Raw genomic sequence first — 56,438 nt, forward strand, 5'->3', positions numbered from 1 at the left:
ATCTCGGCATCGTCAACGGCATCCTCAATGTCGAGGCCATCCGCATCGCGCAGGAGAAGTTCGGCAAGCGGACGCTGAATGGCGACGAGGTCCGCTGGGGCTTCGAGCACCTCCAGCTCGATCCCGCCCGCGTGGAGGCGCTCGGCGCCAAGGATCTCTTCCACTCGATCAACGTCACCTGGAAGAACCACGAGGGCGACGGTCTCGTGACCTTCCAGCAATGGGACGGGGCGAAGTGGAACGTCGTCTCCGACTGGATCGCGCCGGACTGGGCGCTGCTGCGCCCGATCATCGAGAAGTCCTCCGAGGCCTACGCCAAGGAGAAGGGCCTGACGCTGCGCACCGAGGAGGACGCCGAGCGCGTGGCCTCGGGCAAGCAGGCGGCCAACGCCAACTGATCCGGCCCACCGGGGCCGCGGCATCGCCGTGTGGCCCCGGCCCTCTCACCCCAGCGAGGCTTCGATGGCGCATCCTCTCCTTTCCGTCGACGGCATCGCCGCCTCCTACAACGGCGCCGTCGTGGCGTTGACAAGCGTTACCTTCGAGGTCGCGCCAGGTGAGATTCTCGCCCTGCTCGGCTCGAACGGGGCGGGCAAGTCGACGATCCTGAAAGCGGTCTCACGGCTTCTGAAGGCCGAGCGCGGCGCGCTGACGGCGGGGCGAATCTCCTTCGACGGTGCCGACACCGCTCGACACGGGCCGGGCGACCTCGTGCGGCGGGGGCTCGTGCCCGTGCTGGAAGGCCGGCACTGTTTCCGCTCGCTGACGATCGAGGACAATCTCGTGACCGGCGGCATCGGGCGCGGCTCGTCGCGCGCGGAGGCCGCGGCCGATCTCGAGCGCATCTACGGCTACTTCCCGCGTCTTGCCGAGAAGCGCCGGCTCGCCGCGGGTCTCGCCTCCGGCGGCGAACAGCAGATGGCCGCGATCGGCCGCGCGCTGATGGGCCGCCCGCGTCTCCTCGTCTTGGACGAGCCCTCGATGGGCCTCGCGCCCAAGATCGTCGAGGACATCTTCGCGACCCTTCGCCGGCTGAACGCGGACGAGGGTCTCACCATTCTCGTCGCCGAACAGAATTCGGCGGTGGCGCTGCGCCATGCCGACCGGGCCGTCGTGATCGAGAACGGGGTGTCCGTGCTCGAAGGACCTGCCGGCGAGATCGCCGCTCGCGGCGATATCAAGGCCTTCTATCTCGGCCTGTCCGCGCTTCCGCCCCCGGCCTTCGCCCAAGCCTGACGACCAACCCTCGCAACCACGGAAGGACAGATCCATGACCATCCAGTCCCAGACGTTCGACACGGCCGGCAAGGCCGTTCCCGGTCTGCCCCGGCCGACGACGCCCGCCCATGTCGTGGCCAGCGACGCCGAGGCGCTGCAGATCGCGACGGAGCTTGCCGCACGCTTCAAAGTCGATGCCGCCAAGCGCGATCAGCACCGGATCTGGCCGGTCGAGGAGCTCGACGCCTATTCGCAGTCGGGCCTCTGGTCGATCAACGTTCCCAAAGCCTTCGGCGGCCCCGAAGTGTCCTATGCGACGCTCGCCAAGGTGATCGAAATCATTTCCGCCGCCGATCCCTCCATCGGCCAGATCACGCAGAACCATCTCGGCGTCGTCGCGGCCATCCGCACCGTCTCGGAGCCGGCGCAGCAGGCCCTTCTCTTCGGCGAAGTGCTGAAGGGCGTGCGCTTCGGAAACGCCTTCTCCGAGTTCGGCTCCAAGCGCGCGGCGGATTTCGAGACGAAGATTGAGGATGCCGGCGACCATGTCGTCGTCACCGGCCGGAAGTTCTATTCCAGCGGCGCCCTGCTCGCCCATCTCGTGCCGATCGTGGCACTCGACGACCAAGGCCGCGCCTGGTACGCGATCGCCGACCGGAACGCCGAGGGGCTCACCGTCATCGACGACTGGTCCGCCTTCGGCCAGCGCACGACCCTGTCCGGCACCGTGATCCTAGACGGCGTCAAGGTGCCAAAGACCCATCTCGTGCCGGGCTACAAAGGCTACGAAGTCCCAACCGCCGACGGCGCGATCTTCCAGATCATCCAGGTCGCGGTCGATACGGGCATCGCCCGCGCAGCGATCGAGGACACGATCGATTTTGTGCGCACGAAGTCGCGTGCCTGGGTGGACAGCGGCGTCGATCGGGCGACCGACGATCCCTACACGATCCAGGCCGTCGGCTCGCTGACCGTCCGGCTTCATGCCGCGCAGGCGCTGCAGGACATTGCAGGCCATGCGGTGGACCGGGCGGTCGCCAACCCGACGGCCGAGTCCGTCGCGGAGGCGCAAGTGAGAACGGCCGAGGCGAAGATCCTCTCGACGGAGATCGCCATCGAGGCGACGAACAAGCTCTTCGAGCTGGCCGGCACACGCTCGACGCTCGCCGAACACGGGCTCGACCGGCACTGGCGCAACGCGCGCACCCACACGCTGCACGATCCCGTGCGCTGGAAATACGCAATCGTCGGCCAATTCTATCTGAACGATCGCCTGCCCCCGCTCCACGCCTGGAGCTGACGCGGCGCGTATCCTAACGAGCGACAAGGAGAGAACGGGATGTCGAAACACACCTACAAGGTCATCGAAATCGTCGGCTCCTCGCCGACTTCCGTGGAGGACGCGATTTCCGGCGCGATCGAGGATGCGTCCAAGACGGTGCGCAACATCCGATGGTTCGAGGTCGTCGAGACGCGCGGCCATGTCGAGAACGGCAAGGTCGCGCATTATCAGGTGACGCTGAAGATCGGCTTCACGCTGGAGGAGTGATCCTCGGGGCAACCTCCCCCGGCGTCTCCGCGGCCCTCGCGCGGGGACGACCCGAGGCCGCTTCAAGCCGCCGTGGAGGCCAGCGCCTGCGAAGCGATGCGACCGGCGAGACTAGCGCACTGCCCGCGAATGTCGGGGACGGCCGTGATTTCCCAATAGCGGGCGCGCGTGACCGGGCCGACGGCGAAGACGCGCGTCGAGGGCGTGCCGTTTCGGCCGATGACGGCGCAGTGATCGTCTACTTCGATGCCGATGTTCAGGGGATCGGCGCGAAGCAGACCGTCGGCGATGAGGCGGCCGATCAGCCCATCGGGATCGGCCTGCGGATCGCGCAGGATTCCGGTGCAGTCGACAACCCGGCCGACGCGCATCGTCTCGACCTCGGTGGCGCCCCGGCGCCGGAAGGCGACGTCGATGCCGGCTTCGTTCTGTTCGAGGCCGAGAAAGCGTCCGGCGACGATGTCGAGCCGGCCAGTCGACAGAGCCGCGCGAATCCGCGTCTCGCTTTCCGGCGGCAGGCGATGGCGGTGGACCTCCCACCAGGTTCGGCCATGGCGCAGGAAGCGAGCGCGGGCGCCGGGCGTCAGCGAATTCCAGAGAGCCGCCGTGTGCGGGCGCACGCCGTCGACGACGTCGCGCCAGTCGCCGCCCCGTTCCGTCGCCCAGGCCGCCGTCGTCCGAAACCAGCGCAGAACGTAGGAGATGTCGGTGCCGAAGGGCATGTCGGCGGCGTCGATCTTCAGCGGCGTATTGCGCTTGTGAACACGCGGCAGCTGGCCGCGCCGGGAAAGCGCCGTGATCTTGCCGCGATGGCCGCGATGGACGAGCTGGATGACCGTGTCGATCATCGACAGGCCGGTGCCGAGCACGAGCACGGGATCGTCGAGCCCGATGCCGGCCGCCTCCGGCGTCGACCAGGCATCGACATAGGGGCTGCCGGTTGCGAAGCCCGGCACCTGATGCCCGGTCGCGAGCACGGCGGCATGGCCGAGATGCGTCGCCCCGTCCACATCCACCGCGACGCCCCCCTGCGTCGTCCGGATCGCGGTGCAGTCGCCCTGGACGATGGCGAGACGGCCATCGCCGGTCCCCTTGATCCATGGCTTCACGAGATCGCCGAGATAGCTCGCGAAATGGCGCCGCGGCACGAAGCAGAAGGGATCGGAGCATCGAATGTCCGCCGCCGCGCCCGATTGAAGAAGCCAGCGCCAGAAATGCTCGGTGTCGTTGGCATAGGCGCTCATCGAGCCGGCGCGCGTGTTCAGAATGTGGTCCGGCTCGGTCGTGGAATAGGCGATGCCGCGCCCGATCTCGGAGCGACGCTCGACGATGGTCACGCGCAGGCGGCTGTCGGTGCCGCGCAGCAGGTGGGCGGCCAGGATGACGCCGCTCGCACCGCCGCCGATGACGATCACATGGCCCACGATCATGCCGCTTCTCCCTCTCGGTCGCCGCAGGGTTTCGACGGGCGACATGTCAGGCGTTGATGGCGAGTTCGTCCAGTCCGTCCGAGATCAGCGACGGCATCGCGGCCAGTTCGGCGAGCGTCTTCTCGTCCAGCACGGCCGAGATGGCGTTGCGCACCTCCAGCATAACCAGCCGGACGGCGCAGTGCTCCTCGCTGCGGCAGTCGTCGCAGCGTCGATAGGCGGTGCGGCTGGCGCAGGAGATCGGCGCGAGCGGCCCGTCGACGACGCGAAGGATATGCCCGACCCGGATCTCCTCGGCCGGCCGGGACAGGCCATAGCCGCCATTGCGTCCCTTGCGGGCGTAGATGATGCCGGCATTGCGCAGATCGCCGAGGATCGCGTCGAGAAACTTCTTGGAGATCGTGTCGGCGGTGGCCATCTCGATCGACTGCGTCAGACGTCCCGGCGGCACCGACGCGAGGTAGACCATGGCTTTCAGACCATACTTGCCCTTCATCGTCAGCATCGATCGCACCTGCCGTCACGCCACAGACCGAGCCGCGTCGCGACTCGAATAGCCCATAAGATAGATAGACCAATCCTGATTGCCCAGCCTTTGCGGCAAGATCGCGCTTGGAATCGACGCAAACGGAGAAAATGCGTCGCGTCATGGCAGGGAATCCGTCGAAACGGCGGAGGCCATACGATCTTCGCCGACGCCGGCGAACTCGCCGTCCGCAATCGTCGCCGATTCCACGGCGGCGAGTCGATCGTCCGGCCCGGCCCGATGATGAGTCGCGAGCGTCATGTAGAGAACCATGGCGACGGCCGACGCGAAGAAGACCCCGTCGCGAAGGGAACGGATGAAGGACCGCCTGACCAAAGAGCTTCTCCGCCGCTGTTCACCGCGGGACGAAGCGTGCAGCAGAATGGGGTCCTATGTCTACAGACATTGTAGCCTAATTGACCGTGGACACCTTGGGATGCGCGGTCTCAGCCCGGCTCGTAGCGGCTGATCTCCGGGCCGGACCCGACGGGTAGAAGCAGGCGCCTCGTGCCCGGCACCGAACGCACCACCCGCGCAGAGCGGCGGACCTCGTCGGTCGCCGGGCGGATCGTCATGCCGGATGCCAGTCGATCGCAAGTTCCTCGCGAAAGGCGAAGCGGACGAGATGGCGGGCGACGACATCTTCGAGCTGCGTCATCTCGGCGTCGCTCGGCGAGGTCAGTTCCATGATCAACGTCTCGCCCTCGCTCCTGACACGGCAATCGCCGATGCTGAAGGGGATGAGGCCCGAGGTCTCGTCCTCCGTCACGGGAAGCTTGTGGGCGAAGTGCTTGCAGAGCTGCCGGCGGTACTTGTCGGCATTCGGGGTCGAGAGCGTCGCGACCCGAACGACGCTGCCCTTGGTCTCTTCGATCCCGCTCATCGTGCGCGCTCCACGGCTCCGGCCGCGGCGTCGAGCGCGGCGGCGATCTGATCTGCAGCGGCATCGTCGAGCGGCCCCTGCTTGAGACGAAGCCGCATGGCGAGCTTCAGGTTCTCCATGGCCCGCAGCACCGGCGCCGGCATCGGAGGCCGCCCCCGTTCGCCGCCGGGCCCGCCGCGCGCCAGAAGATCGTCGGCGGCGGCCCGGTTGGCGGCCAGGAAGGCCTCGCCCTCGGACGTGACGGAATAGCTCTTGCGGCCACCCTCCGCCTCGACCGAGGCATAGCCCATGTCTTCCAGCCAGGAGAGCGTCGGATAGATCACGCCGGGGCTCGGCGTGTAGCTGCCGCCGAGGCGCTCCTCGATGGACTTGATCAGCTCGTAGCCGTGGCGCGGGGCTTCAGCCAGCATGGCGAGGAGGAGAAGGCGCAGATCGCCATAGTCGAACATGCGCCCGCCGCGTCCGCCGCCGCCGCGATGGCCGTGGTGCCGGCCATGGTGATGGCCGCGCCCGTGATGCTCTCCATGCGAGCCGGCGTCGGGACCGGCGTGGGTTTCGGAAGGGTGACTGTCGCGGTGCGAACCGCTGGAATGATCGTGTTTCATGAAGCCGATGTAGCTCCAGATATATCGAGTATCAAGATATATCTGGATTACAATTTGGTAAGAATGTGGGCTCTGTTGCCGGTCGTCTCATGGCGTTGCCGCTCAGAGTTCGAGTCCGGGATTCGGCTTAAGTCACTGCGCCCACTGGCCTGTTCGTCTAACGATCGCAGCGGCACTCGGTCGAATGCCTCGCCCGGATCTATTCGCGTGTTCGCTCAGAATGCCGTCGAATGGCCCGCATCCGGTAACGCCTTGATCCCGAAACGCCTCAGACTTCGAATCCGAAGTGCTTCTCAGTCCCTTGATCCCGCTGCAGTTCGGCAATGACCGGCTCGTTTGCCCCTTCGACTTGTGGTTTTCGCCGCCGGAGACCACGTTCGGCCGCACAGCGGAGGTCCCTCCTTTGAAAACGGGCTCCACGGGGAAGAGGCAAAGGCCATGAACGGCGCGATCCACCATGTGACGGCGATCTCGGGCGAGGCCCGGCGGACCATCGACTTCTACACGCGCGTCCTCGGCCTCCGGCTCGTGAAGAAGACGGTGGATTTCGACGAACCTTCGATCGGCCATCTCTATTTCGGCAACGCGGCGGGCTCGCCGGGTTCGCTCATCACCTTCTTCCCGATCGAACACGCCGCGGAGGGCCGCCTCGGCGTCGGCGACGTGCAGGAAACGGTCTTCGCCGTGCCGGAAGCCTCGCTCGGCTACTGGACACATCGGTTTCTGGAGAAGAGCGTCGCGAACAAGGGACTGTCCCGCCGCTTCGGCGAGCGGGCGATCGCCTTCAAGGATCTCGACGGGACCGATCTCGCCCTCGTCGGCATGCGCGGCGTCGAAGGCGCGCCCGGTCCCGTCGGCGGCGAGGTGCCGGCCGAGCATGCGATCCGGGGTCTCCACGGCGTCAGCCTGCTTCTCGAGGAGGCGGGGCCGACGGCGCGCATCCTGACGGAGGTCTTCGGCTACGAGGAGGTCGGCGCGGAGGAGACGACGCGGCGCTTCCGGCGGCCCGGCGCGACCTTCGGCGCGGTGGTCGATATCCGCGCCGTCGGCGGCTTCCTCGTGCCGCGACCCGGCCGGGGCTCGGTGCATCACGTCGCCTTCCGCGCCGTGGACGATGCCGCCCAGGCCGCCATGGCGACGAAGGTCGCGGAGGAGCACGAACTGGAGCCGACCGAACCGAAGGACCGGCGCTATTTCCGCTCGGTCTATTTTCGCGAGCCCGGCCATCTTCTCTTCGAGATCGCGACGGACGAGCCGGGCTTTGACGTGGACGAGGCCCCGGATCGTCTCGGCGAGGTGCTGCAGATCCCGCCCTTCCTGGAGGCCCGCCGCGAAGAGATCGCGGCAGACCTTCCCGATCTCGCGGATTGAAGCCGTCGCGCGATCAGCCCATGCGCTCGGAGGCGTATCCGCCGGGGCTGGCGGGGAAGACCACGGTGCGGTTGCCGTTCTGGAAGACGCGGTGGTGGATGTGGGCGTGGATCGCGCGCGACAGGACCTGCGCCTCCACGTCCCGCCCGATCGTCACGTAGTCGGCCGCCGACTGCGCATGGGTGATGCGCGCCACGTCCTGCTCGATGATCGGCCCCTCGTCGAGGTCGGCCGTCACGTAATGGGCGGTCGCCCCGATCAGCTTCACGCCGCGGCCATAGGCCTGCTTGTAGGGATTGGCGCCCTTGAAGCTCGGCAGGAAGGAATGGTGGATGTTGATGATCCGCCCCGACATCTCCTGGCACATGCGGTCCGACAGGACCTGCATGTAGCGCGCCAGCACGATCAGCTCGGCCCGGGTCGAGGTCACGATCTCCATGATCCGCGCCTCGGCCTCGGGCTTGTTGGCCTTGGTCACGGGGATGTGGTGGAAGGGAATGTCGTGGTTCACGACGACCTTCTGATAGTCGAAATGGTTCGACACGACGGCCACGATGTCGATCGGCAGCGCGCCGATCTTCCAGCGGTAGAGAATGTCGTTGAGGCAGTGGCCGAAGCGCGAGACCATGAGGACGACCTTCATCGGCGTCGCGGAATCGTGGAAGGCGTAGGTCATGGCGAAGGGCTCGGCGACCTCGGGGAAGCCCGCTTCCAGCTCGGCGAGCGAAACGCCCTCCTCCGAGACGAGGCCNGGAATCGTGGAAGGCGTAGGTCATGGCGAAGGGCTCGGCGACCTCGGGGAAGCCCGCTTCCAGCTCGGCGAGCGAAACGCCCTCCTCCGAGACGAGGCCGACGCGCATGAAGAAGCCGCCGGTGTCGAGATCGTCGAACTGCGCGCTGTCGACGATGTTGCAGCCCTTGGCCGCGAGATAGGTGGAGATCGCCGCGACGATCCCGCGGGTCGACCGGCAGGTCACGGTGAGAACGAACTGGCTCATCGACAATCCTCAGATGCTACGGCGCCACGGCGGCCGACGAAGCCTTCCCGCGAAGCAAGGGCCAAGGCTGCTCGATCGGCGACATTCAACGGAGATCGGTGACGCATAAGGCGGCAGCGGACACAGCGGACGGCCACCCGGCATGGCGCCGAGCCGCGCGAGCCGAGACGGCCGGACAAAGGAAAAGCCGCCGGACGAAGGTCCAGGCGGCTTCTCCGCAGATCGCGTATCAGCGTGGACAAGGCGTGTCGTATCGGCAGGCGCGCGCGAGGGCGTCCGCCGATCGATGCCTCGGATCAAGCGAAGCGGCGCTTACTTGTTGACGGCGTCCTTCAGACCCTTGCCGGCCGCGAACTTCGGCACGTTGCGGGCCGGGATGTCGACCTCGGCGCCCGTGGACGGGTTGCGGCCCTTCGAGGCGGCGCGATGGCTGACGGAGAACGTGCCGAAGCCGACGAGCCGGATGTCGTCGCCCTTCGCCAGGGTCGTCTCGAGCACGTTGAAAACGGCGTCGACCGCGTCGGTCGCCTGCTGCTTCGAAAGATCGGCCTTTTCGGCGACGGCGGAAACAAGCTCGTTCTTGTTCATCGGACATTCTCCTGACTTGAATTGGAAGCCGCTTGGGACTCGGCGGGACGATGAGCGAGTCGAGCGCATCATTCAAGACAGGAAGTCCCGCAAACCCAACAATTCCGGGCTTTTCATAAAAAATGCCGCCCTTTCGGGCGGCATTTCAGAGTCGAAACGTGCCGATTCGAAGCTCAGTGAGCGATCGCTGCGGCGCCCTCGCCGGCCGTGCCGGTCCCGACGGCGGGCGTCGCGGGCTCGGTCCATTCGATCGGCTCGGGAACGCGCAGGAGGGCGTGCTTGAGCACCTCTCCGATACGCGAGACCGGGATGATCTCGAGATTGTTCTTCACATTGTCCGGGATATCCACCAGATCCTTGGCGTTCTCCTCGGGGATCAGAACCGTCTTGATGCCGCCGCGCAAAGCGGCCAGCAGCTTCTCCTTCAGACCGCCGATCGGGAGCACGCGGCCGCGCAGCGTGATTTCGCCGGTCATGGCGATGTCACGCCGGACGGGGATGCCCGTCATCACCGAGATGATGGCGGTCGCCATGGCAACGCCGGCGGACGGGCCGTCCTTCGGGGTCGCGCCCTCCGGAACGTGGACATGGATGTCCCGCTTGTCGAAGAGCGGCGGCTCGATGCCGAAGTCGATCGCGCGGCTGCGGACATAGGATGCCGCCGCGGAGATGGACTCCTTCATCACGTCCTTCAGATTTCCCGTCACCGTCATCTTGCCCTTGCCGGGCATCATGACGCCTTCGATCGTCAGAAGCTCGCCGCCGACCTCCGTCCAGGCCAGACCCGTGACGATGCCGACCTGATCGTCCGCCTCGGCCTCGCCGTAGCGATACTTCGGCACGCCGAGGAAGTCGGCCAGATTGGCGGCCGTCACCTCGATCGAGGTGGCCTCGCCCTTCAGGATCTTCGTCACGGCCTTTCGCGCCAGCGTCATCAGCTCGCGCTCGAAGCTGCGCACGCCTGCCTCGCGGGTGTAGCGCCGTGCGATCTCCTGCAGAGCGTCCGTCGAGACGGAGAACTCCTCCGGCTTCAGGGCGTGATCCCGGATCGCCTTCGGCAGGAGATGCCGCCGCGCGATCTCGACCTTCTCGTCCTCCGTGTAGCCGGCGATGCGGATGATCTCCATGCGGTCCAGAAGCGGACCGGGGATGTTCATCGTGTTCGCCGTCGTCACAAACATGGTCGAGGAGAGGTCGTACTCGACCTCCAGGTAGTGATCCATGAAGGATGCGTTCTGCTCGGGATCGAGCACCTCCAAGAGAGCCGAAGACGGATCGCCGCGGAAATCCTGGCCCATCTTGTCGATCTCGTCGAGCAGGAAGAGCGGATTGGTCTTCTTGGCCTTCTTCATCGACTGGATGACCTTGCCGGGCATCGAGCCGATATAGGTGCGCCGATGGCCGCGGATCTCGGCCTCGTCGCGCACGCCGCCGAGCGCCATGCGAACGTATTCGCGGCCCGTCGCCCGCGCGATCGACTTGGCGAGCGAGGTCTTGCCGACGCCCGGAGGGCCGACGAGGCAGAGAATGGGCCCCTTCAGCTTGTTCTGGCGGCTCTGGACGGCGAGATACTCGACGATCCGCTCCTTGACCTTGTCGAGCCCGTAATGCTCCTCGTCGAGGATCGCCTCGGCCTTCTTCAGGTCGATGCGGATCTTCGACTTGTTGCCCCAGGGCAGACCGAGCAGCCAATCGAGATAGTTGCGCACGACGGTCGCCTCGGCGGACATCGGGCTCATCTGCTTCAGCTTCTTCAGCTCGGCGGTCGCCTTCTCGCGACCCTCCTTGGAGAGCTTGGTCTTCTTGATCCGATCCTCGATCTCGGCGGCCTCGTCGCGGCCTTCCTCGCCGTCGCCGAGCTCCTTCTGGATCGCCTTCATCTGCTCGTTCAGATAGTATTCGCGCTGGGTCTTCTCCATCTGCCGCTTGACGCGAGAGCGGATGCGCTTCTCCACTTGAAGAACCGAGATTTCGGCCTCCATGAAGGACAGGGCCTTCTCCAGCCGGTCGCGAACCGAGGTCAGGCCGAGCATCTCCTGCTTCTCGCCGATCTTGATGGCGAGATGGGACGCGACCGTGTCGGCGAGCTTGGAATAGTCGTCGATCTGGCCGGCGGCTCCGACGACCTCGGGCGAGATCTTCTTGTTGAGCTTGACGTAGTTCTCGAACTCCGAGACCACCGAACGCGCGAGCGCCTCGATCTCGACCGGGTCCTCCTCGACCTCGTCCACGACCTCGGCCGCCGCCTCGTGCCACTCGACACGATCGGAGAAGGACGAGATGCGGGCGCGCGTCATGCCCTCGACCAGCACCTTGACGGTGCCGTCGGGCAGCTTCAGGAGCTGCAGAACATTGGCGATGGTGCCAAGGTCGTAGATAGCCTCCGGCGAAGGGTCCTCGTCGCTGGCGTTCTTCTGCGTGACGAGCAGGATCTGCTTGTCCGAGCCCATCACCTCCTCGAGCGCCTTGATGGACTTCTCGCGGCCCACGAAGAGCGGCACGATCATGTGCGGAAACACGACGATGTCGCGAAGCGGAAGCACGGGGTAGAGCGTCTCGCTCCCCTCGCCTGCGCCGGGATTGTTCTTCGACATGATTACCCTTTCTGCGACATGCGTCGCCTCAGGCCGTCCGGCGCGGACCTCATGGTCCAAGCATCCGTGCGGGACGCCAACTTGCCATCCCTATGTGGGCCAGCCTGCTTGAGCCTTCAATGATTCAAACGCCAAGCTTTGCCGAACAGGCCCATCTCCCGTCATCATAATGTCGCAGATACGGCAGCCGTCCAGAAAAAAGCCCGCCCCGGCAGGACCGGGACGGGCTCGCGTAAGCTCGATCGCGACGGTCGGTCCCCGCGTCAGGCGCTGACGTTCTCTTTCTCGTCCTTGCGCTCGGCGTAGATGTAGAGCGGACGCGCCTTGCCATCGATGACCTCCTCGGAGATCACGACCTCCTGAACGCCTTCCAGCGTCGGCAGGTCGAACATCGTGTCGAGCAGCATGGACTCCATGATGGAGCGCAGGCCGCGGGCGCCGGTCTTGCGGTCGATCGCCTTGCGCGCGATTGCCTTGAGCGCGTCCTCGTGGAAGGACAGCTCGACATTCTCCATCTCGAACAGGCGCTGATACTGCTTCACCAGCGCGTTCTTCGGCTGGACGAGGATCTGCACGAGAGCCGGCTCGTCGAGATCCTCCAGCGTCGCCAGAACCGGCAGACGGCCGACGAATTCCGGGATCAGACCGAACTTCAGAAGATCCTCCGGCTCCACCTGGCGGAAGAGATCGCCGGTGCGGCGGTCTTCCGGCGAAGAGACGTTCGCCGCGAAGCCGATCGAGGTCTTGCGGCCGCGGTCGGAGATGATCTTGTCGAGGCCCGCGAAGGCGCCGCCGCAGATGAAGAGGATGTTCGCGGTATCGACCTGCAGGAACTCCTGCTGGGGATGCTTGCGGCCACCCTGCGGGGGCACGGAGGCGACCGTGCCTTCCATGATCTTCAGAAGCGCCTGCTGCACGCCCTCGCCCGAAACGTCGCGGGTGATCGAGGGATTGTCCGACTTCCGGCTGATCTTGTCGATCTCGTCGATGTAGACGATGCCGCGCTGGGCGCGCTCGACATTGTAGTCCGCCGACTGGAGCAGCTTGAGGATGATGTTCTCGACGTCCTCGCCGACATAGCCGGCTTCGGTCAGCGTCGTCGCATCCGCCATCGTGAAGGGTACGTCGAGGATGCGGGCCAGCGTCTGGGCGAGCAGCGTCTTGCCGCAGCCGGTCGGCCCCATCAGGAGGATGTTCGACTTCGCCAGCTCGACGTCGTTGTTCTTCGCCGCGTGCGCCAGCCGCTTGTAGTGGTTGTGCACGGCGACCGAGAGGACCTTCTTGGCGAAGGACTGGCCGATCACGTAGTCGTCGAGGACCGCGATGATCTCCTGCGGTGTCGGCACGCCCTCGCGCGACTTCACCATCGAGGATTTGTTCTCCTCGCGGATGATGTCCATGCAGAGTTCGACGCATTCGTCGCAGATGAACACGGTCGGACCCGCGATCAGCTTGCGGACCTCATGCTGGCTCTTTCCGCAGAAAGAGCAGTAGAGCGTATTCTTCGAGTCGCCGCCGCTCACTTTGCTCATCCGATTATCCTTCCGGTCCGGTCCTTCGGAACGCCTCTCGCGTGGGCAAGCGTCCCTTAGACCTCCATGTTATGCCACGCTGCCTTGATTGCAACAGCGGCGCTCAGCGGCTGAAACGCGCCTATGTGACACTTTTTCTCAATTTCGATGCTGCGTCAGGAACCTTGAGCGATCCTGAACGCCGCTCCAAAATTCTTGCCGTCGCCTGCGGCGCCCGGCGATCCGTCGCAGGACCGCCGGGCGCAAGGTCGTCAGGCCGGGTTCAGCGCCGCCTCGAGCTCGTCTCGGTTCGAATAGACCTTGTCGATCAGTCCGAAGGCCTGCGACTCCTCGGCGGTCATGAAATGATCGCGATCGAGGGTCCGCTCGATGGTCTCGAGGTCCTGACCCGTGTGCTTCACGTAGACCTCGTTGAGGCGACGCTTCAGCTTGATGATGTCCTGTGCATGACGCTCGATGTCGGACGCCTGACCGGAGAAGCCGCCCGAGGGCTGGTGCACCATGATGCGGGCGTTCGGCGTGGCGAAGCGCATGTCCTTGTGGCCGGCGCAGAGAAGCAGCGAGCCCATCGAGGCGGCCTGGCCGATGCAGAGCGTCGACACGGCCGGGCGGATGAACTGCATCGTGTCGTAGATCGCCATGCCGCTCGTCACCACGCCGCCCGGCGAGTTGATGTAGAGCGCGATCTCCTTCTTCGGGTTCTCGGCCTCGAGGAAGAGCAGCTGCGCGCAGACGAGCGTCGCGATCCCGTCCTCGATCGGGCCGGTGATGAAGATGACCCGCTCTTTCAGAAGCCGCGAGAAGATGTCGTAGGCGCGCTCGCCGCGGTTCGTCTGCTCGACGACCATCGGGACGAGGTTCATCGCTCTTTCCACGGGATGGATCATGGGGTCTCTCTCAACTGCTGGGGTGGCGGGCGCCGAACCGGCGCCCCTCTTACGAATCATGAGGCGGGAGTCTTCGCCGTAGATAGGACCGCCCCCCATGTCGATGCAAGGGAGCGAAACCCTTCCGACCACGATGGGGTGAACGAGAGGTGACGCTCTCCCGCCTCGCGAAAGGCTTCGGCAAGGAATAGGGCCGCCGCAACGAAAAAGGCCGGCGCTGAGGCCGGCCTTCGATGGTCGTGTCGGACGATGCGATCAGGCGGTGAGAACCGCGTCCTCGTCGTCTTCCTTCATCAGCTCTTCCTTGCTGACCGTCTTGTCCGTCACCTCGACCTCGTTGAGGAGGTGGTCGACGACCTTCTCCTCGTAGATCGGCGCGCGCAGGCTGGCGACGGCCTCGGGATTGGAGCGGAAGAACTCGTAGATCTGCTGCTCCTGGCCGGGATAGCGGCGGACCTGCTCGAACACGGCGCGCTGAAGCTCCTCGTCCGTGATCTGGACGCCGGCCTTCTCGCCGATCTCGGACAGGACGAGGCCGAGACGGACGCGACGCTCGGCGAGGCGGCGATACTCGTCGCGCGCCTTCTCCTCGGTCGTCTCCTCGTCCTCGAAGCTCTTGCCGTTCTGCTCGAGCTCGTTCGTCACCTGCTTCCAGATGTTGCCGAACTCGGCTTCGACGAGCTTCTCGGGCAGCTCGAAGCTGTACTCGGTGTCGAGCGCGTCGAGAAGCTGGCGCTTGACCTTCTGACGGGTCGCCATGCCGTACTGGCTCTCGATCTGCTCGCGGACGACCGTGCGCAGGCGCTCGATCGATTCCAGGCCGAGCTTCTTGGCCAGCTCGTCGTCCAGCTCCAGGCTCGTCGGCTTGGAGATCGACTTCACGACGACGTCGAAGACGGCTTCCTTACCGGCCAGATGGGCGGCGCTGTAGTCTTCTGGGAAGGTGACCGTCACGGCCTTCTCGTCGCCGATCGAGGCGCCGACCAGCTGGTCCTCGAAGCCGGGAATGAAGGTGTTCGAGCCGAGAACGAGGCTCGACTCCTCGGAGGAGCCGCCCTCGAAGGCCTCGCCGTCGATCTTGCCGACGAAGCTCATGGTGAGCTTGTCGCCCTCTTCGGACGCGCCGTCCTTCGGCTCGTATTCGCGAGCGTTCTCGGCGATGCGCTTGACCTGCTCCTCGACCTCTTCGTCCGGGATCTCGACGATCGGACGCTCGATCTTGATGCCGCTCGTCTCCTTCAGCTCGAAGGAGGGCAGCGTCTCGTAGGACACGGTGAAGCGGAAGTCCTGCTTGCCGTTCAGCACCTTCTCGGCTTCGCCCTCGTCTTCCGACATGGCGACCTCGGGCTGCATGGCGGAGCGCTCCTTGCGGTCGGCGATGACCGACCGGGGCGTCTCGTTGACGATCTGGTTGACGATCTCGGCCATCATGGAGCGGCCGTACATCTTGCGCAGATGGGCGAGCGGCACCTTGCCGGGGCGGAAACCCTTGAGCTTGGCCTGACCGGACGCTTCGTGAAGCTTGGTCTGAAGCCGCGCTTCGAGATCCGACGCCGGAACGACGATCTCGATCTCGCGCTTGAGGCCCTCGGCCTTGGTTTCCGTAACCTGCATGTCAGAACCTTCGATCTCTTGCGACCGGCGGGCCGCTGGGGTCCGTCCGATCCATCCGCCACTATCAATGCTCGTCGATCAGCCCAGCGCATGGTGCGGGTGGAGGGACTCGAACCCCCACGCTTTCGGCGCTAGAACCTAAATCTAGTGCGTCTACCAATTCCGCCACACCCGCGACACGCCAGAGCGGGTCGAGCCCCAAGCGCGCGCCTCCATATCACCGGGTCCCTGGAGATTAAAGCGCTAATTGGCCGGAGTTCCCGCGCGCGCCGTCCGATCGGCCGACGGCCTCGTCCTGCGGCCGGCCCGAGGGAAGGTTAAAGCGGCGTGAACGCGGCATGAAAGATTCGTGACGGATCGAAACGCCCATCGCCCGCAAGCCCTGCATTTCCCGGCTTCGGCGCTTCATGCTGCGATGCACAATATGCAACGCTGCCATGCAGGATGCGCGCTGGTGGCAGGGCTCGGTCGACCGTACATTCCAAACACCGAAGCGAACAACTGAACCAACCGCTTCAATCGATTTAACTGGGTGTTAAAATGAACATCGTCCGCTCCTACAGCAACTGGCGCCGCTACCGCGAGACCGTTTCGGAGCTGAACCGCCTTTCGCAGCGCGAACTCTCCGATCTCGGTATCGCGCGCACCGACATCCCCTCGATCGCCCGTCAGTCGATCGGCTAACCGATACAGAGCTTCGCGAAGGTCCGTCTCCTCCCAGGACCCGAGCGGATAGAAGTCTGCGGACTCCTCCTCCCACCGCAGACTTTCCAAACGACACCCGCCGGTCCTCCCCCGGCGGGTGTTGTCGTTTCAGGACCCTGATTCGAGCGTCATCCGCAGTTCTCCGGCCGAGATCGCCCGGAGACGGTCCGACGTTTCCTCGCGCCGGCGCGGGTGGTAGACAGGGCCATGCAAAACACACCTCTCCACATCGTCGGCGGCGGTCTCGCCGGTTCGGAAGCGGCTTTTCAGGCGGCGGAAGCGGGCTGCCCGGTCGTTCTCCACGAGATGCGCGGCGTGCGCGGCACCGAGGCGCACAAGACCGACCGGCTCGCCGAGCTCGTCTGCTCCAACTCCTTCCGCTCCGACGACGCCGAGACCAACGCGGTCGGCCTGCTCCATGCCGAGATGCGGCTCGCCGGCTCGCTGATTCTGCGCTGCGCCGATGCGAACCAGGTTCCGGCCGGCGGCGCATTGGCGGTCGATCGCGACGGGTTCGCCGCCAGCGTTTCGCAGGCGATCGAGGCGCATCCGCTGATCGAGATCCGGCGCGAGGAGATCGAGGGGCTGCCGCCCGCCGAATGGGGCCCGACCATCGTCGCGACCGGCCCGCTGACCGCGCCCGCACTCGCCGAGGCGATCCGGGCGGAGACCGGGGAAGACGCCCTCGCCTTCTTCGACGCGATCGCTCCGATCGTCCACACCCATTCCATCGACATGTCGAAGGCCTGGTTCCAGTCGCGCTACGACAAGGTCGGGCCAGGCGGCACGGGCAAGGACTACATCAACTGTCCGCTCGACCGCGCGCAGTACGAAGCCTTCGTCGCCGGGCTCGTGGCCGGCGAGAAGACCGCGTTCAAGGATTTCGAGAAGACTCCGTATTTCGACGGATGCCTGCCGATCGAGGTGATGGCCGAGCGCGGTCCCGAGACGCTGCGGCATGGGCCGATGAAGCCGATGGGCCTGACCAACGCGCACCAGCCGGACATCAAGGCCTATGCCGTGGTCCAGCTGCGGCAGGACAATGCGCTGGGCACGCTCTACAACATGGTCGGCTTCCAGACGAAGCTGAAATATGCCGAGCAGGCCGCCCTCTTCCGCACGATTCCCGGGCTGGAAGAGGCCGAGTTCGCGCGTCTCGGCGGCCTCCACCGCAACACCTATCTCGACTCCCCTCGCCTTCTCGACGGCGTTCTGCGGCTGAAGTCCCGGCCGGCGCTCCGCTTCGCCGGCCAGATCACCGGCTGCGAGGGCTATGTCGAATCCGCCGCAATCGGTCTTCTGGCGGGACGCTTCGCCGTTGCCGAGGCCTTGGGCGGCACCGCCCTGCCCCCGCCGCCGACAACCGCCATGGGCGCGCTGCTCAGCCACATCACGGGCGGGCATCTCATCGCGGAGGAAGAGAGCGGCAAGCGCTCCTTCCAGCCGATGAACGTCAATTTCGGCCTGTTTCCGCCGGTCTCGGCGCCGAAGGTGGAGGGCGTTCGGATGCGCGGGCGCGAGAAGGTGATCCATCGCCGCAAGGCGATGTCAGCGCGGGCCCTCGCCGATTGCGCCGTCTGGCTCGGCGAGGCCGGCTTCCGGGTCGCCGCCGAATAGGGCGGCACCCGGCCAGTCCTGGCGGCGCAGTAGGATCGTCGCCGTCAGGCTCGTCGGCTCGTCGCCGCGCGCGAGGACCAGCGACTGAACGACGAGCCGGGCGACACGGCCCGACGTGCTGGTCAGTCGTACATCGACGGGCCGATTCGTTTCCGATGCCTCGTTGCCGAACGCCGCGGCTGGAACGGCTTCGATGATCGGGCGAAGCTGAAACCGATCCTCGATGTCGCCGACGGCGAGAACGAGATCGGCGCCATCCAGAAACGCGCCGAAACCCTCCGGCGGCTCATCTTTCGTGCGGCCGGGCGAGGCCGTGCGGGCGGGAAGCAAGGCGTCGTAGCCCGTCACCACGAGCGGCGGCTGTGCGCTGGCGTAGAACATGCGGGCATCGGCTGCGTCGGCGCTCCGTTCGATCCTGGCACCGAGCGCATCCGCGACGAGAGCCTGCGCACGACTGGAGGCTCCGAAGGCCTCGCCGCTCAGATCGTCGGTGATCTGCGACGTAACGGCAAGCCGCCGAGCCTCGGGCAGAAGCGAAACGGCGCGAGCGAGTTCGTCGACGTCCGCCAGCGCTCCGATGCGGCTCTGCGCCTGCGCGCCTGCGCCGTCACGAATCGTGACGGTTTCGCCCGACACCGTCACGAGCGCACTCAAGCGGTCCGCCTGGCTCCGCCCGACCGTGTCGCCGACGCCGAGAGGACCCAAGGAGGACAGCGCCAGCAGAACCAGCGGAACGCCGGCGACAAGGCGGATGCGGGCTCTCGTGGCGGGGATGATCTGGGCGACGAGGATGAGGGCGGCGGCGAGCGCGCCAAGGGCCAGATAGTAGCGCTCGAGCGTCCAGCCCTCCGGCCCCACGCGCTCGGCTACGGCGATCGTGAGCAGGCCGAGCGGAACGACCAGCATGGCGGCCCAGACACGCGCGAAGATCCGGGCGAAGAAGCGTCCCGTCGCCAGAAAGGGTTCGGCGCCGATGCGCAGCGACAGGACGAGCAGAGCGAAGGAGGTGACGATCCAGCCGACCTCGTTCGCCGGCAGCGCGCCGAGCGTCAGGATCTTCGCGGCATAGAGGTGCAGGACCACGGCGCTGACGAGCGCGAGGGGCGCGGCGACCCAGTCGAAGAGAAGCCGGACACCCCCGGCCATCCGATCCTCCCCCGTCGAGGCGATCGTCTCGTCGAAGTCGGAGGGGATGCGTCCGAGCGCGATGAGCGGCCCGACGAGCGTCAGGGCCGTCGTGTACATATGCTCGTAGGCGCGCGAACCGAGGCCGACATCGAAGAGGAACCGTACCATTTCCAGGATGGCGGAAACCCCGAGCGTGAAGAGCAGGACCGACAGGAAGGCGAGCACGATCCCGACGCCCGTCCAAAGCGTGAAGGTCCAGAACTGCCGGTCGCCGGGGCGCGCGACATAGGGCGCGAGCGGGACGGCGAGGCTGATGGCGGCGACGAGCGCGGGAGCGAAGATGCCGAGCGGCAGGGCGTAGCGGACGGCGCCGCCGATGACGAGAGCGGCGGCCAGCGAGGCCGCCTGCGCCACGACCAGCGCCGCGCCCCGAGCCTCCATCAGGAGCTTTCCCACGACCGAGGCAGCGGCCCCGGAATAGACCGCGGCGATCCACCAGCCGAGCGTCTCCGGCGAAACGAGCCTGACATCCGCGACCTCGGCATTGGCGAGCGCGGAGAAGGCGATGACGAGAAGGGTCGCGACCGGAAAGCGCGTCGATGCCAGTTCCGCTCCGCGAGCGAGGGAGCGGGCGATGCGGCGGGCCGCGGTTCCGGCGCTCAAATCACCGCCCTTGCCCGGCGCATGGCCCGCCAATAGGTCCAGCTTCGGCGGAACGGACCGATCGCGGCGGATGCGTTCTCGTCGCCGGCGCCCCTCGCTTCGATCCGGTCGAGATAGATCGGCGTCAACTCCGCCGGCAGGAAGGCCGGGCGCAGCGTGGCGGGCAGCGCGGCGCTGGCGGCGCGATAGGCGGCGACATGGCCTCTGGCATAGGCGACCATCGCCTGAACGGCGCGGGCGCTGGGCGCTGCATCGCCGGCAAGGAGTGCCTCGCGCGTGCAGCCGGAGGCTTCGAGAATGTCGGCGGGGATGAAGACCTGCCCGCGCCGCCGATGGATCGGCAGGAGCCGCAGCACGCCAGCGGCCAGCTGCGCGACACCCGCGTGACCTGCGGCATCAGAGGCTTGGCGCGCCGCGCTCTCATCCAGAATCAAGCAGGCGAGCGTGATCAGGGTCGACGCCGTGCCGCCGGCATAGGCCTCGAAATCGGCGCGCGAGGGCATGGGGTCGTCGTAGAGATCGAAGATGCGCTGTTCGAGAAACCGGTCGAAGGCGGCAAAGGGCAGCGCATGCGTGCGCATCGCCTGCGTCAGCGCTTCGGCGACGGGATGACCGCCGGATGATGCGCCTTCAGCTGCAGCCGCCGCCTCCAGCGTGTCGCGCCACCACTGAAGCCGTATCTCGCCCGGCAGTGGCTGGCTGATCTGGTCGCGAACGCGCGCGGTCTCGATGTTGAACGCATAGAGCGCGGTCAGCGCCTCGCGCCGATCGGCCGGCGCGAAAGCAAGCGAAACGGCCCGGTCGGGATCTTCCCGCCGAACGAGATCGGCGGCGATCTCGGCGGAGGACAGCGGCGGCTTCGATGCGTCCGCTGCCATTCAGTCGATCGCGACCAGCGCGGCGGCAACCGGCCGGCTTTCCGCCAGCATGACGTTGAAGGTGCGCACGGCTGCGCCCGTCGACATCGGGTCGGCGGAAAGGCCGGCCTTGCGCAGGCGGTCGGCGAGCGCGGGCGGCAGACGGCGGATATCGGGCCCGGTGCCGAAGAGAAGGAAGCGGAAGTCGTCCATCTCCTCGAACACCTTCAAGAGACGATCGCCGCCGAACGGATCCTCGATCGTGGCCTCCCAGCCGTAGATGCCGGAGGGAAGGCAGAGGATCGAGCCGCGATGCGACATGCCGGCGAAGCGGAAGCCGCCATTGCCGTAGGCCTCGATGGGCGCCCGGCCCGGAAAATGCGCCTGCCGGATCTCGATACCCTTGGCCATGTCCCGATCAGGCCTTTGGCGAGACGGCTGTCGCCGTCCCTGCCGCCTTGCCCGCGACCGGCTTGTCGAGTGCCGCCCGCAGGTTGAAGTAGACGAGGATCGGCCCGGCCACGAAGATCGAGGAGTAGATGCCGACGAGAATGCCGAAGAGCATCGGCGCCACGAAGGTCCGGATCACGTCTCCGCCGAAGAGGAAGAGCGCGAACATGGCGAGCACCGTCGTCGCGGCCGTCAGAATCGTGCGGCCGAGCGTTTCGTTGATCGACAGGTTGATCAGGTCCGTCAGGGGCATCTTCTTGTATTTGCGCAGGTTCTCGCGGATGCGATCGAACACGACGACCGTGTCGTTCAGCGAGTAGCCGACGATCGTCAGAAGCGCCGCGATGGTCGAGAGGTTGAACTCGACGCGGGTAACGACGAGGAAGCCGACCGCCATGATGACGTCGTGCAGGGTCGCGACGATCGCGGCCAAGGCGAACTGCCACTCGAAGCGGAACCAGATATAGAGGAAGATCAGCGCCATCGAGCCGAGGAGGCCGAAGGCCGCCGCATAGGCGAGTTCGTTCGATACGGTCGGTCCGACGACCTCGGTGCGCTGGAAGTCGTACTGGTCCTGAAGCTGGGTGCGGACCTTGTTCAGCGCTTCCTGCTGGGCCAGCTCGCCGCCCGGCTGCGCGGCGAAGCGGACGAGCGCATCCTGCGGCGAGCCGAATTCCTGAACCTGAACCTCGCCCTCCAGAAGGGGCTGCAGCTCTTCGCGCAGGGCGCCGACATCGGCCGCCTCGCCCTTCGACTTCAGCTCGATGACGGTGCCGCCGGTAAAATCGATGCCGAGATTGAGGCCGAAGCCGGCGACGCCGACGATGGCGAGAAGCGACAGGGCGGCCGTCGTGCCGAAGGCGATCCGGCGGATGCGCATGAAGCCGAAGGTCGTGCCGTCCGGAACGAGACGGACGAAACCGTGCGGGACCTCTTTCGGACGCCGGCGCTTGTACCAGAAGGCCACCATCCAGCGCGTCAGCGTCAGGGCCGTGAAGATCGTCGTCAGAATGCCGATGGCGAGCGTGACGGCGAAGCCTTTGACCGGGCCGGAACCCAGCAGAAACAGGGCGGCCGCTGCGATCAGGGTCGTGACGTTCGCGTCCATGATCGTCGCGAGCGCCTTGTGGAAGCCGGCATCCAGCGATTTCACGACTGTCTGCCCGAGCCGCCGCTCCTCTCGGATACGCTCGTAGATCAGGACGTTGGAATCGACCGCCATGCCCATGGTGAGCACGATGCCGGCGATACCGGGCAGCGTCAGCGTCGAGCCGAGCACGGAGAGAAGCGCGATCATCAGAACGACGTTCACGAGCAGCGCGATATTGGCGAGGAGCCCGAGGAAGCCGTAGGTCGCGAACATGAAGCCGACGACGAGAATGGCGCCGATGACGCCGGCGAGCTGACCCGCCGCGACCGAATCGGCACCGAGGCCCGGTCCGACCGTGCGCTCCTCGATGATATCGAGCGTCGCCGGCAGGGCACCGGCGCGCAGAAGAACGGCGAGATCGTTAGCGCTCTCGACGGTGAAGTTGCCTGAAATCTGCGCCTGACCGCCGAGAATGGGCTCGTTGATGTTCGGGGCGGAGAGAACGACGTTGTCGAGGACGATGGCGAAGGGCTTGCCGACGTTCTGCTGCGTGACCTGGCCGAAGCGCTGCGCGCCCCGCGCATCGAAGCTGATGTTCACGACCGGCTGATTGTTCTGGCTCTGGAAGCCGGCGCTGGCGCCGTTCAGGTTCTCGCCCGAGATCATGACTTCGCGCTGTACGAGTACGGGGCGCGGCGGCTGGTCGTTGGTGTAGAGCAGCTCGGTTCCGGCCGGCGGGCGGCCGCCGCGAACGGCTTCTTCCGCGGACGCCGTCGTATCGACGAGGCGGAAGGTCAGCTGCGCGGTCTGATCGAGAAGCGCCTTGAGGCGCTGAGGGTCCTGAAGACCGGGCACCTGGACCATGATGCGGTCCGAGCCCTGGCGCTGGATCAGCGGCTCTGTCGTGCCGAGTTCATCGACGCGTCGGCGGACGACCTCGACCGACTGCTGCGAGGCCGAGGACAGGCGATACTCGATGCCGGCATCGGTCAGCGTCAGGCGCAGCGTTCCGGGGCGCGGCTCGCTGATCGTGACCTCGTTGACCGATGTGCCGGAGAGAAGATTGCTCGAGACGGACTGGGCCAGCGGCTGGAGAGCGGTGCGGGCGGCTGCAAGCTGGGCGGGATCGCGGATCGTGACGTCGATGACGCTGCCCGTGTCGCCGAGGCCGGTGAAGCCGATGCGGGCGGTGCGGAGCGCCTGCCGCGCATCGGCGCGGACGCTCTGGAGCCGCGCGTTGACGAGCGACTGCCGATCGACCTGGAGCAGGATGTAGGAGCCGCCCTGGAGGTCGAGACCCAGCGTCATCGGCTGCTTGGGCATGAAGCCCGGCATCTGGTCGAGATACTTCTGGGGAATGACGTTCGGTGCCGCGAAGAGGAAGCCGACGACGACGGCGAGCCAAATCAGGATCGTCTTCCAACGCGCGAAGTGAAGCATGGTCGTTCCGAATCCCGAGCGCTCGCGGCGTCAACGCCTCGCGAGGCCTCTTCTCAATGTCGAATACGCGAAGGCGCCGGCCGAGCCATGGCCCCGCCGAGCGCGTCCGCGCATGCGCTTCTACGTCTCACATCGCCCAAAAGGCGACTATTTCGTGTTCGCGGCCAGAGGCTCGCCCTTGACGCGAACGTCCGTCACGGTCGCCTGGAGCACGCGCACGCGCACCTGCTCGGCGATCTGCACTTCGAGCTCGCCATTGTCCAAAACCTTCGTGACCTTGGCGATGACGCCGCCGCCGGTGACGACGGTGTCGCCGCGGCGAATGTTCTTCAGCATGTCCGTGCGCTGCTTCATCTGCTGGCGCTGCGGGCGGATGATGAGGAAATACATGATCGCGAAGACCGCGACGAAGGGCAGGATCGAGATCAGGATCTCGTTCGCGCCGCCGAAAAGCCCGCCTGCTCCGGCTCCGGGAGCGACCGTGGTCTGAGCTTGCGCGAACGCCTGCGAAACGAACATCCAAAAATCCTTCGATGACGGAGGCTTCCAGTGCCCCCTTTACGGGTTGCGCGGAATATACGAACGGTTCCAGCGAATGCAACGGGGATGCTGGACATGGATGGAGCGGCGATCGCAGGGCTGGAGCGCCTTCTGGAGCGGATTGCGACGAGCCTGGAGCGTCTGGCGCCGCAGCCGGTCGAAGCGCCCGACCTTTCCAGCGCCGACTGTTTCGTCTTCGAGCCTCCGGCGCGCCTCAATCCCGTGCCGCATGTGAACCGCGTGGATATCGGCCTTCTCAAGGGTATCGACCGGTCGCGGGATATCCTTTCGGAAAACACGGCGCGATTCGCCGCCGGCTTTCCCGCCAACAACGCGCTCCTTTGGGGCGCGCGCGGCATGGGCAAATCCTCGCTGGTGAAGGCGGTTCACGCGGAGGCGAATGCCTCGCTCGGCGAAGGCGCCCTGCCCCTGAAGCTCATCGAGATCCACCGCGAGGACATCGAGGCCCTCCCGGGTCTGATGGGGTTCCTGAAGGCCTCGCCCTTCCGCACCCTCCTCTTCTGCGACGACCTCTCCTTCGACGCGGGCGACGCCTCCTACAAGTCGCTGAAGGCGGCGCTGGACGGGGGTGTCGAGGGGCGGCCGGAGAACGTTCTCTTCTACGCGACCTCCAACCGCCGCCATCTCCTGCCGCGCGACATGATCGAGAACGAGAGCTCGACGGCGATCAATCCGGCCGAGGCGGTCGAGGAGAAGGTCTCGCTGTCCGACCGATTCGGGCTCTGGCTCGGCTTCCACAAATGCAGCCAGGACGACTATCTCGCGATGATCGACGGCTATCTCGCCGCGCATGCGATCGAGGTCGATCCGGCGGAACTGCGCCGGGACGCGTTGGAATGGTCGACCACGCGCGGCAGCCGATCAGGCCGCGTCGCCTTCCAGTTCGTGCAGGACCTCGCGGGGCGGCTGGGCCGGACGCTCACCTGAATGCGCCGACGCCCGACCCTCGCGAGAGAGGAGCCGGGCGTCGTATCATAGGGTCTGGAGGCCCCTATGTCGGGATGGTCCGTCGAAGGACCTGACGACCTCGCCGAAGCGGGTCGGTCGGCTTACTTCAGAAACTTCATCGGATCGACCGGGGCGGAGTCCTTGCGGACCTCGAAATGGACCTGCGGGGTCTCGGTGTCGCCGGTCATGCCGGCGGTGGCGATCTCCTGGCCGCGCTTGACGGTCGCGCCGCGCTTCACCTTCAGATCGTCGGCATGCCCGTAGACCGTGACGAGGCCGTTGGCATGCTTGACGAGGACGGTGTTGCCGAACTCCTTCAGGCCGTCGCCGGCATAGATGACCACGCCGTTCTCGGCGGCCTTGATCGGCGTGCCGCGCGGCACGGAGATGTCGAGACCGTCGTTGCGACGGGCGCCCGCCTTCTCGCCGAAGCGCTTGACGACGCGGCCCTGCACCGGCCAGCGGAACTGATCGATGCCCGTGCCGGTCGGCGCGGTGGACGCGACCTCGGTCTCCACCTCCTCCTGCACCGTGGAGGTCGGAGCGGCCGGCGGGGCGGCGACCTCGGCCGCTTTCGGCTCGGGCGCGGGTTCCACCTTCGCGGCTTCGACCTTGGCGGGCTTCAGCTCCGCCGCGGGCTTGGCGGCCGTCTCAGCCGCGTGCGGCGCCTCGTAGGGCTTCGGCTCGGCCTTGGCGACCGGCGCGGGCTGGACCTTGGCCGGCTTCTCAGCCACGGGCTTGGCGTCCGTCATGGTCGGGCGGGTTTCGAGCGAGGCCACGCGCTTGGCGGGCGTCGCACCCGACGGGAGGACGAGCTTCTGGCCGATGCGGATGTTGTCGTCGGTGAGCCCGTTCGCCTCGCGCAGGGCCGCAGCCGAGACGCCGTTGCGCCGGGCGAGGCCGAGAACCGAATCGCCGGATTCGACGACGACCGATCCACCCTTCGATGCCGTCCGCGACGGAGCGGCGGGGATCTGCGCCGAGGCGCTGCCGGGTGCGCGCAGGTTGCTCGGCGGCGCGCCGAGCGTCCGGCCGTTCGGCGCCGTGGCAGCGGAGGCGATCTGCGTGGAGGCGCCGCCGCCGTACGAATAGGTCGGGATCGCGATCTCCTGGCCCGGCTGGGCATCCGAGGCGGAGCGCAGGCCGTTGACCGCGAGGATCGCCTTGGCGGGCACGCCGTAGCGATCGGCGAGCGTGTCGATCGTCTCGCCGCTGCGCAGGGCGACGCGGTTGCCGGTGTCGCTCCAGCCGGCCTTGGCCGAGCGCGCCGGGGCGGCAGGCGCCGTCGTCATCGGCTCGGCGGAGGCGACCGGCATGGGCTCGGCCATGCGGGCGGGTGCCGCCATCGCCGGCTGCGCGCCGCCGGGAGGCGGCAGCATGCTGCGCTCGACGGAAGCCGTGCGGGTCACGGGCGCCTGGCTGTAGCCTCCGCCCTGCCCGTACATGGGCTGGCTGGCGGCGCCGGCATTGCCGAGACCGCCGGGGCGGACGGAACCGGTGTTCAACTGGTCGACATTGCCGGCGACGCCGGCCTGCGGAATGGGTTTGGGCACGGAGCCCGTGTAGAAGCCGTCGTCGAAGCGCGACATGTCGGCGCTGCAGCCGGCCGCGAGGCCGGCCACCGCCAAGAGCGCAGCAGAGCGAACCAAACGAACTCGGAAGGATTTCAGCACACCCATACGCATCGAAGTCCCCATGCGACCGAAGAAGATCATGAGAGACATTCAAGCGTGTTAAACTTACTGCCCGGTTAAACAGCCGTCAGGAAAATGGATTTTCGTTCATCATGTCGCGCGATGAGGCCTTTTTCCGAGCCTCAGAGCACGGCTGCCACACCGAAGGACAGCGGCTGGTAACGGACGGGGCCGAAATCTTCCCGCTCGAGCCGGCTTCCGACCTTTAGGAGCCGCACGAGGCTCTGCGCTCCCGTGGCCGGCCCCAGCGCGCAGACGATCTGCCCATGCTGGGCGAGCTGCTCCAGAAAGATGCGCGGCAACGTCTCCATCGCGGCGTGAACGATGATCCGGTCGTAGGGCGCGGCGTCCTTGTAGCCTTCCCGGCCATCCTCATGAACGAAGGCGACGTTCGTGAGGCCGAGACCGCGCAGGCGCTCCTCGGCGGCGCCGATGAGGGTCTTGTAGCGCTCCAGCGTCGTGACGCGGCTGCCGAGCCTGGCAAGCAGCGCGGTCACGTAGCCCGTGCCCGTGCCGACCTCCAGAATACGGCTGGTCGGCTCGACACCGAGCAGATGGACGAGCTTGGCCGCGTGCAGAGCGCCGTGCATGGCCTCGCCGCAGTCGATCGGCAGCGTGCGGTCGCCATAGGCCTCGCGAATGCCGCCGCGTAGGAAGAGACGACGCGGCACGGCTTCGAGCGCCTCGATCAGGCGGCCTTGCGTGATCTGCGCGGACCGCAGGCGCAGGATGAAGGATGCGAAGTCCTCGCGATCACGCGGGTTCCAGGCCGAGGGGACGGAAAGCGGCACTGCCGACGGCATGGAAACCTCCGGCTTTTCAGGAAAAGACCGACTGCATCGACGCGCGAAGCGCGTGATGCGTCAGATCGAGGTGGAGCGGCGTAACGGAGATGCGGCCGGCGAGCACCGCGCCGAGGTCCGAACCTTCCATCTCCGGCCCGGCCTGCCGGCCGAAGTTCAGCCAGTAATAGGGAAAGCCCCGCCCGTCGCGCCGCTCGTCGAAGCCGAGATTGTAGTCGAGCTTGCCCTGCCGCGTGACCTCGATCCCGGTGACAGCATCGGGGGCGACCGGGGGGAAGTTCACATTGAAGAGCACGCCCTTCGGCCGCTCGACCGAGAGAAGTTTGCGCACCACGTCCGGCCCGTGGCGCTCCGCCGTTTCCCAGATGGGCTCCCGCGGGCCGTTCGGCTTGTAGGCCTGACTGAGGGCGATGGAGGTGATGCCGAGCATCGTCCCTTCCATCGCGCCGGCGACGGTGCCGGAATAGCTGACGTCGTCGCAGATGTTCTGGCCGGCATTGACGCCGGACAGGATGAGATCAGGCGCCGCCGGCAGGAGACGCTTCAGGCCCATGATGACGCAGTCGGTCGGCGTGCCCGACAGCGCGAAGCGCTTCTCCTCGATCTGCCGCAGCCGCAGCGGCGAGGAGAGCGTCAACGAATGCGACAGGCCGCTCTGGTCGGTCTCCGGCGCCACGATCCAGACGTCGTCGGACAGAGCCCGCGCGATCGATTCGAGGATGCCGAGTCCCGGCGCGTGGATACCGTCGTCATTCGTCAGGAGGATGCGCATGGAAGATCAGGCCGCCTTTTCGATCCGGGTCAGCCCGCCCATGTAGGGCACCAGAACGTCCGGCACCGTCACGCTGCCATCCTCGTTCTGATAATTTTCCAGAACGGCGATCAGGCAACGGCCGACGGCGACGCCGGAACCGTTCAGCGTATGGACGAAACGCGTCTGCTTCTCGCCCGCCACCTTGTAGCGCGCGCTCATCCGCCGCGCCTGGAAATCGCCGCAGACCGAGCAGCTCGAAATCTCGCGATAGGCGTTCTGACCGGGCAGCCAGACCTCGATGTCGTGCGTCTTCTGGGCCGAAAAGCCCATGTCCCCCGTGCAGAGAACGACCGTGCGATAGGCAAGGCCAAGCCGCTGCAGCACGGTCTCGGCGGCCGCCGTCATGCGATCGTGCTCGGCCAGCGACTGGTCCGCCGAGGTGATCGACACCATCTCGACCTTCGAGAACTGATGCTGGCGCAGCATGCCGCGCGTGTCGCGGCCCGCCGAGCCCGCCTCCGAGCGGAAGCAGGGCGTCAGAGCTGTGAAGCGCAGGGGCAGAGCCGCCTCGTCGAGGGTCGTCTCGCGGGCGAGATTGGTCAGCGGCACTTCCGAGGTCGGAATGAGCCAGCGACCGTCCGTCGTGCGGAACAGGTCTTCGGAAAACTTGGGAAGCTGGGCCGTGCCGAAGACCGCCTCGTCCTTCACGAGCATGGGCGCGACGACCTCCTGGTAGCCGTGCTCGCCCGTGTGAAGATCGAGCATGAACTGCCCGAGCGCGCGGTCGAGCCGCGCGAGCGCGCCCTTCAGGATCGTGAAGCGCGAACCGGCGATCTTGCCCGCCTGATCGAAATCCATGAGCCCGAGGGCCTCGCCGATATCGAAATGCTCCCTCGGCGCGAAGGGGAAGCTCTTCGGCGCGCCGAAGGTGCGGATCTCGACATTGCCGGTCTCGTCGGGGCCGACGGGCACCTCGGCGAGCGGCACGTTGGGAATGCCGGCCAGGAGATCGGCGATCGTCTGGTCGAGACGGCGCTCGGTCTCCTCGCCCGCCTGGATCTCGGCCTTGATCTCTGCGACCTCGGCGATGACGGCCTCGGCCCGCGCGGCGTCGCCGCTGCTCTTGGCCTTGCCGATTTCCTTGGAGGCGTCGTTGCGGCGGCTCTGAAGGTCCTGCAGCCGCTTCAGATGCGCGCGGCGCTCCTCGTCGAGGCTGAGAATCTCAGCCGACGTGAAGGCGGCGCTTCGACGGGCCATCGCCTCGTCGAACGAAGCCGGATTGTCGCGTATCCATTTGATATCGAGCATGAAAGTCCCCGTTTCCGAAAGGCGGAGGCGAGGGACGAACCGGCTTCACGCGGAATCGGCGGACGCGTCGCTTTCGGCAAGCTGTGCGGCCCGTTTGCGTTCGATCATCCGTGCCGTGATGATCGAAACCTCGTAGAGAAGGATGGTCGGGATCGCAAGGCCGATCTGGGACATCGGGTCCGGCGGGGTCAGGATCGCCGCCGCGATGAAGGCCAGGACGATCGCCCATTTGCGTTTGGAAATAAGACCTTCCGTCGTGACCATGCCAGCCCGCACGAGAAGCGAGGTGACGACGGGAAGCTGGAACACCATGCCGAAGGCGAAGATCAGCCCCATGATCAGCGACAGATATTCCGACACGCGGGGCAGAAGCTGGATGGCCGCCTGTCCAGGCACGTTGCCCGATTGCTCCATGGAGAGGAAGAACCACATGACCATGGGCGTGAAGAAGAAATAGACGAGCGCCGCGCCGAGCAGGAAGAGCAGCGGCGTCGCGACGAGGAAGGGGATGAAGGCCGCCCGCTCGGTCTTGTAGAGGCCGGGGGCGACGAACTTGTAGACCTGGATGGCGATGATCGGGAAGGCCAGGAAGAAGCCGCCGAAGGCCGCGATCTTGACCTGCGTGAAGAAGAACTCCTGCGGCGCCGTGTAGATCAACTCCACCTGCCGATCCGAAATGCCGGCCCAGGCGACGGCGGTCTGATAGGGCACGACGAGAAGGTTGAAGAGCTGCTTGGCGAAGAAGAAGCAGACGAGGAAGGCCGCGAAAAAGCCCGCCAGCGCCCAGATCAGCCGGGTGCGCAGCTCGATCAGATGCTCGATGAGAGGTGCGGAGGAGGCCTCGACCTCGTCGGTTCCGGCGCGGCTCACTTGGCCTCTCCTTCGCGATGGGCACCGTTGAGGCCGCTCCCGTTCAGGACAGGCGCAGGCGCCGAGGCCGGCTCGACCGGCGTCGCCTCATGAACGGGCGTCGCGACGGGCGGCGGTGGCGGAGCGGCGGACGTGTTGGCGAGCGGCTGCGACTCGGCCGTCGCGGCAATGCTGGGGTCGGCGGGGGCCGCAGGAGCGGTCGCGGACGGGACGGTCGGCTCAGGCGCGCGCGTCGCGGCCATGAGGGACGAGCGGATCTCGTCGCCGACGGCCCGCATCGGGTTCATCGCCTTGCGGATGTCGGACGCGGGATTCATGGAGCGCAGGTCGTTCACGGTGGAGCGAACGTCCTCCATCTCGGCCTCGCGCAGGGCCTCGTCGAACTGCTTTCGGAAATCGCCCGCCATCCGCCGCAGCTGGGTGGTCGTCCGCCCGAAGGTGCGAAGCATGCGCGGGAGGTCTTTCGGACCAACCACCACGATCAGCACCACGCCGATGACGAGAAGCTCGGACCAACCAATATCGAACATAGACGCCGTTTCCCGATCGGGATCTGAAGCACGAAACCGTCCCGGGGCCGATCAGACGGGCGGTCGCGTCACCCGGGCGAAGGTTCACCTCGGCCGGGCGAAAGGGAGCGGGAGCGCCGAACGTCTGCCCTCATGGGCCCGGCGGCGCTCCGACTCCGGCAGGGTCGGATCTGGACCGAAGATCGGTCCGTTCGATCAGACGATGGTCTTCTCGACCTTGTTCGGGTCGTGGGAGACGATATCGCCGTCGCGGTGATCGAGCGAACGGCGCTCCTGCACCACGGTCGTCTCGTCGTCGCTCATGCCCTTCTTGAAGTTCTTGATGCCCTTGGCGACGTCGCCCATCAGCTCGGGGATCTTGCCGCGCCCGAAGAGCAGAAGCACGACCGCGAGGACGATGAGCCAGTGCCAGATGCTGAAGCTACCCAATGCCTTACTCCTAATGCCACGCAGCCCGCGAGCGCCTCGGGGGCCTTCGTTCATGACGGAAAGCCGGATGCTTTCCGCTCGCTCGTCGTGTCCGACCAGCCGCCGGCCCCGCCGCCCCATCCAGGCGGCCGGATCTTGCCTCGCGTCAGTCGGTCCCCTCGCATCCTTCAAACACGATAACGTCTTGCGGATCAACGGAGACGAAGACCTCGGCAAGCCCGTCCGGCAGTTGTCCCGCCCTCAATCTCGCACGAAGCGGCCGATCGAGGCCTTCGACGGCGATCGTCAGGAGATCGACGGCGCCGAGGAAGCGCCGGCCGACGATCCGGCCCGAGACGCCCTCGCCCTTCGCCGCGACCAGAAGCCCGGTGAGGCGCAGAGCCACCGTCATAGTCGTACCGTCGGATCGTGGCGAGCTTGCGACGGCACCGAGCGCCGTCACGACCCTGCCGCCCCTCGCCTCGCCCTCGATCACGTTGAGCTCCGAGAAGAAGCCGGCGGCGAAGAGATCGGTGGGACGGCGATAGATATCCTCTCCCGTGCCGATCTGCACGAGACGGCCGCCGCGCAGAAGCGCGATGCGGTCGCCCATGCGCATGGCCTCCTCGGCATCGTGCGTGACGACGATCGCGGTCGCCCGGCTTTCGCGAAGGATCTGAAGCGTATCGGTGCGCACGACGTCCTTCAGGCGGCTATCGAGGCCGGAGAAGGGCTCGTCCATCAGGAGGACGGAGGGGCGCGGGGTGAGCGCGCGGGCCAGCGCCACGCGCTGCTGCTCGCCGCCGGAGAGAGCGTGCGGATAGTTCGCAGCGCTTGCAGCGAGACCGACGCGCTCAAGAGCGCTCCTCGCCGCGCGCCGCCCCTCGTCGCGGCCGAGATGGCCCAGACCGAAGCGGACGTTGTCGAGCAGCGTCATGTGGGGAAACAGCGCGAAGTCCTGGAACATCAGGCCGACCCCGCGCTTCTCCGGCGGCACGAAGGCCGATGGCCCGGAGACCTCGTGTCCGCCGAGGACGACGCGGCCGGACGTCTGGCGCTCGATGCCCGCGGCGATGCGCAGAAGCGTCGTCTTGCCGGAACCGGACGGGCCGAGAAGGCAGAGGATCTCGCCGGGCTCGGCCGAGAGCGTGATTCCTTTCAGAATCTCCGTTCTGCCGGCGGTGAGACGGATATCCTCGAAATCGAGGCGGGCCGCGTTGCCGTTCGACGGGTCGCCGAGCCGGCCATGCGGCAAGGCGGCGTCCTCGACCTCGCTCGATCCGATCGTCATCCTGCGGCTGCCCCGTCGCCCGTCCTTTCGCGTTGGGCTAGCGGCTTTAGGCCGTGCGGGCAACCAGTTCGTCGAACTCGGCGCGCAAGGCGGCCTCGTCGAGCACCGGCCGATTCGGCGCGATGAAGGTCTCGGCATGAGCGGCCCGGCGCTCGGCCTCGCCCCGCAGCGGCTGGACGGCGCTCGCAACCTTGCGCATCTCGGTCATGTCGCCATTGCAGTGGAGAACGACGTCGCAGCCCGCCGCGATCGCCTGTCGCGAGAGATCGCCGATATCGCCGGCGAGCGCCTTCATCGAGATGTCGTCGGTCATCAGCAAGCCGTCGAAGCCGATCTCGTGCCGGATCACGCTCTCGACGACGATCTGCGAGAGCGTCGCGGGGAAGGTCGGGTCGATGTCGGTGAAGAGGAGATGGGCCGTCATGGCGGCGGGCAAGGTCTTCAGCGCCTGGAACGGGACGAAGTCGATCGTCGCGAGCTCCGGGCGATGCGTGGCGACGACGGGCAGTTCGAGATGGCTGTCGGCATTGCCACGCCCGTGGCCGGGCATGTGCTTCATCACCGGCAGGACGCCGCCCGCGACCAGACCGTCGGCCGCCGCGCGGCCGAGCGTCGCGACCGTATCGGGCTGCCAGCCATAGGCGCGGTCGCCGATGACGGAATGGGCGCCCTCGACCGGAACGTCGAGACAGGGCAGGCAGTCGGCATTGATGCCGTAGCCCATGAGGTCATGGGCGATGAGACGCCCCTGGAGCCAGGCGGCGCGCTCGCCCTTCTGCCGGTCGGCGTCGAAGACGCGGCCGATCGCGGCGGCCGGCGGATAGGTCGGGGCGATCGGCGGGCGCAGGCGCTGCACGCGCCCGCCCTCCTGGTCGATGAAGACCGGCACGGTCGCACGGCCATCGGCGGCTTTGAGTTCCCCGACGAGATCGGCGAGCTGGCCGGCCGAGTGGATGTTCCGCCCGAAGAGGATGTAGCCCCAGGGGCGCTCGTCGGCGAAGAAGAGGCGCTCGTCCTCGGTCAGGCTGAGGCCGGAACAGCCGGCGATCCAGGCCTTGGAACCCTTGGTCATCTGTCTCTCCGCATGCGCCGAACGGCTGCGGGGCGACATGCGCCCCGCAGAAGGTCCCGGTCTTTCCGAGCTGTGAAGGAGGAATGCCGCCGCCGCGCTCAGCGCGCCACGAAGCAATTGCCGCCGGCGGCCTTCAAACGGTTGCACAGGTTGGCCGCCTCGGCTTTCGATTCGGCTGCGACGCGGACGCGGTAGAAGGTCCCCTTGCCCGGAATCTCCGCGGCCTGGATGCCGACGGAGCGCCCGGAAATGACCTGAGAGAAACGGGAGCCGAGGCTCTGCAGCGACTTCTGTGCCAGAGCCTCCGAGGGCTGCGACGATATCTGGACATAGTAGCCGCCGGAGGCCGCCGGGGCCGCAATGGGCGCCGGCGCGGGGGACGGCTGGATCGCGGCGACCTCGATCGGGTCGGCTGCCAGAACGGGCGCATCCGGCTCCGGCTCGGGCGCTGCGGCCGCCGCAACGGGCGCGGGCTCGGCGGCGGCCGGCGTCGTCGCGACGGGCGTCGGCATCCGGGGGGCGGCCATCGGCGTCTCTACGGGTGCGCTCGCTTCGACCGAGGCGACGTCCATCGCGGCGGGCGCCATGGTCGATCCGTCCCCGGCTCCCGGCGACATCGCGGCGCTGGATGCGGCGGAGGGCATGCTGGCCGGCATGAGCGTTCCATCCGGGCGCACGGCCATGGTGCGCACCTTGCGCGGCTCGAGAACGGGGATCTCGGATGCGCCGCTCGCGTCGGCCGCAGCCGTCTCGACCCGGGTCTCGTCCTTCAGGTCGAGCCCTTCGCCGTCGCCCAGTTCCACGCCCGGAAGGCTGTCGTCGTAGACGCCGGGCGTTGCCTCCGGCGGCAGATCGATGGGCTCTTCGGCGGCGGTCAGGAGCGCCTGCTGCTGCGGCGCGGACTGCCCGGCCGGCGCGGCGACGCGGTCGTAGACGGCCTTGTTCTGGTTGGGGATCGAGCGCCCGCCCGGCTCCTTCGGCACCATCTTGAAGGGCACCGTGTCGGCCTTGATCAGAAGCGGGTCGCCGGAGGCGACGAGGGTGGACCCATCGCCGGACGAGAGAGCCGAAAAACCGATCACGCCGACGAGGGCCAGCGCCGCGACGCTGCCGCCGAGCATGACCATGCCGCGCGACAGGAACCGGCGCCCCCGGCGCGGCTCCTCGTCCATGTCGTCGTATCCGTCCGACGAATCGCCATCGCCGACGGCGACCGTGTAATCGACGCCGGACGGCAGCGGGCGAAGCGCGGCCGCGGCCGACATCGGCAGAGCGGGCTGCCGGGGCACTTCGCTGCGATGGAGGACGGCAAGCTCGCTGGCGATCAGCTTGTCGAAATCGTCGAGCTCAGGCTCGGACATGCCCTCGACCGGCTCGTCCACGACGCGCTCGGGCGCGAAGGACTGCGTCTCGACGATGATCGACTGGCGCGGATTGGCGGGCGAGGACAGACCGCGCAGGGCCTGCTCCAGATCGGCCTGAAGGTTCAGCGCGGAGCGATGTCCGACGCTGCCGAGGCCGGCCATGCCGTAGCTTGCGCGATCTTCCATCGGATCGGCGAGACGCACGGCGCGCGGGGCGACCCAGCCCTGATGGGCGCTGTTGGCGGGCTTGTGGTGCGAGGAGGCCGAGGCGAGATCGCGGGCGACATCGACGGCGAGCGCATCGGCGAACTCGTCCTCGAAACCGTCGTCGAACTCGGCCGATGCGCCCATGCGCTCGACTTCGGTTTCGAACATGTTCGCGAGATCGGCGAAAGGATCGGAGCCGTCCGCTCCCGACGAGGAGCCGACGCCTCGTGCCTGAGCCTTCATATCGCCCATCACCATCAACTCCGCTCTCGCACGCCCGGTCTCGGACTTTCGAGCCAGGCCCGAAAAGGCTCAAATTCGTTAGGAGACGAAATTGACCAAAGCGTGATCCGTCACCGCATTTCCTCCGGCGCCTCGACGCCCATGAGGCCGAGCCCGGAGGCGATGACGGCGGCGACAGCTTCGACCAGCGCCAGTCTCGCAAGGGTCATTTCTGACTGATCAGGGTTAACAAAACGTAAGCCCGGCAGATCGCGTCCCCGATTGTATTGTGCATGGAAAGCTTGCGCGAGGTCGTAGAGGAAGAAGGACAGCCGGTGCGGCTCGCGGTTTTCCGCCGCGGACTGAACGAGGCGCGGGAACTCCGCAAGCTTGCGGACGAGCCCGATCTCGCCCTCGTCGGCCAGAAGCGCCAGATCGGCCGTCTCGGGCGACGGGTGAATGCCGGCCTCCGCCGCCTGCCGAACGACGGAGCGGGCGCGGGCATGGGCGTACTGAACGTAGAAGACCGGATTGTCCTTCGACTGTTCCGTGACCTTCTTGAAGTCGAAGTCGAGCGGCGCGTCGCTCTTGCGGAAGAGCATCATGAAGCGGACCGGATCGCGGCCGACCTCCTCCACGACATCGGCGAGCGTGACGAAATCGCCGGAGCGTTTGGACATCTTGAAGGGCTCGCCGTCGCGATAGAGCTTCACGAGCTGGCAGAGCACGACGTCGGCGCGCGCTTCGCCGCCGGAGATCGCCTTCGCGACGGCCTCCAGGCGCTTCACGTAGCCGCCGTGGTCGGCGCCGAGGACGAAGACCATCTCGCGGAAACCACGGGCGTACTTGTCGGCGAAATAGGCGACGTCGGCGGCGAAGTAGGTGTAGGTGCCGTCGGACTTGACGAGCGGACGGTCCATGTCGTCGCCGACATCGGTGGAGCGCAGAAGCGTCTGCTCCCGGTCCTCCCAGTCCTCCGGCGCCTGGCCCTTCGGCGGCGGCAGAGCGCCCTGGTAGACGAAGCCGCGCTCGCGCAGATCCTCGATCGCCGCCTCGATCCGGCTGCGGTTCTCGCCGGCCTTCCTGTGCAATTCGCGCTCGGAGAAGAAGACCTCGTGCTCGATGCCGAGCCGCTTCAGATCCTCGCGGATCATCTCCATCATGGCGTCGATCGCTACATCCCGGACGATCGGCAGCCATTCCGCCTCGTCCATCGCGACGAGCGTCTCGCCATACTGATCGGCGAGCTTGCGGCCGACGGGCTTCAGATAGTCGCCGGGATAGAGACCGGCCGGGATCTCGCCGATCTCCTGGCCGAGCGCCTCGCGGTAACGCAGGAAGACGGAGCGGGCGAGGACGCCGATCTGCGCGCCCGCGTCGTTGACGTAATATTCCTTCACCACCTCGTCGCCGGCAAAGGCCATGAGATTGGCGATGGAATCGCCGACGACGGCGCCCCGGCAATGGCCGACATGCATCGGGCCGGTCGGATTGGCCGAGACATATTCGACATTGACCTTGCGGCCCGTCGCCCTGCCCCGGCCATAGTCCCGCCCGAGCCGCAGAATCTCGCCGAGATGGCCGGTCCAGAAGGCAGGCGCGAGGCGCAGATTGATGAAGCCGGGACCGGCGATCTCGACACTTGCGACATCGGGATCGTCGGCGAGCTTGGCCGACAGCGATACGGCGAGCTCGCGCGGCTTCAGGCCGAGCGGCTTGGCGAGAACCATCGCGGCATTGGAAGCCAGATCGCCGTGGCTCGCATCGCGCGGCGGCTCGACCGTGATGCGGGAGAGGTCGAGCCCTTCCACGCCACGGCGGGCAAGGTCGGCCTCGACGATCGTCCGGATGCGCTGCTCGAAGTCGGCGAAGATGTTCATGGCGGGGATTCCATCGATCGACCGGGGCCTGACGGGCGCCCCGGCGGAAAGGGGCGCGCTAACGCAATTCCGGTGTGACGTCAAACAGCCGCCGGTGCTCGGCGAGCGCATAGCTGTCCGTCATGCCCGAGAGATAATCCGCCACCCTGCGCGCGCGGCGCGCCTCGTCGCCGGAAGCAGACGTGTCGCGCCATTCCTCGGGCATCTCGGCCGGGTTCTCGAAGAGCCGGGCGAAGAGGTCGCGCACGATCGTCTCGGCGCGGTCCATGACGCGCGAGACCGAAGGATCGCGGTAGACCCGCTTGAACAGGAAGCGCTTGGTCTCGGCCTCGGCTGCGCGCATGGCGGGCGAGAAGCCGACGAGCGCCCTGCCCGCGCCGCGCACGTCGTCCACCGAGGCCGGAGCCACCTGCCCCAGCGCCTCGGTCGTCGACACGATCACGTCCTCCACCATCCGCGTGATGTGGCGGCGCATGATCTCGTGGACGAGACGAGACCGGTCGAGCGTCGGATAGGCCCGGCGCACCTCGCGCAGGATATCGCCGGCCAGGGGAAGCTCGGCGAGATCCTCGACGTCGATCAGCCCGGCGCGCATCCCATCGTCGAGGTCGTGGGTGTCGTAGGCGATATCGTCGGAGATCGCCGCCGACTGGGCCTCCAGGCTCGCATGGGTCTCAAGATGCAGCGGAAAGACGGCGTCGAAGTCGAGGATCGGCCGGGGCACCGGCGCATCGGCCGCAGCCTGCGGGCCGAGAAGCGGGCCGTTGTGCTTCACCAGCCCTTCCAGCGTCTCGTAGGCAAGGTTCAGCCCGTCGAATTCCGCGTAGCGCCGCTCCAGGGCGGTGACGATGCGAAGCGCCTGCGCATTGTGATCGAAGCCGCCGTAAGCGGCCATGCAGGCATGGAGCGCCCGCTCGCCCGCGTGTCCGAAGGGCGTGTGGCCGAAATCGTGGACGAGAGCGACCGCCTCCGTCAGATCCTCGTCCAGCCGGAAGGCCCGCGCAAAGGCCCGCGCGATCTGCGAGACCTCGATCGTGTGGGTCAGACGTGTGCGGTAGTGATCGCCCTCGTAGGCGAGGAAGACCTGCGTCTTGTGCTTCAGCCGGCGAAAGGCAGTGGAGTGGACGATGCGATCGCGGTCGCGCTGAAAGGGCGTGCGCGTCGGGCTCGACGGCTCGGGATAGAGCCGACCGCGCGACTGGCCGGGCTGCACGGCGAAGGCGGCCCGTTCCCCGAGGCCGAAGCCGATCGTCGGCAGATCCGTCATCGCGCCTCAGCTCCCCGCGCGTCACCGGCGCCCAAAGCGACGCGCGTCCCGAAGGCCCGCATGAACGACGCTCCAACTCTTTCCACTCGACGCCCGGCCTGCTTCACATTGACCGGACCCTCCCGGCTGCATACCTAGAGGACAACGCTTCAACAAGGAGAGCGGCCGGGGTCACTGCCTTCGCCGCGTCGGATATATGAGCGAAGCCATGTCCCCCGCATCCGCGACCCAGGTGGTCGTCTCCGACGCCGCGGCCCGCCGCATCGCCGCCATCGTGGCGAAGGGCGAATCCGGCCGGGCGCTGCGCATCTCCGTCGAAGGCGGCGGCTGTTCCGGCTTCTCTTACAAATACGACCTCACCGACGACAGCCAGAGCGACGACATCGTCATCGAGAAGGACGGGGCGACCGTGTTCATCGATCCGATGTCGCTCGTCTACATGGACGGCGCCGTCATCGACTTCGTCGACGACCTGATGGGCCAGTCCTTCCAGATCCGGAATCCCAATGCCGTCGCGTCCTGCGGCTGCGGCACCAGCTTTTCAGTCTGACCGGGTCCCCAATGATCATTGCGACCTGGAACATCAACGGAATCAAGGCTCGACTGGACGTTCTTCTCAGTTGGCTCGAAGAACGCAAGCCCGACATCGTCTGCCTGCAGGAGATCAAGAGCCAGGACGAGACCTTTCCCGGCGCCGCGATCGAGGCTCTCGGATACCATGTCGAGACGCATGGGCAGAAGGGCTTCAACGGCGTCGCCCTTCTCTCCAAGGTGCCGCCGGCGGAGGTGATCCGCGGGCTTCCCGGCGACGATGCGGACGAGCAGTCGCGTTTCATCGAAGGCGTCTGGAAGGTCGGCCCCCGCACGCTGCGCGTCGCCTCCCTCTATCTGCCGAACGGCAATCCGCTCGGCACCGAAAAGTTTCCCTACAAGCTCGGCTGGATGGCCCGGCTCGAGGCGCATGCTGCAAAGCTTCTCGAAGAGGAGTGCGATCTCGTGCTGGCCGGCGACTACAACGTCATTCCGCAGCCGATCGACGCGCGCTTTCCCGCAGCCTGGACGGAAGACGCGCTGTTCCAGCCGGAAAGCCGTGCTTCCTTACGCCGGCTGAGCCATCTCGGCCTGACCGACGCTCTGCGGGCGACGACCGACGAGCAGACCTTCACCTTCTGGGACTACCAGGCCGGCGCCTGGCAGCGCGACAACGGCATTCGCATCGACCATCTTCTGCTCTCGCCGGAAGCGGCCGAGCGCATGGTTTCGGTCGGCGTGGACAAGCATGTGCGCGGCTGGGAGAAGCCGTCGGACCACGTTCCGGTCTTGGTGGAACTCGCCAGCTGAAGCGCGACGGACTGTCGGCGCGAACGTCCCATGCCGGGGGCCTGCGGCTTCGGCGGTCGACGACATCGCCGTGGTTTCGAAAGCGTCGGCGGGAAACACACGCCGAGCGATGACCGAGACCCGTCGCCCCCGACGTTCCGCTATCAGTTCTTGGCGATGGTGCCCTGATGCTCTTCGGCATAGGCGAGCGCCGTGCGCCGGTCGCCTTCGCTGGCGAGCGAGAAGACCTCTTCCTGAAGCGGCCTGATCCACCGCTCGTCCTTTTCCGTCGCATGCCGCAGGGCCAGCGTCAGCATGGCGAGCCCCCTCACCGGCTGGGCCTGAAGCGAGATCTTCTCGCCGTCGAAGAGGAGGTAGCCGAGCAGAGCCTGTGCGCCCGTATTGCCCTTTTCCGCGGACAGTTTCAGCCAACGGGCCGCCTGACGCGGATTCGGCCGGCCGCCGTCGCCGTTCAGCAGCATGCGGCCGAGTTCGAACTGCGCCTTCGGATCGCCGAAGATCGAGGCGGCATGGAAATAGAGCTGACGAGCCTGGGGCAGGTCGACGCTGACGGGCGTTCCGGGAATGCCGGTCCGCATGTAGTCGCCGAGCGCCACGACGGAACTCGCGACATAGGCGGCGTTGGGGGATGACGACGTGTCGTCCTCGTCCTCGGCGATGATCTCCTCGAAGATCTTGAAGGCCTCGTAGTCGTTTTCGGGAACGCCGTCCCCTTGGGCATACATCTGCCCGAGCTTCCAGCGCGCGCCGGCATGGCCCTTCTCGGCGGCGTAGCGGAGCGCCTCGAAGGCCTCCAGCTTCTCGCCGCGCTTGTAGGCTTTGAAGCCGAGGCTGAAGACCTCGCCCGGTGCGCGCTCGATGGGAACGACGGTCTTCGGGTCCAAGGCGAAAGCCGAGCCTGCGAAGGACAGCAGCGCTACGGAACCGAACAGAGCGGAAAGAACGGTCTTAAAGCCGTGCATGACGACCCATTTCCCGTCGAGAGGGACACACGACACGAGAACCCGTTTCGGACAGGACGGCACGACGGGAGCCCGTCGGGGCACCGCGCATCGAGCTCGGCGAAGCGAAGTAACGATTTGGAATCAGCGTCTTGCCGGTCACGTCGGACCGGTTCGAGAAGCTGTCTTCGTGTGACGATCGCACGTTCATCCCAGTCCTTCAGGGTCGTCCCGGCACGGTCCGCCTGTCGGCGATTCCGATCCCACGCGCTGTGACGACGTGCGTTGGTTGAGCGTCGTTTATGGCGGCTTAGCGGCACATTCCATCCCTGACAGATTAGCAGGTGCACGATTGCAATAGTGTTGCCGAATACCAACATTTTGTTTCAGGACCGCGTCGCGTTAAGCATCGCCTGAACGCAAAAGGCCCCCCGGCATCGCTGCCGGAGGGCCTTTCGTCCGTCGAAGGAGGGAGCTTGCCGCTCCCGGCTTTAGAACGTGAACTTCACCGAAGCCGTGGCGCCGTAGATACGGTCGTTGCCGACCGCGGCGTCGAAGAAGGCGCCTTCCGAGATCTTCTGCTCGCCATCGCTCCAGAAGCCGACGAGACCGCCGAGACGGATTTCGCTCCAGGAGGCCGGCTTGTAGGAGACGCCGGCCGAGATCGTGTAGAGATCGGTGTAGGTCGTGTCCGAACCCGTCGAGACGCCGCGATCGTAGCCGAGCGTGATCGCGCCCGAGACCTGATCGTTGAACGCCCTGCCGAGGCCGAGCGAAGCCGTGTAGCCGTCGCGCCAGTTATAGGGCGAGTAGCTCGACGAGGTGCCGGTGGCGGCGCTGCTGATGGTCGAGATGACGGACTTGTTCGTGCTCCAATCGGTCCAGCGGAAGGAGCCGAGAAGAAGTGTGCCGGGCGCGATGCCGGTCTGGGCGTTCAGCTGCAGGTATTGCGGGCTCGTCGAGTCGTTGAGGGTCGAGGTGATCGGGATGACGGTTCCCGGCGTGAGCCCCTGGAGCGCCAGAACACCCGCGGTGCCGCCAGCGAGCGTACCGGACAAAGCGATCTGTCGCTGGTCCGGCGTCAGGATGTAGGCAGGACCCGTGATCGTCACCGTGCCGCCGCCGGTGATGTCCGTGTGGTCGACTTCCGAACGGTAGAGCGCCTGCACGCGCAACGCGATCTCAGGCATTTCGACCGCCGCGCCGATACGGAAGCCAAGTTCGTAATCGCCTTCCGTGTCCACGTCGACCCTGGAAGGAAGAACCAGTCGGCCGCCGGGGCTGATCAGGTTGACGCCGCCGATGATCGGACGAGTCGCCGGATTGGCGAGGAAGGCATTGTTCAGGCTGCGTTCGCCGTAGCTCTGGCCGTTGAAGTCGATATCTTCCGCAAAGACGCCGCCGATCAGGCTGAACCGCATCGTTTCGGTCGAGTAGCTCGCGCGGCAGGTGCCGCTGAACTCTTCGGAGTCGAAATCCGTGCCAAGCGTGCGCGAGTAGTTCTGCGAGGTGGCATCTGTCAGCCGGGTGCGCGCCGCGTCCGCGACGGGACGGCCGTCGGTTGTCGCCGACACCTGACGCGGCAGGGCACCGCCGGGGGAGAAGTCGTAGTCGCCTTCGGCCGCGAAGGATTCGACGTAGTTCGCCGCGCATCCGAACACGTCGGAGCCGACATAGAAGGCGGCCGAGGGAAGACCGTACTTGCCGGTATAGTCGCCGAAGTCGCCGCTGACGCCGTTGATGGTCTCGAAGCCGCGATTGGGCTTCACGTAGGTCGCCCCCAAGCGCGACGCGAAGGTCCCTTTCTCGAACAGGATGTCCGTATCGGCGATGCTGCGCTGGAAACCGCCGGCGAAAGCCGGAGACGTCAGGACCATTGCGACGAACGCAGTTCCTGCAAGGATCAATTTCTTGGTCGACATATGGCTTCCCCCACGATGAGCCGGTCCTGCTCTTGCCGGCAGGGCCCGCTAGAGCCCTTTGACGCGAACGTAAGATAACTTGGGCCGGTTGGATATCGTGAAGCTGACGTTATCGGCGCCGGAGGCGCGCCGTCAGAGCTAATGCTTAGAACGATTACACAAGTTCAAGCTGTTGTTCTGCAACATTAAAGCGGTCGAAGAATAGGTGTAAACCATGAGGGCGGCGACGCCGCCGCCCTCTGAACCCGGTGAAATCGCGGAGCGACCGTGACCGAATTGCGACAGACCGTAAGCTTTTATGAATCAAGCTGATCCAACGCATTCGCAAGGCGCTCGCCTTCCAGGCGATAGGCCGCCTGCTTTTCGCGCTCCTCCGCCACGACCTCTTCCGGCGCGTTCGCGACGAACTTCTCGTTGGAGAGCTTCTTGTCGATCCGGGCGACCTCGCCGTCGGCCTTGGCCTTGGCCTTCACGAGGCGGGCGCGTTCGGCCGCGATGTCGATCATGCCGCCCAGCGGCATGGCGAAGACGCTGGGGCCGACGACGATTCGGGCCGACTGGCGGGATGAGGCATCGACGGGCGCGACCTGCGTCACCCTGGCCAGCCGGCGCAGGGAGGCGCCGTGGCGCTCCAGACGCGCCGACAGGGCCGAATCGGGCTGCACGACCTCCAGAGCCGCCTCGGCGGCCGGGGGCACGTTCATCTCCGAGCGGACCGAACGAATCTCGCTGACGAGCGCGATCAGCCAGTTGATGTCGTCCGCCGCCTCGGCATCCTCGAACGCGAGAGACGGCCAGTTCGTGTGGCAGAGGAGATCCGGTCGGGGGGAGCTTTCCGGCGCCGTCGTCGTCCAAAGCTCCTCGGTGAGGAAGGGCATGAACGGGTGGAGCAGCGCGAAGATGCGGTCGAGCGCATAGCCGGTGACGCGCCGCGTCTCCTCCTTCGCCGCCTCGTCCTCGCCCATCATCACGGGCTTGGACAGCTCCAGATACCAGTCGCAGAACGTGTTCCAGACGAAGCGGTAGATCGCGCCGGAGGCATCGTTGTAGCGATAGGCCTCAATCGCCGCCGTCGTCTCCGCGATGGTGCGCGAAAGCTCCGTCAGGAGCCAGCGGTTCAGCTGGAGGGTGAGCGTCTCCGGGAGAACCTCCTCGCCATGGCGCGCGCCGTTCATTTCGGCGAAGCGCGTCGCGTTCCAAAGCTTGGTGCCGAAGTTGCGGTAGCCGGCGATGCGCTGGGGATCGAGCTTCACGTCGCGCCCCTGCGCGGCCATGATGGCCAGCGTGAAGCGCAGCGCGTCCGCGCCGTATTCCTCGATGAGGTCGAGCGGATCGATGACGTTGCCCTTGGACTTCGACATCTTGGCCCCGTTCTTGTCGCGGACGAGGGCGTGCAGATAGACGGTGCCGAAAGGCTCCTTCTCCATGCAGAACAGGCCCATCATCATCATCCGGGCGACCCAGAAGAAGATGATGTCGAAGCCGGAGATGACGACGCTCGTCGGATAGTAGGTGGCAAGCTCCGGCGTCTTGTCGGGCCAGCCGAGCGTCGAGAAGGGCCAGAGGCCCGACGAGAACCAGGTGTCGAGGACATCCTCGTCGCGCGTCAGGAAGCCGGAACGCGCCTCCGCGTCATCCGCGAGACGGCGCGCTTCGGCGTCGTCGATCGTGCCGTTGACGACGTAATGCGCCAGCGCCTCGGCGACGGCCTCCTCCTCGGTCGTGGCGACGAAGACCTGCCCGTCCGGCCCGTACCAGGCCGGAATCTGATGGCCCCACCAGAGCTGGCGCGAGATGCACCAGGGCTGGATGTTCTCCATCCAGGCGAAGTAGGTCTTCTCCCAGTTTTCGGGCACGAACTTCGTGCGGCCCTCGCGGACGCTCGCGATGGCGGGCTCGGCCAGCGTCTTGGCGTCGACCCACCACTGGTCGGTGAGGAAGGGCTCGATCGGCACGCCGCCGCGGTCGCCGTGCGGGACCATGTGCGTGTGGTCCTCGACCTTGGCGAGATAGCCGCCGGCCTCCATCATCTCGACGATCTTGGCGCGGGCGACGAAGCGCGGCAGGCCGTCGAGCGCGGCGATCGTCGCCTCGAGATCGGCCGAGGGCGCGAGCCCGTCGAGGAAGTCCTCGTTGCCGGCAATCGTGATGTTCGCCTCGACGGTGAGAATGTTGATCTTCGCCAGATCGTGGCGGCGGCCGACCTCGAAATCGTTGGTGTCGTGGGCCGGCGTCAGCTTCACCGCGCCGGTGCCGGCCTCGGGATCGGCATAGTCGTCGGCGACGACCGGGATCAGGCGCCCGACCAGCGGCAGGCGCAGCCGCTTGCCGACGATGGCGCGATAGCGCTCGTCCTCCGGGTTCACCGCGACGCCGCTATCGCCGAGCATGGTCTCGGGCCGCGTCGTCGCGACGGTGAGGAAGGTCTCGGGATTCTCGGGATCGAAGGCGACGCCGTCGATCGGATAGCGGAAGTGCCAGAGATGGCCCTTGACCTCGCGCTGCTCGACCTCGATGTCCGAAATGGCGGTCTGCAGGACCGGGTCCCAGGAGACGAGACGCTTGTCCTTGTAGATCAGCCCCTTGCGATACATGGCGACGAAGACCTCGCGCACGGCGCGCGACAGGCCCTCGTCCATGGTGAAGCGCTCGCGCGACCAGTCGCAGGAGGCGCCGAGGCGACGGAGCTGGCCGAGGATCGAGCCGCCGGACTCCTCCTTCCACTCCCAGACCCGCTCGACGAAGGCCTCGCGGCCCATGTCGCGGCGGCCCGGCAGCTGGCGGTCGCGAAGCTGGCGCTCGACGACCATCTGCGTGGCGATGCCGGCATGGTCCATGCCGGGCTGCCAGAGCACGTTCTTGCCGCGCATGCGCTCGAAGCGGACGAGCACGTCCTGCAGCGTGTTGTTCAGCGCGTGGCCGATATGGAGCGAGCCGGTGACGTTCGGCGGGGGAATGACGATCGAGAAGGGCTCCGCGCCCTCCTTGGCGCCGGCGCCGGCCCGAAAAGCGTCTGCCGCCTCCCAGCGTGCGGCGATCCGCGGCTCGATGGCGGAGGCGTCGTAGGTCTTTTCGATCATTGATCTATCCGATGGCGGTCCGGTAGGGATGGCGCATCGGTTACGCCCAAGCTTTCGGGCCTGTCAACGAAAGGGCGGCCTCAACAGCCGCCCACCCTCAAAAGACGTTGAAAACGAAGCTCGTGGGCATGTCCCATGGACCGCGGCCGACCGGCTTCCGCCTGATCTCAGCGGCGAACGCCCCGGGACACGCGCTCGATCTCTTCGCGCACGAGGCGCTCGACGAGGCGGGGCAGATTGTCGTCCAGCCAGTCCTGCAGCATGGGGCGCAGCATCTCGCGGGCCATATCCTCCATCGACTTCATCTGCCCGTCGCGAATGGCGCGGGCGAGATCGTCGAAGGCTGCCGCAACCTGCGTTCCCGCCTGCTCCGACATGAGCGCGGAAGCCTCGCGCACCACGGAGGCCGTGGGAGTCGCGGGCTTGGCCGGCTCGGATTCGAACGAGGCGCGCGAGGCGACGGGAGCGGATGCGGGGCTCGACCGCTCGGCAACCGGAGCCGCCGCCGCAGGAGCCTCGGGCAGAGGCGCTGGCGCGGGCGCTTCGGCTGAACGATCGCGGGCGGAGACGAGCGCGGCGTTGCGGTCGATGGCCTCGACGAAGTCCGCTTCGTCGAAATCGACCATGAAATCGTCGTCGGCTTCGACCGGCTCGACGCTCTCGGCGACGGATGCCGCGTCCGCTTCGACCAGATCCGGCGCCAATGCCACGGCGAGCGTCGAGGCCACCGGAGCGGACTGAGGCTCGTCGCTCGACACCGGTTTTGCAACCGAGGTCGTCGCCGCGTCGGAAAGGTCGGACGAGGCGGAAGGAATCTCGGTGGCCACCGTCGCCTCGATCGCCGAGTCGGCTTCCGCACCCTTGCGGGACACCGGCCGATCGAGCACGGACCATGTCTCGACATCGTCGAGCTCGCGCGCCCAGCGATCCGTCGCGACCACGGGCTCGACGACGAGCGAAGCCTCTGCGGGCTCCACGCTGGAAGACGGCGACGCGGCCGGCTCCTGCGCCGACGGCTCTCCGGCGCTGTTGGCAGGCTCGGACAGCGGCACCCAGCGCTCGTCGGCATCGTCCGCGACGGGCGGCATCGACGGCGCCACAGAGCCTCGGTCGGCGAAGGGCACGACGCGAGCCGCCTGGGCCGGGAGCGCGAAGGATGTGGGACGCTCGGGCGCGGTGTCCTGCGCGATCGCGGCGCGATCGGCCGCGGCGACGCGCGCGGCATTGGACGCCAGGCTCGCGCCGGGCTTCTCGTCGCTGCTTTCGATGATACGGCGGATGGAGGCCAGGATCTCGTCCATCGACGGTTCCTTGGAGGGACTGGCTTGGCTCATGGCAAGGCTTTCCGCATCGTCCGGACCGCCCGACGCCGGCGGCCGAATCATGCGTTCAGACTATCGCGGAAACCCCGTCGAATGAATCCCCGAAGCCGGCCTTCTACAGAATTCCTTAAGAACCGTTAACGAGGCTGGCGAGCCTGTGTCCGAATGGACGCAGCCCTGCAGCCTCGTCGCATCCGCAACGGCTCGACCGGCGAAATCTCCGGTCCGTCAACGACTTCGGGAGGGTGGAAGGCCCCCGTCGAAGCGTCTGCGCAGCGCCGCCGGCACGACCCGCACGCCATCGACGGGTGCTTCGAGCGGCTCTTTGGCCTGCGACCCGGCCAGCCCGATCAGCGAGCCGCTCGCCAGCAGGTGCCAACGAAAAAAGGCAACGGACCTGACGATCCGTTGCCTTTTATTTCGAAGCTGTAGGAGAGCTTAGCGGCCGTCGGGCGTGCGAAGTCCGTACCACTTGTCCTTGACCGCGTCGTAGTGCTCCTGCGGCTTGTAGACGGCGACGTCGAGGCCGAGGCGCGTGGCGGAGAGCCGGCCGATCGCGGAGGACAGAGCGTAGCCCGCGACGACCTCGTCGCGCTGCGAGCCGACGAGCAGGATCTGCGCGGAGATCACGTCGGCCTGGGCGTTCAGGACGTCGAGCGTCGTGCGCTGGCCGACATTGCGCTCTTCGATGACGCCGTTCAGCGCCAGACGAGCGGCGCTGACCTGCGCGCTGTAGCCGGACACGTTGGCGCGGGCGGCCTGAAGCTCGGCCCAGGCGGTCGCCACGGCGGCGCGAACCTGATCACGAGCGCCGTCCACCTCGATCTGGCGCTGGCCGAGAACTTCCTTGGCCTGCCGGATCTGGGAGGACCGAAGACCGCCCTCGTAGATCGGGATCGTCAGCGTCGCGCCGACACTCGCGGAAAGCTGGTTCTGCGTGGTGACGTCGACGCCCGGCAGATTGGCCGAATTGGGATCGGTGTCGCTCAACGCATATTGGTTCTGAACCGTGCCGTTGAGGCTGAGGTTCGGAAGCAATGTGCCTTCGGCGGACTTCACCTGGAAGGCCGCGGCATCGACCGCGAATATCGTGGCGAGGATCGCAGGATGCTCTTTCTGCGAGATATCGAGCGCCGAGGTGATGCTGGACGGGATGAGACCCTTGGGCTGGCGACCCGGCGCGAGATCGCGCGGAACGTCGCCGATGATCCGCAGATAGCTGGCTTCGCTCGTCGCAACCTGCGCCAGAGCGGAGTTCAGGAGAGCGGTCGACAGGGCCTGCTCCGATTCGGCCTGGGCGACGTCCGTGCGCGTGCCCTCGCCGACGTCGAACCGCGCTCGCGCGGCACGCACCTGCTCCTGAAGGAAGGAGAGGTTCTGGCGGCGCAGGTCGGCGATCTGGCGGTCGCGCAGCACGTTCATGTAGACGGACGAAGCGTCGAAGAGCGTGTTCTGCTCGGTGTTGGCGAGATTGTTCTGCGCCGCCTTCACCTGCGCCTCTGCGGCGCGAATATTGTTCGGCGTCTGGAACCCGTCGAAGAGTGTCTGGTTGATCGTGATGCCGGCGCCAAGAACGCCGGTGCGGCCGCGGGAGGACGGGAGATCGTCGCCGAAGGTCGTTCGGGAGCGTTCGGCGCTCGTCGTACCGGAGCCTCGGATGATCGGCCTCAGACCGGACTTGGCCTGCGGCACGTTCTCGTCGGTGGCGCGAAGCTGGGCCCGGGCGACGTTGAGATCGTGGTTGTTCCGGTAGGCACGCGCCAGTGCGCCCGTCAGGTTCTCCGCGTCGGCGGAAACCAGAGTACCGAAGAATGTGGACGCGGCCAGGGCCGCTCCGATCCAGACAGTATGACGCAAGACGTTCTCCACTTCCCCTGCAGCACCGCCGCCCAAAACCCGACTGGGCTCGAACCGCAGGCGCTACCGCATCCGCCCGGACCGCCGAGATGTCTCGATGGCCGCGCTGATCCTATGCGACATTAGCATCACATTACCGACTTGGCTGTGGCTGGAAAAACCACATCAGAAGACAAATTCGGCCGACTTGCGAAATTCCTGAAGCGGCTGGATGCTGCAATTGAAGCCGAAACGCTGCGAAACAACCGCCTTTTCCTTGATATGCAACCTTGCGGAAGCTGCATTTCCGCGCCCTTCGACGGCGATGAGGCGGCCGTTCTCGGCCAGTTGCTCAAAAAGCACAGGCGGAACGGTTTCGACGGAGCCCTCGATCAGAATCACGTCGTAAGGCGCGCCGGCGGCGTGGCCGGAGGCCAGGGCGCCCTCCACGAGGTCCACCGTTCCGCAATTGATTCTCGGCAAAACCGCCCGCGCCTGCGCAACGAGATCGGCTGAAGACTCGAGCGCGACGACGCTTGCGGCCAGCTTCGACAGGATCGCCGCGGAGTAGCCCGACGCCGATCCGACATCGAGAACGCGGTCGGTCGGTCGGATGGAGGCCAGCTGCAGGAGCTTGGCGAAGGGCGAGGCCTCCATCAGAAAGCGCCCGCCGCCGAGCGGGACGTCGCCGTCGATATAGGCGAGCGGACGACGCTCCTCCGGCACGAAAAGTTCGCGCGGCACTTCGAGAAAGGCTTTGAGAATCGCCCAGTCCGTCACGTCGGTGGTGCGGATCTGGTTGTCGACCATCTTGATGCGCGCGGCGTCGAAATCCATGGCGGAGATCCGGTTCTTCGTGAAGGGTCGCTGGTCCCTGAATGCCGTTCGACGATCCTTGAGAGCTCGTCGAAAGGCCGGTGAAAGGCTCTTAGTCTTGCGGCCTTCGCGGTGCAAGAAGCGCTTTTCGCATGCGGCGCCAGGGTAAGCCCCGCACATGACTTGCAATGGGCCGCTTACAAACTGCGCCCAGCTGAGAGCCGCCGACCGAGGCTGGACGGGCCGAGGCGCCTAACGGTCGAGGCCGAGGGTTCGGCGGTTCATCGCGGCATCGGAGCCGGAACCCGCGAAATCGTCGAACGCCTTCTCGCCGCGCTCGATGATGTGGGCGGCGATGAAGGGAGCACCCTCCCGCGCACCCTGCTCCGCGCTCTTCAGCGCGCATTCCCATTCCAGCACGGCCCATCCCTCGAAGCCGTATTGCGTCAGCTTGGAGAAGACGGCGCCGAAATCGACCTGCCCGTCGCCGAGCGAGCGAAAGCGCCCCGCGCGATCCTTCCAGCCCTGGAAACCGCCATAGACGCCCTGGCGCCCCGTCGGGTTCAGCTCCGCGTCCTTGACGTGGAACATGCCGATCCGCTCGTGGTAGATGTCGATATTGGCGAGGTACTCAAGCCCCTGGAGCACGAAGTGCGAGGGGTCGTAGAGGATGCGCGCCCGGGGGTGGTGGCCGACCCGCTCCAGGAACATCTCGTAGCTGACGCCGTCGTGGAGATCCTCGCCCGGATGGATCTCGTAGCAGACGTCGACGCCGTTCTCCTCGAAGACGTCGAGGATCGGCCGCCAGCGCGCGGCGAGTTCGTCGAAGGCCGCCTCGACCAGCCCCGCGGGCCGCTGCGGCCAGGGATAGACGTAGGGCCAGGCGAGCGCGCCGGAAAAGGCCGCCGCCGAGCCGAGGCCGAGATGGCGCGAGGCGCGCGCCATGCGCTTCACCTGATCCACCGCCCAGGCTTGGCGCGCCTGCGGATCGCCCCGCACCTCTGGGGCCGCGAAGCCGTCGAAGAGTTCGTCATAGGCGGGATGGACCGCGACGAGCTGCCCCTGCAGATGGGCGGACAGCTCGGTGATCTCCAGGCCGTGGCCGGCGACGAGGCCGGCGATCTCGTCGCAGTAATCCTTCGAGTCGGAGGCGCGTTTCAGATCGAAGAGCCGTGCGTCCCAGGTCGGGATCTGGACGCCCTTGTAGCCGAGCGCGGCCGCCCAGCCGCAGATCCCGTCCAGCGAATCGAACGGCGCTTCGTCGCCCGCGAACTGCGCCAGAAAGATTCCAGGCCCCTTGATGGTCATGCGCCCTCCCCGCCGGTCTCGCCGGTCCTTCCCGCCGCGCCGGTTCCCGGCATCGTCGGCGGCGCTCGAACGGCGCCGTAAGGCGAGACTAGCTTCAGCCACCCCTCCTTTCCAGCCCGCAGGCAAGCCGAGCGGCGGCATTCTCGCGTCCGCGCCCGGGCGCTTGAAACGGCGGGACAGCGCGAAGCAAGGCGGCGGCGTTAAGCTCCGTCTTCCACACCGCTCCGAAGTGTCGGGAGAGATCATGCGTATCCTTGGCGACGTGACGAGAGGCCTCGGCCGCAGCGGGGCTCTGGCTCTCCTGATGCTGGCGGCGTCCGGCTCCGCCCATGCCTTCGACACGCAGGCGCCGGCGGCGATCCTCACCGATGTCGGCACGGGCACGGTGCTCTTCGAGAAGAATGCCGACGAGGCCCATCCGCCCGCGAGCCTCGCCAAGCTGATGACGGTCGCGGTCATCTTCGACCGGCTGAAGGACGGCCGGCTGAAGCTGGAGGACGAGTTCCTCGTCTCGGAGAAGGCCTGGCGCGAAGGCGGCGCCAATTCCGGCGGCTCGACCATGTTCCTGCCGCTGAACTCCAGCGTCAGCGTCGCCGACCTCATCAAGGGCATCATCATCCAGTCCGGCAACGACGCGACCATCGTCGCCGCGGAGGGCATCGCCGGCAGCGTCTCCGTCTTCGCCGACATGATGAACGCGGAGGCCAAGAAGATCGGCCTGACCGCGTCGCATTTCATGAACCCGCACGGCCTGCCCGATCCCGAGCAGCACGTCACCATGCGCGATCTCGACAAGCTCGCGACCTATCTGATCTCGACCTATCCCGAGCACTACCCGCTCTTCAGCGAGGAGGAGTTCCACTTCAACGGAATCGTCCAGCGCAACCGCAACCCGCTCCTGGCGCTCGGCGCGGACGGGCTGAAGACAGGCCACACCCAGGCTTCCGGCTATGCGCTGGTCGCCTCCGCCAAGGCCGGCGAGCGGCGCATCATCTTCGCCATTACCGGCCTGCCCTCGGTGAAGGCGCGCGCGGAAGCGGCGCGTGAACTGATGACCTACGGGCTGAACGGCTTCGAGGACCTCGTCGTGGTGGCCAAGGACATGCCGGCCGGCGAGGTTTCGGTGGAGAACGGCGCGGTGCCGAGCGTACCCGCCATCGTCTCCAACGATATCCGCGTCCTTGCCGCCCGCGGCCAGGAAGACGGCTACCAGCACGCCTTCACCCTCGATCCGAAGGTCGTCGCGCCGGTGAAGCCGGGCGACCGGCTCGGAACGGTCAAGGTGACCTTCGGCGACAAGGTCGTCGGCGAGGCTCCGGTCGTCGCCGGCGGCGCGGTCGACGAGGCCTCCCTCATGCAGTGGATGACGGCGAAGATCACCGGCCTCTTCGGCTGAACCCGCGAAGAGGTCGGCCGGCCCATGTCGGGACGCCGACGCCCGATCGCGTTCGATCCCGAGTCGCCGACGACGTCACGCGGACAAGCTTACGACGTGTCTCACGACAAAGTGCCGTGGATGGTTTCGAGATTGCCGCTTCCAGCCCCTTGCGCATCCCCCGCCAGATCAGTACTTAGCCGCTCCTAAGGGGCCTCGTGGCGGAGTGGTTACGCAGAGGACTGCAAATCCTTGCATCCGAGTTCGATTCTCGGCGAGGCCTCCAACAGATCTTAGCGATTTCAGGTGCTTAAGTGAGGATCGGCCTAAGGCCGGTCCCCTTTTCATGTCGCACCATGTTGCAAACCGATACCATTGATCTCCAACGATTTTCTGCGAGGCTCGGCAACTCCACGCTACAAGAACGCGACATGGAATCGGAGAATCAGAGCGTGACAGAGATAAGCCCGTCGACTTCGTTGACCGCGTTCAATTGCCCGCACTGCCACGCGCTAGCACGGCAATTTTGGTACAAGCTGTCGGCGGATCTGTTGAAGAAGGACGTTCTACCGTTTTATCCGTCTCCGATTGATCGCCTCACGATTGACTTCGAAAAGTTTGGAGAAAAGAAGGAGGCAATGGAAAGATTTTTTGAGAAGGCTTCTAGCCTGCAGCCATTCCTTGAGCGATCGGAGCACTACTCTAACTTCAATGTAATATTAGTGAACATTTCTGAATGCTATAATTGTCATGAGATCGCAATTTGGATTGCTGACAGGTTAGTATATCCTAGTGTTGGAACCGCCCCTGCTGCCGCTGGCGACATGCCGGCCGACGTAAAAGCCGTCTACAATGAGGCAAGCGTCATCCTGCCCGCATCGCCTAGGGGTGCATCAGCGCTTCTTCGATTGGCGCTGCAAATGCTTTGCAAGCATCTTGGAGGGGATGGAAGGAATATTGACAAAGAAATTGGAAAACTTGTTGCCAAAGGACTGGATGTCCGCGTCCAGCAGGCGATGGATATCGTTCGGGTGGTCGGGAATAATGCCGTGCATCCTGGACAGATTTCTTTTGATGATACGGATCTAGTTGCCAGGCAGCTCTTCAGCCTCGTGAATTTGACCGTAGAGAAAATGATCACAGAACCAGCTGTCTTGGACAGTCTCTTCAGTTCGCTGCCAGAGGGGGCCCAGAAAGCGATCGAGAAGCGAGACGGCAAAGCATAGAAAAGGGCCCGCGCCATGCCTTAGCGCGAGCCCTCTTAGAGATGCCGGAGAAGGATTACACGCCCCCCCCCGGAGCCGGCCCCTGCGGGCCTCATCCGGCCGCCCCGGCGGCCAGGTCTCGTGCCGGCGCTTAGGCGCCGGGGTTCGTGTACCAGGAGCGATAGTCCGTCCATCCGGCGCCGAAGTCGTGCCGCATCTTGAACTCTACGCCATCAACGTCGAAGCCGGAACGCGAGTCGGTGAAAGGCTGCTCGTTCCCGCTCAATAGGCTGTATTCAGCGCCGTCGTGAACGGCGGGATCGGCAACGATGTACCAAGCGCGAGGATCGGCAAGACGGGGTTCGACCACGAGCTGCAACTCGCCGGCAATGGGAGGTGACACGCGCTGGACGCGGCTGAAGCCTTACGATCTGTAGACTCACCCGCAGGCCGGAGGGCATCGCATGGTCGAGATTGCCTTGGGACTCTATCGGCTTCTTGCAGCCGGCCTGCTTGGCTTAGCCGCGAAGTATGCGTTCGGTCCCGTCCCCGCATCTCCTCATCGACTTGCGCTGGAGCAGAGTGGAACGCCGCTGACACCAACACTGCGCGTGTTGATCCGAGCGATCTATCGTCCGATGAGCGCGGCCTTCGCAGCCTTCGCCGTTCTTTTGATCGCTCTGGCGCTTGGCCCGGTCGCCGATGGAGAGCGATGGGGAAGCCTTGCGGCGACGGGCGTATCTTTCGTGCTGGGGATTCCCACGACGTTCGGCACATGGACCTTCGAACGCCGAACCGGCATCCGCGCGCCTTATCGGCTATCGGCCGCCATGAAGGGGCTGTCGGTCGTCGCCATGGCCCGTTCGTGGTGACCCGCTTCCCTATGTGGCCGCCCGCCGACGTTCGGCGAGCGGCAGGACATCGGCTTTGGACCGTCGGGGAGGTCGATCGTTCTCGAACGCCCGGATTTGTCGCACGGCTTCGGCGAGCCGATCCCCGTGCGGCCACTTCCCGACCGCTCCGCGCCGATGGCGCGTTACTCGTCCGACATGTCGTCGTCGGACTCCTCGTCCTCGTCGGACTTGAAGCCCTCACGCCAGAGATCAAATTCGTCGGTGTCTTTCTCGTAAGGGTTGGCGGTGATGCGCCGGCCCTCGGATGCGGCAATCTTGCCCTCTTCGTAGGGCCCGGAATCGGTATTGGACACGGCAGTCTCCTCGGCAATGGAGGCCCGCAAGTAGGGCGAGCCGCCGAGGTTCCAAGCGGGTATCTTCGCTCAGCGATGCGCCGTTACGTAGACGGGCAACGCCGCCGGGATGTTGACGCAGTGGTGGAAGACGACGACGTCGCCCTGGTCGGCTTCCGCCTCGTATTCGTATTCGATGCCGAGGCGCGCCAGAATGCTCGCAGGGTGCCTGAAGTCGCCGGCCCGAGCCGCCGCGAACTGGTCCACTTCGATGGTCGTCATCATCTGGCTCATTGAAAACTCCACTTCTTCATTGCCTGGACGGGATCAGGCTGCGCTCCGAACCGTTGCGGGCCGCTGAAGAGCCCGTCCTGTTTTCGTACCTTTGCGCGCGCATGGATGCCGGGTTGCAAAGAGGAATGCCTTCATTTGAAGGATCGGCGGCGCGCGGTCGGGCGACGGCGGCGATTCACATGGCAAACATGGCGATCGAATGGAGGCGGCGGATCGCTGCCGCCCAAAACGAAAAAGGCGCCCTGAAGGACGCCTTTTCATGAACAGCAGATCGAACCGGCCGATCAGGCGGCCAGACGGCCGCCCTTGGCGATCACATCGATGTCGCCGCGATTCAGGCCGATGTCGCGCAGCTGGTAGTCTTCCATGCGCGAAAGGAGATCGACGGTCTGGCGGTGAGAGCGATAAGCACTGATGCGCTGGGCGAGGCGGGCGAACATTTTCGGAACTCTCTTCGGATTTGATATGCCCCATATAAAGGCAATAGCTGCCCAAAAGGAGCGCAGATGCTGCATACAAGCTATGCAGGCAGGTCATGAGGCCGGCAGGGCGTTAAGCTTTGATTCAGCATCCGGTGTTATGGCGGATCAAGCACTCCAAAGTCTCGATGTTTCCAACCAATTGTTATCGCTCTGTTTTTCGGGCTTTGTCATGCAGCCACGAGCAAGGCACCCCACTTTTGCGGCGACCGAAAAGTTGCCGGACGGCCGCCCTTCGACCGCTCCGCCGCGGAAAACGGCAAATCCGAAAAGCCTTGCGTTCGTTCGGCGCAAAGCGACCCGCTCGGATCAGGGCAGCCTGTCCTGATCGGGCGGGATGGTGGAAGCCACCACGACGGGCCCCTTTTCTCCCCGCCGACGCGCCCACCAGCGAACCCACCTCACCTCG

Annotated in this window: 52 protein-coding genes, 2 tRNA genes and 2 pseudogenes (2 of these 56 only partly in view); 14 read left to right on the top strand and 42 right to left on the bottom strand. The window is 66.3% G+C overall.

Features of this window, described 5'->3' with window-relative positions; genetic code table 11:
- The 4 genes from ASG62_RS14900 to ASG62_RS14915 all read left to right on the top strand — a co-directional run.
- Positions 1–398 carry the 3' portion of an ABC transporter substrate-binding protein gene (locus ASG62_RS14900; RefSeq protein WP_056691859.1) on the top strand. 982 nt of this gene lie to the left of the window's left edge, so 398 of the gene's 1,380 nt are visible here — the last part of the coding sequence; its start codon lies beyond the left edge, outside the window; it ends in the stop codon at positions 396–398.
- A gap of 64 nt (positions 399–462) precedes the next feature.
- Positions 463–1,236 carry an ABC transporter ATP-binding protein gene (locus ASG62_RS14905; RefSeq protein WP_056691863.1) on the top strand — a complete coding sequence of 258 codons (774 nt, stop codon included), beginning with the start codon at positions 463–465 and terminating at the stop codon, positions 1,234–1,236.
- Positions 1,237–1,270: 34 nt separating this feature from the next.
- Positions 1,271–2,518, top strand: coding sequence for an SfnB family sulfur acquisition oxidoreductase (locus ASG62_RS14910; protein ID WP_056691867.1), 1,248 nt, complete (start codon positions 1,271–1,273; stop codon positions 2,516–2,518).
- A gap of 39 nt (positions 2,519–2,557) precedes the next feature.
- A complete protein-coding gene (locus tag ASG62_RS14915) occupies positions 2,558–2,767 on the top strand; it encodes a dodecin (RefSeq protein WP_056691870.1) in 210 nt (69 codons plus the stop codon).
- Positions 2,768–2,829: 62 nt separating this feature from the next.
- Here ASG62_RS14915 and ASG62_RS14920 read toward each other — a convergent pair whose 3' ends face one another.
- From ASG62_RS14920 to ASG62_RS14940, 5 genes are all read right to left on the bottom strand, one after another.
- Positions 2,830–4,197, bottom strand: a complete 1,368-nt coding sequence (locus ASG62_RS14920; RefSeq protein ID WP_056691872.1) for an FAD/NAD(P)-binding protein — start codon at positions 4,195–4,197, stop codon at positions 2,830–2,832.
- A 46-nt stretch (positions 4,198–4,243) separates the two neighbouring features.
- On the bottom strand, positions 4,244–4,702 hold the full coding sequence (locus ASG62_RS14925) for an RrF2 family transcriptional regulator (RefSeq protein WP_056691873.1): 459 nt from the start codon (positions 4,700–4,702) through the stop codon (positions 4,244–4,246).
- 467 nt (positions 4,703–5,169) lie between these two features.
- Positions 5,170–5,298: a hypothetical protein gene (locus ASG62_RS27855; protein WP_274532620.1), complete on the bottom strand. Its 129-nt coding sequence runs from the start codon at positions 5,296–5,298 to the stop codon at positions 5,170–5,172.
- Positions 5,295–5,606: a DUF2218 domain-containing protein gene (locus ASG62_RS14935; RefSeq protein WP_056691878.1), complete on the bottom strand. Its 312-nt coding sequence runs from the start codon at positions 5,604–5,606 to the stop codon at positions 5,295–5,297. Before ASG62_RS14935 ends, ASG62_RS27855 begins: the two co-directional genes overlap by 4 nt.
- On the bottom strand, positions 5,603–6,211 hold the full coding sequence (locus ASG62_RS14940; RefSeq protein WP_056691881.1) for a PadR family transcriptional regulator: 609 nt from the start codon (positions 6,209–6,211) through the stop codon (positions 5,603–5,605). The genes ASG62_RS14935 and ASG62_RS14940 overlap by 4 nt, the downstream gene beginning before the upstream one ends.
- A 438-nt stretch (positions 6,212–6,649) precedes the next feature.
- On the opposite strand from ASG62_RS14940, the gene ASG62_RS14945 reads away from it, so the two are divergent.
- Positions 6,650–7,582, top strand: a complete 933-nt coding sequence (locus tag ASG62_RS14945) for a ring-cleaving dioxygenase (RefSeq protein ID WP_056691884.1) — start codon at positions 6,650–6,652, stop codon at positions 7,580–7,582.
- A 13-nt stretch (positions 7,583–7,595) separates the two neighbouring features.
- Here ASG62_RS14945 and ASG62_RS14950 read toward each other — a convergent pair.
- From ASG62_RS14950 to ASG62_RS14980, 8 genes and pseudogenes are all read right to left on the bottom strand, one after another.
- Positions 7,596–8,333: pseudogene (locus ASG62_RS14950) on the bottom strand (formyltetrahydrofolate deformylase); the annotation flags it as partial.
- Between the two features lies 1 nt (position 8,334).
- Positions 8,335–8,580, bottom strand: a pseudogene (locus ASG62_RS27600) (ACT domain-containing protein); the annotation flags it as partial.
- Between the two features lie 312 nt (positions 8,581–8,892).
- Entirely contained in the window at positions 8,893–9,168 is a 276-nt protein-coding gene (locus ASG62_RS14955) for an HU family DNA-binding protein (protein ID WP_056691885.1), read from the bottom strand.
- Between the two features lie 173 nt (positions 9,169–9,341).
- Positions 9,342–11,762: an endopeptidase La gene (lon, locus tag ASG62_RS14960; protein WP_056691890.1), complete on the bottom strand. Its 2,421-nt coding sequence runs from the start codon at positions 11,760–11,762 to the stop codon at positions 9,342–9,344.
- A gap of 263 nt (positions 11,763–12,025) precedes the next feature.
- Positions 12,026–13,294: an ATP-dependent Clp protease ATP-binding subunit ClpX gene (clpX, locus tag ASG62_RS14965; RefSeq protein ID WP_056505503.1), complete on the bottom strand. Its 1,269-nt coding sequence runs from the start codon at positions 13,292–13,294 to the stop codon at positions 12,026–12,028.
- A 251-nt stretch (positions 13,295–13,545) separates the two neighbouring features.
- Positions 13,546–14,181, bottom strand: coding sequence for an ATP-dependent Clp protease proteolytic subunit (locus ASG62_RS14970; RefSeq protein ID WP_056691892.1), 636 nt, complete (start codon positions 14,179–14,181; stop codon positions 13,546–13,548).
- A gap of 255 nt (positions 14,182–14,436) precedes the next feature.
- Entirely contained in the window at positions 14,437–15,795 is a 1,359-nt protein-coding gene (gene tig / locus ASG62_RS14975; RefSeq protein WP_056691893.1) for a trigger factor, read from the bottom strand.
- 91 nt (positions 15,796–15,886) lie between these two features.
- Positions 15,887–15,970: transfer RNA gene (locus ASG62_RS14980), tRNA-Leu, on the bottom strand.
- A 365-nt stretch (positions 15,971–16,335) separates the two neighbouring features.
- Here ASG62_RS14980 and ASG62_RS25620 point away from each other — a divergent pair.
- Together ASG62_RS25620 and trmFO are read left to right on the top strand one after the other, a co-directional pair.
- Complete coding sequence (locus ASG62_RS25620; protein ID WP_082490872.1) at positions 16,336–16,479, top strand: DUF1127 domain-containing protein; 144 nt, start codon at positions 16,336–16,338, stop codon at positions 16,477–16,479.
- A gap of 228 nt (positions 16,480–16,707) precedes the next feature.
- Positions 16,708–18,117 (top strand): methylenetetrahydrofolate--tRNA-(uracil(54)-C(5))-methyltransferase (FADH(2)-oxidizing) TrmFO, encoded by a 1,410-nt coding sequence (trmFO, locus tag ASG62_RS14985; protein ID WP_056691896.1) that lies wholly within the window; start codon positions 16,708–16,710, stop codon positions 18,115–18,117.
- On the opposite strand, the gene ASG62_RS14990 is transcribed toward trmFO, so the two are convergent.
- The 5 genes from ASG62_RS14990 to yajC form a co-directional block, all read right to left on the bottom strand.
- Complete coding sequence (locus tag ASG62_RS14990) at positions 18,049–19,908, bottom strand: DUF4153 domain-containing protein (RefSeq protein ID WP_156382160.1); 1,860 nt, start codon at positions 19,906–19,908, stop codon at positions 18,049–18,051. The genes trmFO and ASG62_RS14990 overlap by 69 nt on opposite strands.
- The gene (locus tag ASG62_RS14995) at positions 19,905–20,786 is read right to left on the bottom strand and encodes a phytoene/squalene synthase family protein (RefSeq protein WP_056691900.1); all 882 of its coding nucleotides are present in this window, start codon (positions 20,784–20,786) and stop codon (positions 19,905–19,907) included. The genes ASG62_RS14990 and ASG62_RS14995 overlap by 4 nt, the downstream gene beginning before the upstream one ends.
- Positions 20,787–21,176 (bottom strand): Mth938-like domain-containing protein, encoded by a 390-nt coding sequence (locus ASG62_RS15000; protein ID WP_056691902.1) that lies wholly within the window; start codon positions 21,174–21,176, stop codon positions 20,787–20,789.
- A 7-nt stretch (positions 21,177–21,183) separates the two neighbouring features.
- Positions 21,184–23,745 carry a protein translocase subunit SecDF gene (gene secDF / locus ASG62_RS15005; protein WP_056691903.1) on the bottom strand — a complete coding sequence of 854 codons (2,562 nt, stop codon included), beginning with the start codon at positions 23,743–23,745 and terminating at the stop codon, positions 21,184–21,186.
- A gap of 147 nt (positions 23,746–23,892) precedes the next feature.
- Positions 23,893–24,264, bottom strand: a complete 372-nt coding sequence (gene yajC, locus ASG62_RS15010; RefSeq protein ID WP_056691905.1) for a preprotein translocase subunit YajC — start codon at positions 24,262–24,264, stop codon at positions 23,893–23,895.
- A 96-nt stretch (positions 24,265–24,360) separates the two neighbouring features.
- On the opposite strand from yajC, the gene ASG62_RS15015 reads away from it, so the two are divergent.
- The gene (locus ASG62_RS15015; protein ID WP_056692222.1) at positions 24,361–25,233 is read left to right on the top strand and encodes an ATP-binding protein; all 873 of its coding nucleotides are present in this window, start codon (positions 24,361–24,363) and stop codon (positions 25,231–25,233) included.
- A 122-nt stretch (positions 25,234–25,355) separates the two neighbouring features.
- Here the strand turns inward: ASG62_RS15015 and ASG62_RS15020 are convergent, their stop codons facing one another.
- From ASG62_RS15020 to ASG62_RS15075, 12 genes are all read right to left on the bottom strand, one after another.
- Positions 25,356–26,903 carry a peptidoglycan DD-metalloendopeptidase family protein gene (locus tag ASG62_RS15020; RefSeq protein WP_056691908.1) on the bottom strand — a complete coding sequence of 516 codons (1,548 nt, stop codon included), beginning with the start codon at positions 26,901–26,903 and terminating at the stop codon, positions 25,356–25,358.
- A 167-nt stretch (positions 26,904–27,070) separates the two neighbouring features.
- Positions 27,071–27,751: a protein-L-isoaspartate(D-aspartate) O-methyltransferase gene (locus ASG62_RS15025; RefSeq protein WP_056691911.1), complete on the bottom strand. Its 681-nt coding sequence runs from the start codon at positions 27,749–27,751 to the stop codon at positions 27,071–27,073.
- A 16-nt stretch (positions 27,752–27,767) separates the two neighbouring features.
- Entirely contained in the window at positions 27,768–28,523 is a 756-nt protein-coding gene (gene surE, locus ASG62_RS15030) for a 5'/3'-nucleotidase SurE (protein WP_056691914.1), read from the bottom strand.
- A 6-nt stretch (positions 28,524–28,529) separates the two neighbouring features.
- On the bottom strand, positions 28,530–29,813 hold the full coding sequence (serS, locus tag ASG62_RS15035) for a serine--tRNA ligase (RefSeq protein ID WP_056691917.1): 1,284 nt from the start codon (positions 29,811–29,813) through the stop codon (positions 28,530–28,532).
- A 45-nt stretch (positions 29,814–29,858) separates the two neighbouring features.
- On the bottom strand, positions 29,859–30,683 hold the full coding sequence (gene tatC, locus ASG62_RS15040; RefSeq protein ID WP_056691918.1) for a twin-arginine translocase subunit TatC: 825 nt from the start codon (positions 30,681–30,683) through the stop codon (positions 29,859–29,861).
- Positions 30,680–31,213 (bottom strand): Sec-independent protein translocase protein TatB, encoded by a 534-nt coding sequence (gene tatB / locus ASG62_RS28050; protein WP_056691920.1) that lies wholly within the window; start codon positions 31,211–31,213, stop codon positions 30,680–30,682. Before tatB ends, tatC begins: the two co-directional genes overlap by 4 nt.
- A gap of 195 nt (positions 31,214–31,408) precedes the next feature.
- The gene (locus ASG62_RS15050) at positions 31,409–31,642 is read right to left on the bottom strand and encodes a twin-arginine translocase TatA/TatE family subunit (RefSeq protein WP_056691923.1); all 234 of its coding nucleotides are present in this window, start codon (positions 31,640–31,642) and stop codon (positions 31,409–31,411) included.
- A gap of 145 nt (positions 31,643–31,787) precedes the next feature.
- The gene (locus tag ASG62_RS15055; protein ID WP_082537051.1) at positions 31,788–32,912 is read right to left on the bottom strand and encodes an ABC transporter ATP-binding protein; all 1,125 of its coding nucleotides are present in this window, start codon (positions 32,910–32,912) and stop codon (positions 31,788–31,790) included.
- Positions 32,913–32,958: 46 nt separating this feature from the next.
- Complete coding sequence (nagZ, locus tag ASG62_RS15060) at positions 32,959–33,984, bottom strand: beta-N-acetylhexosaminidase (RefSeq protein ID WP_056691925.1); 1,026 nt, start codon at positions 33,982–33,984, stop codon at positions 32,959–32,961.
- Positions 33,985–34,082: 98 nt separating this feature from the next.
- Positions 34,083–35,807 carry an SPOR domain-containing protein gene (locus tag ASG62_RS15065; protein WP_162245997.1) on the bottom strand — a complete coding sequence of 575 codons (1,725 nt, stop codon included), beginning with the start codon at positions 35,805–35,807 and terminating at the stop codon, positions 34,083–34,085.
- A 101-nt stretch (positions 35,808–35,908) separates the two neighbouring features.
- Positions 35,909–37,657: an arginine--tRNA ligase gene (gene argS / locus ASG62_RS15070; protein WP_056691929.1), complete on the bottom strand. Its 1,749-nt coding sequence runs from the start codon at positions 37,655–37,657 to the stop codon at positions 35,909–35,911.
- Between the two features lie 58 nt (positions 37,658–37,715).
- Positions 37,716–38,924, bottom strand: a complete 1,209-nt coding sequence (locus ASG62_RS15075) for a deoxyguanosinetriphosphate triphosphohydrolase (RefSeq protein WP_056691931.1) — start codon at positions 38,922–38,924, stop codon at positions 37,716–37,718.
- 208 nt (positions 38,925–39,132) lie between these two features.
- Here ASG62_RS15075 and erpA point away from each other — a divergent pair, with 208 nt between their 5' ends.
- On the top strand, positions 39,133–39,474 hold the full coding sequence (erpA, locus tag ASG62_RS15080; protein WP_056692229.1) for an iron-sulfur cluster insertion protein ErpA: 342 nt from the start codon (positions 39,133–39,135) through the stop codon (positions 39,472–39,474).
- An 11-nt stretch (positions 39,475–39,485) separates the two neighbouring features.
- Positions 39,486–40,265 (top strand): exodeoxyribonuclease III, encoded by a 780-nt coding sequence (gene xth, locus ASG62_RS15085; RefSeq protein WP_056691932.1) that lies wholly within the window; start codon positions 39,486–39,488, stop codon positions 40,263–40,265.
- A gap of 143 nt (positions 40,266–40,408) precedes the next feature.
- Here the strand turns inward: xth and ASG62_RS15090 are convergent, their stop codons facing one another.
- The 7 genes from ASG62_RS15090 to ASG62_RS15120 all read right to left on the bottom strand — a co-directional run bounded on the left by ASG62_RS15090 (position 40,409) and on the right by ASG62_RS15120 (position 51,490).
- The gene (locus tag ASG62_RS15090; protein WP_056691935.1) at positions 40,409–41,227 is read right to left on the bottom strand and encodes a tetratricopeptide repeat protein; all 819 of its coding nucleotides are present in this window, start codon (positions 41,225–41,227) and stop codon (positions 40,409–40,411) included.
- 470 nt (positions 41,228–41,697) lie between these two features.
- The gene (locus ASG62_RS15095) at positions 41,698–43,128 is read right to left on the bottom strand and encodes a hypothetical protein (protein ID WP_056691938.1); all 1,431 of its coding nucleotides are present in this window, start codon (positions 43,126–43,128) and stop codon (positions 41,698–41,700) included.
- Positions 43,129–43,424: 296 nt separating this feature from the next.
- Positions 43,425–46,208: a valine--tRNA ligase gene (locus ASG62_RS15100; RefSeq protein WP_056691942.1), complete on the bottom strand. Its 2,784-nt coding sequence runs from the start codon at positions 46,206–46,208 to the stop codon at positions 43,425–43,427.
- 167 nt (positions 46,209–46,375) lie between these two features.
- Positions 46,376–47,509, bottom strand: a complete 1,134-nt coding sequence (locus ASG62_RS27610) for a PopZ family protein (RefSeq protein ID WP_057180470.1) — start codon at positions 47,507–47,509, stop codon at positions 46,376–46,378.
- 459 nt (positions 47,510–47,968) lie between these two features.
- Positions 47,969–49,387 carry a TolC family outer membrane protein gene (locus ASG62_RS15110; protein ID WP_156382162.1) on the bottom strand — a complete coding sequence of 473 codons (1,419 nt, stop codon included), beginning with the start codon at positions 49,385–49,387 and terminating at the stop codon, positions 47,969–47,971.
- A 165-nt stretch (positions 49,388–49,552) separates the two neighbouring features.
- Positions 49,553–50,203 carry a protein-L-isoaspartate O-methyltransferase family protein gene (locus tag ASG62_RS15115; protein ID WP_056691951.1) on the bottom strand — a complete coding sequence of 217 codons (651 nt, stop codon included), beginning with the start codon at positions 50,201–50,203 and terminating at the stop codon, positions 49,553–49,555.
- A gap of 231 nt (positions 50,204–50,434) precedes the next feature.
- Positions 50,435–51,490, bottom strand: a complete 1,056-nt coding sequence (locus ASG62_RS15120) for a sugar phosphate isomerase/epimerase family protein (RefSeq protein ID WP_056691954.1) — start codon at positions 51,488–51,490, stop codon at positions 50,435–50,437.
- Between the two features lie 244 nt (positions 51,491–51,734).
- Here ASG62_RS15120 and ASG62_RS15125 point away from each other — a divergent pair, with 244 nt between their 5' ends.
- The 3 genes from ASG62_RS15125 (at position 51,735) to ASG62_RS25630 (ending at position 54,091) form a co-directional block, all read left to right on the top strand.
- Positions 51,735–52,886, top strand: a complete 1,152-nt coding sequence (locus ASG62_RS15125) for a D-alanyl-D-alanine carboxypeptidase family protein (protein WP_056691957.1) — start codon at positions 51,735–51,737, stop codon at positions 52,884–52,886.
- Between the two features lie 191 nt (positions 52,887–53,077).
- Positions 53,078–53,151 (top strand) — tRNA-Cys (locus tag ASG62_RS15130).
- Between the two features lie 145 nt (positions 53,152–53,296).
- On the top strand, positions 53,297–54,091 hold the full coding sequence (locus ASG62_RS25630) for a DUF4145 domain-containing protein (RefSeq protein ID WP_162245998.1): 795 nt from the start codon (positions 53,297–53,299) through the stop codon (positions 54,089–54,091).
- A gap of 130 nt (positions 54,092–54,221) precedes the next feature.
- Here the strand turns inward: ASG62_RS25630 and ASG62_RS15135 are convergent, their stop codons facing one another.
- On the bottom strand, positions 54,222–54,473 hold the full coding sequence (locus ASG62_RS15135; protein WP_056691960.1) for a hypothetical protein: 252 nt from the start codon (positions 54,471–54,473) through the stop codon (positions 54,222–54,224).
- Between the two features lie 61 nt (positions 54,474–54,534).
- On the opposite strand from ASG62_RS15135, the gene ASG62_RS26525 reads away from it, so the two are divergent.
- Entirely contained in the window at positions 54,535–54,942 is a 408-nt protein-coding gene (locus tag ASG62_RS26525; RefSeq protein WP_156382163.1) for a hypothetical protein, read from the top strand.
- Positions 54,943–55,106: 164 nt separating this feature from the next.
- On the opposite strand, the gene ASG62_RS27230 is transcribed toward ASG62_RS26525, so the two are convergent.
- The 4 genes from ASG62_RS27230 to ASG62_RS15155 form a co-directional block, all read right to left on the bottom strand.
- A complete protein-coding gene (locus tag ASG62_RS27230) occupies positions 55,107–55,277 on the bottom strand; it encodes a hypothetical protein (protein ID WP_164470469.1) in 171 nt (56 codons plus the stop codon).
- A 69-nt stretch (positions 55,278–55,346) separates the two neighbouring features.
- Positions 55,347–55,550, bottom strand: a complete 204-nt coding sequence (locus tag ASG62_RS15150) for a hypothetical protein (protein WP_056691967.1) — start codon at positions 55,548–55,550, stop codon at positions 55,347–55,349.
- A 284-nt stretch (positions 55,551–55,834) separates the two neighbouring features.
- Positions 55,835–55,990 (bottom strand): DUF1127 domain-containing protein, encoded by a 156-nt coding sequence (locus tag ASG62_RS25635; RefSeq protein ID WP_156382164.1) that lies wholly within the window; start codon positions 55,988–55,990, stop codon positions 55,835–55,837.
- A gap of 348 nt (positions 55,991–56,338) precedes the next feature.
- Positions 56,339–56,438: the final stretch of a hypothetical protein gene (locus ASG62_RS15155; RefSeq protein WP_056691970.1), read on the bottom strand. It continues 233 nt past the right edge of the window; the window shows 100 of its 333 coding nt (coding positions 234–333); the start codon falls outside the window, past its right edge — the gene reads right to left on this strand; the stop codon is at positions 56,339–56,341.

It is taken from the genome of Aureimonas sp. Leaf427 (assembly GCF_001425485.1).
Taxonomy (GTDB): domain Bacteria; phylum Pseudomonadota; class Alphaproteobacteria; order Rhizobiales; family Rhizobiaceae; genus Plantimonas.

Coding starts and splice junctions, on each gene's coding strand:
- erpA (WP_056692229.1), top strand. CDS start 39,133: ATGTCCCCCGCATCCGCGACCCAGGTGGTCGTCTCCGACGCCGCGGCC.
- ASG62_RS15125 (WP_056691957.1), top strand. CDS start 51,735: ATGCGTATCCTTGGCGACGTGACGAGAGGCCTCGGCCGCAGCGGGGCT.
- ASG62_RS15150 (WP_056691967.1), bottom strand. CDS start 55,550: ATGAGCCAGATGATGACGACCATCGAAGTGGACCAGTTCGCGGCGGCT.
- ASG62_RS15100 (WP_056691942.1), bottom strand. CDS start 46,208: ATGATCGAAAAGACCTACGACGCCTCCGCCATCGAGCCGCGGATCGCC.
- ASG62_RS27855 (WP_274532620.1), bottom strand. CDS start 5,298: ATGACGATCCGCCCGGCGACCGACGAGGTCCGCCGCTCTGCGCGGGTG.
- ASG62_RS15015 (WP_056692222.1), top strand. CDS start 24,361: ATGGATGGAGCGGCGATCGCAGGGCTGGAGCGCCTTCTGGAGCGGATT.
- nagZ (WP_056691925.1), bottom strand. CDS start 33,984: ATGACCAAGGGTTCCAAGGCCTGGATCGCCGGCTGTTCCGGCCTCAGC.
- ASG62_RS15000 (WP_056691902.1), bottom strand. CDS start 21,176: ATGGCCAAGGGTATCGAGATCCGGCAGGCGCATTTTCCGGGCCGGGCG.
- ASG62_RS14920 (WP_056691872.1), bottom strand. CDS start 4,197: ATGATCGTGGGCCATGTGATCGTCATCGGCGGCGGTGCGAGCGGCGTC.
- ASG62_RS14935 (WP_056691878.1), bottom strand. CDS start 5,606: ATGAGCGGGATCGAAGAGACCAAGGGCAGCGTCGTTCGGGTCGCGACG.
- tatB (WP_056691920.1), bottom strand. CDS start 31,213: ATGTTCGATATTGGTTGGTCCGAGCTTCTCGTCATCGGCGTGGTGCTG.
- yajC (WP_056691905.1), bottom strand. CDS start 24,264: ATGTTCGTTTCGCAGGCGTTCGCGCAAGCTCAGACCACGGTCGCTCCC.
- tig (WP_056691893.1), bottom strand. CDS start 15,795: ATGCAGGTTACGGAAACCAAGGCCGAGGGCCTCAAGCGCGAGATCGAG.
- ASG62_RS14945 (WP_056691884.1), top strand. CDS start 6,650: ATGAACGGCGCGATCCACCATGTGACGGCGATCTCGGGCGAGGCCCGG.
- ASG62_RS14995 (WP_056691900.1), bottom strand. CDS start 20,786: ATGGCAGCGGACGCATCGAAGCCGCCGCTGTCCTCCGCCGAGATCGCC.
- lon (WP_056691890.1), bottom strand. CDS start 11,762: ATGTCGAAGAACAATCCCGGCGCAGGCGAGGGGAGCGAGACGCTCTAC.
- ASG62_RS15090 (WP_056691935.1), bottom strand. CDS start 41,227: ATGCACGGCTTTAAGACCGTTCTTTCCGCTCTGTTCGGTTCCGTAGCG.
- ASG62_RS14970 (WP_056691892.1), bottom strand. CDS start 14,181: ATGATCCATCCCGTGGAAAGAGCGATGAACCTCGTCCCGATGGTCGTC.
- clpX (WP_056505503.1), bottom strand. CDS start 13,294: ATGAGCAAAGTGAGCGGCGGCGACTCGAAGAATACGCTCTACTGCTCT.
- ASG62_RS25630 (WP_162245998.1), top strand. CDS start 53,297: ATGGAATCGGAGAATCAGAGCGTGACAGAGATAAGCCCGTCGACTTCG.
- ASG62_RS15120 (WP_056691954.1), bottom strand. CDS start 51,490: ATGACCATCAAGGGGCCTGGAATCTTTCTGGCGCAGTTCGCGGGCGAC.
- ASG62_RS15115 (WP_056691951.1), bottom strand. CDS start 50,203: ATGGATTTCGACGCCGCGCGCATCAAGATGGTCGACAACCAGATCCGC.
- trmFO (WP_056691896.1), top strand. CDS start 16,708: ATGCAAAACACACCTCTCCACATCGTCGGCGGCGGTCTCGCCGGTTCG.
- ASG62_RS15055 (WP_082537051.1), bottom strand. CDS start 32,912: ATGACGATCGGATCGAGCGAGGTCGAGGACGCCGCCTTGCCGCATGGC.
- ASG62_RS14955 (WP_056691885.1), bottom strand. CDS start 9,168: ATGAACAAGAACGAGCTTGTTTCCGCCGTCGCCGAAAAGGCCGATCTT.
- ASG62_RS15065 (WP_162245997.1), bottom strand. CDS start 35,807: ATGGGCGATATGAAGGCTCAGGCACGAGGCGTCGGCTCCTCGTCGGGA.
- secDF (WP_056691903.1), bottom strand. CDS start 23,745: ATGCTTCACTTCGCGCGTTGGAAGACGATCCTGATTTGGCTCGCCGTC.
- ASG62_RS25620 (WP_082490872.1), top strand. CDS start 16,336: ATGAACATCGTCCGCTCCTACAGCAACTGGCGCCGCTACCGCGAGACC.
- argS (WP_056691929.1), bottom strand. CDS start 37,657: ATGAACATCTTCGCCGACTTCGAGCAGCGCATCCGGACGATCGTCGAG.
- ASG62_RS15025 (WP_056691911.1), bottom strand. CDS start 27,751: ATGCCGTCGGCAGTGCCGCTTTCCGTCCCCTCGGCCTGGAACCCGCGT.
- ASG62_RS25635 (WP_156382164.1), bottom strand. CDS start 55,990: ATGTTCGCCCGCCTCGCCCAGCGCATCAGTGCTTATCGCTCTCACCGC.
- serS (WP_056691917.1), bottom strand. CDS start 29,813: ATGCTCGATATCAAATGGATACGCGACAATCCGGCTTCGTTCGACGAG.
- ASG62_RS14910 (WP_056691867.1), top strand. CDS start 1,271: ATGACCATCCAGTCCCAGACGTTCGACACGGCCGGCAAGGCCGTTCCC.
- ASG62_RS14925 (WP_056691873.1), bottom strand. CDS start 4,702: ATGCTGACGATGAAGGGCAAGTATGGTCTGAAAGCCATGGTCTACCTC.
- ASG62_RS26525 (WP_156382163.1), top strand. CDS start 54,535: ATGGTCGAGATTGCCTTGGGACTCTATCGGCTTCTTGCAGCCGGCCTG.
- ASG62_RS14940 (WP_056691881.1), bottom strand. CDS start 6,211: ATGAAACACGATCATTCCAGCGGTTCGCACCGCGACAGTCACCCTTCC.
- ASG62_RS14915 (WP_056691870.1), top strand. CDS start 2,558: ATGTCGAAACACACCTACAAGGTCATCGAAATCGTCGGCTCCTCGCCG.
- ASG62_RS27610 (WP_057180470.1), bottom strand. CDS start 47,509: ATGGACGAGATCCTGGCCTCCATCCGCCGTATCATCGAAAGCAGCGAC.
- surE (WP_056691914.1), bottom strand. CDS start 28,523: ATGCGCATCCTCCTGACGAATGACGACGGTATCCACGCGCCGGGACTC.
- ASG62_RS15095 (WP_056691938.1), bottom strand. CDS start 43,128: ATGTCGACCAAGAAATTGATCCTTGCAGGAACTGCGTTCGTCGCAATG.
- ASG62_RS14905 (WP_056691863.1), top strand. CDS start 463: ATGGCGCATCCTCTCCTTTCCGTCGACGGCATCGCCGCCTCCTACAAC.
- ASG62_RS15075 (WP_056691931.1), bottom strand. CDS start 38,924: ATGACGGATCTGCCGACGATCGGCTTCGGCCTCGGGGAACGGGCCGCC.
- xth (WP_056691932.1), top strand. CDS start 39,486: ATGATCATTGCGACCTGGAACATCAACGGAATCAAGGCTCGACTGGAC.